52 protein-coding genes (1 of these 52 cut by a window edge) are annotated in these 55,558 nt (G+C 69.1%); 29 read left to right on the forward strand and 23 right to left on the reverse strand.

Annotated elements, in window-relative coordinates:
- On the reverse strand, window positions 1-1,829 hold a 1,829-nt coding region (locus VRZ77_RS05575; protein ID WP_414591672.1), incomplete at its 3' end, for an ATP-binding protein.
- Window positions 1,830-2,403: 574 nt separating this feature from the next.
- Between VRZ77_RS05575 and VRZ77_RS05580 the strand changes: the two genes are divergently transcribed.
- The 3 genes from VRZ77_RS05580 (at window position 2,404) to VRZ77_RS05590 (ending at window position 4,993) form a co-directional block, all read left to right on the forward strand.
- On the forward strand, window positions 2,404-2,700 hold the full coding sequence (locus VRZ77_RS05580; RefSeq protein ID WP_414591673.1) for a hypothetical protein: 297 nt from the start codon (window positions 2,404-2,406) through the stop codon (window positions 2,698-2,700).
- Window positions 2,701-2,754: 54 nt separating this feature from the next.
- Window positions 2,755-4,008 (forward strand): CaiB/BaiF CoA transferase family protein, encoded by a 1,254-nt coding sequence (locus tag VRZ77_RS05585; RefSeq protein WP_414591674.1) that lies wholly within the window; start codon window positions 2,755-2,757, stop codon window positions 4,006-4,008.
- 70 nt (window positions 4,009-4,078) lie between these two features.
- Window positions 4,079-4,993, forward strand: a complete 915-nt coding sequence (locus VRZ77_RS05590; RefSeq protein WP_414591675.1) for a LysR family transcriptional regulator — start codon at window positions 4,079-4,081, stop codon at window positions 4,991-4,993.
- Between the two features lie 3 nt (window positions 4,994-4,996).
- Here VRZ77_RS05590 and VRZ77_RS05595 read toward each other — a convergent pair whose 3' ends face one another.
- Window positions 4,997-5,869 carry an EamA family transporter gene (locus tag VRZ77_RS05595; protein ID WP_414591676.1) on the reverse strand — a complete coding sequence of 291 codons (873 nt, stop codon included), beginning with the start codon at window positions 5,867-5,869 and terminating at the stop codon, window positions 4,997-4,999.
- A gap of 370 nt (window positions 5,870-6,239) precedes the next feature.
- Between VRZ77_RS05595 and VRZ77_RS05600 the strand changes: the two genes are divergently transcribed.
- The 4 genes from VRZ77_RS05600 to VRZ77_RS05615 all read left to right on the forward strand — a co-directional run bounded on the left by VRZ77_RS05600 (window position 6,240) and on the right by VRZ77_RS05615 (window position 11,887).
- A complete protein-coding gene (locus VRZ77_RS05600; RefSeq protein ID WP_414591677.1) occupies window positions 6,240-7,178 on the forward strand; it encodes a DMT family transporter in 939 nt (312 codons plus the stop codon).
- A gap of 181 nt (window positions 7,179-7,359) precedes the next feature.
- Window positions 7,360-8,190 carry an FAD binding domain-containing protein gene (locus tag VRZ77_RS05605; RefSeq protein ID WP_414591678.1) on the forward strand — a complete coding sequence of 277 codons (831 nt, stop codon included), beginning with the start codon at window positions 7,360-7,362 and terminating at the stop codon, window positions 8,188-8,190.
- Window positions 8,187-10,895 (forward strand): molybdopterin-dependent oxidoreductase, encoded by a 2,709-nt coding sequence (locus VRZ77_RS05610; protein ID WP_414591679.1) that lies wholly within the window; start codon window positions 8,187-8,189, stop codon window positions 10,893-10,895. Before VRZ77_RS05605 ends, VRZ77_RS05610 begins: the two co-directional genes overlap by 4 nt.
- Window positions 10,892-11,887 carry an antibiotic biosynthesis monooxygenase gene (locus VRZ77_RS05615; RefSeq protein ID WP_414591680.1) on the forward strand — a complete coding sequence of 332 codons (996 nt, stop codon included), beginning with the start codon at window positions 10,892-10,894 and terminating at the stop codon, window positions 11,885-11,887. The genes VRZ77_RS05610 and VRZ77_RS05615 overlap by 4 nt, the downstream gene beginning before the upstream one ends.
- A 55-nt stretch (window positions 11,888-11,942) precedes the next feature.
- Here VRZ77_RS05615 and VRZ77_RS05620 read toward each other — a convergent pair whose 3' ends face one another.
- Together VRZ77_RS05620 and VRZ77_RS05625 are read right to left on the reverse strand one after the other, a co-directional pair.
- Window positions 11,943-13,871 (reverse strand): acyltransferase family protein, encoded by a 1,929-nt coding sequence (locus VRZ77_RS05620; RefSeq protein WP_414591681.1) that lies wholly within the window; start codon window positions 13,869-13,871, stop codon window positions 11,943-11,945.
- A gap of 225 nt (window positions 13,872-14,096) precedes the next feature.
- Entirely contained in the window at window positions 14,097-15,779 is a 1,683-nt protein-coding gene (locus tag VRZ77_RS05625; protein WP_414591682.1) for a multicopper oxidase family protein, read from the reverse strand.
- A 315-nt stretch (window positions 15,780-16,094) separates the two neighbouring features.
- Between VRZ77_RS05625 and VRZ77_RS05630 the strand changes: the two genes are divergently transcribed.
- Window positions 16,095-16,982 (forward strand): transglutaminase family protein, encoded by an 888-nt coding sequence (locus tag VRZ77_RS05630; protein WP_414591683.1) that lies wholly within the window; start codon window positions 16,095-16,097, stop codon window positions 16,980-16,982.
- A gap of 7 nt (window positions 16,983-16,989) precedes the next feature.
- On the opposite strand, the gene VRZ77_RS05635 is transcribed toward VRZ77_RS05630, so the two are convergent.
- The 5 genes from VRZ77_RS05635 to VRZ77_RS05655 form a co-directional block, all read right to left on the reverse strand.
- Window positions 16,990-19,692: a cation-transporting P-type ATPase gene (locus VRZ77_RS05635; protein WP_414591684.1), complete on the reverse strand. Its 2,703-nt coding sequence runs from the start codon at window positions 19,690-19,692 to the stop codon at window positions 16,990-16,992.
- Between the two features lie 280 nt (window positions 19,693-19,972).
- Window positions 19,973-20,698 (reverse strand): DUF2076 domain-containing protein, encoded by a 726-nt coding sequence (locus VRZ77_RS05640; RefSeq protein WP_414591685.1) that lies wholly within the window; start codon window positions 20,696-20,698, stop codon window positions 19,973-19,975.
- Window positions 20,699-20,726: 28 nt separating this feature from the next.
- A complete protein-coding gene (locus tag VRZ77_RS05645) occupies window positions 20,727-21,449 on the reverse strand; it encodes a Bax inhibitor-1/YccA family protein (RefSeq protein ID WP_414591686.1) in 723 nt (240 codons plus the stop codon).
- Window positions 21,450-21,479: 30 nt separating this feature from the next.
- Window positions 21,480-22,268 (reverse strand): anti-sigma factor family protein, encoded by a 789-nt coding sequence (locus tag VRZ77_RS05650; RefSeq protein WP_414591687.1) that lies wholly within the window; start codon window positions 22,266-22,268, stop codon window positions 21,480-21,482.
- Window positions 22,252-22,824 carry a sigma-70 family RNA polymerase sigma factor gene (locus VRZ77_RS05655; protein ID WP_414591688.1) on the reverse strand — a complete coding sequence of 191 codons (573 nt, stop codon included), beginning with the start codon at window positions 22,822-22,824 and terminating at the stop codon, window positions 22,252-22,254. The genes VRZ77_RS05650 and VRZ77_RS05655 overlap by 17 nt, the downstream gene beginning before the upstream one ends.
- 136 nt (window positions 22,825-22,960) lie before the next feature.
- On the opposite strand from VRZ77_RS05655, the gene VRZ77_RS05660 reads away from it, so the two are divergent.
- Entirely contained in the window at window positions 22,961-24,157 is a 1,197-nt protein-coding gene (locus tag VRZ77_RS05660) for an ROK family protein (protein WP_414591689.1), read from the forward strand.
- Between the two features lie 153 nt (window positions 24,158-24,310).
- Here the strand turns inward: VRZ77_RS05660 and VRZ77_RS05665 are convergent, their stop codons facing one another.
- The 3 genes from VRZ77_RS05665 to VRZ77_RS05675 all read right to left on the reverse strand — a co-directional run bounded on the left by VRZ77_RS05665 (window position 24,311) and on the right by VRZ77_RS05675 (window position 25,684).
- Complete coding sequence (locus tag VRZ77_RS05665; RefSeq protein WP_414591690.1) at window positions 24,311-24,760, reverse strand: low affinity iron permease family protein; 450 nt, start codon at window positions 24,758-24,760, stop codon at window positions 24,311-24,313.
- A 166-nt stretch (window positions 24,761-24,926) separates the two neighbouring features.
- The gene (locus VRZ77_RS05670; RefSeq protein ID WP_414591691.1) at window positions 24,927-25,115 is read right to left on the reverse strand and encodes a DUF3008 family protein; all 189 of its coding nucleotides are present in this window, start codon (window positions 25,113-25,115) and stop codon (window positions 24,927-24,929) included.
- Between the two features lie 62 nt (window positions 25,116-25,177).
- Window positions 25,178-25,684: a ferritin-like domain-containing protein gene (locus VRZ77_RS05675; protein WP_414591692.1), complete on the reverse strand. Its 507-nt coding sequence runs from the start codon at window positions 25,682-25,684 to the stop codon at window positions 25,178-25,180.
- A gap of 265 nt (window positions 25,685-25,949) precedes the next feature.
- On the opposite strand from VRZ77_RS05675, the gene VRZ77_RS05680 reads away from it, so the two are divergent.
- Both VRZ77_RS05680 and VRZ77_RS05685 read left to right on the forward strand, forming a co-directional pair.
- Window positions 25,950-27,122, forward strand: a complete 1,173-nt coding sequence (locus VRZ77_RS05680; RefSeq protein WP_414591693.1) for a M20 aminoacylase family protein — start codon at window positions 25,950-25,952, stop codon at window positions 27,120-27,122.
- Window positions 27,123-27,129: 7 nt separating this feature from the next.
- Window positions 27,130-28,386, forward strand: a complete 1,257-nt coding sequence (locus VRZ77_RS05685; RefSeq protein WP_414591694.1) for an MFS transporter — start codon at window positions 27,130-27,132, stop codon at window positions 28,384-28,386.
- On the opposite strand, the gene VRZ77_RS05690 is transcribed toward VRZ77_RS05685, so the two are convergent.
- The gene (locus VRZ77_RS05690) at window positions 28,383-29,018 is read right to left on the reverse strand and encodes a pyridoxamine 5'-phosphate oxidase family protein (RefSeq protein WP_414591695.1); all 636 of its coding nucleotides are present in this window, start codon (window positions 29,016-29,018) and stop codon (window positions 28,383-28,385) included. The two genes, VRZ77_RS05685 and VRZ77_RS05690, sit on opposite strands and share 4 nt — an antisense overlap.
- Window positions 29,019-29,140: 122 nt before the next feature.
- On the opposite strand from VRZ77_RS05690, the gene VRZ77_RS05695 reads away from it, so the two are divergent.
- A complete protein-coding gene (locus VRZ77_RS05695; protein WP_414591696.1) occupies window positions 29,141-30,064 on the forward strand; it encodes a LysR family transcriptional regulator in 924 nt (307 codons plus the stop codon).
- Window positions 30,065-30,105: 41 nt separating this feature from the next.
- Here VRZ77_RS05695 and VRZ77_RS05700 read toward each other — a convergent pair whose 3' ends face one another.
- The gene (locus VRZ77_RS05700; RefSeq protein WP_414591697.1) at window positions 30,106-30,873 is read right to left on the reverse strand and encodes a sulfite exporter TauE/SafE family protein; all 768 of its coding nucleotides are present in this window, start codon (window positions 30,871-30,873) and stop codon (window positions 30,106-30,108) included.
- A 40-nt stretch (window positions 30,874-30,913) separates the two neighbouring features.
- Window positions 30,914-31,888, reverse strand: coding sequence for a transaldolase (gene tal, locus VRZ77_RS05705; protein ID WP_414591698.1), 975 nt, complete (start codon window positions 31,886-31,888; stop codon window positions 30,914-30,916).
- A gap of 196 nt (window positions 31,889-32,084) precedes the next feature.
- Here tal and VRZ77_RS05710 point away from each other — a divergent pair, with 196 nt between their 5' ends.
- Genes VRZ77_RS05710 through VRZ77_RS05720 form a run of 3 tightly spaced genes read left to right on the forward strand, consistent with a single transcriptional unit; the run spans window position 32,085 to window position 34,083 of the window.
- On the forward strand, window positions 32,085-32,924 hold the full coding sequence (locus tag VRZ77_RS05710) for a hypothetical protein (RefSeq protein WP_414591699.1): 840 nt from the start codon (window positions 32,085-32,087) through the stop codon (window positions 32,922-32,924).
- A complete protein-coding gene (locus VRZ77_RS05715) occupies window positions 32,921-33,556 on the forward strand; it encodes a chromate transporter (RefSeq protein ID WP_414591700.1) in 636 nt (211 codons plus the stop codon). The genes VRZ77_RS05710 and VRZ77_RS05715 overlap by 4 nt, the downstream gene beginning before the upstream one ends.
- Window positions 33,553-34,083: a chromate transporter gene (locus VRZ77_RS05720; protein ID WP_414591701.1), complete on the forward strand. Its 531-nt coding sequence runs from the start codon at window positions 33,553-33,555 to the stop codon at window positions 34,081-34,083. Before VRZ77_RS05715 ends, VRZ77_RS05720 begins: the two co-directional genes overlap by 4 nt.
- Window positions 34,084-34,105: 22 nt before the next feature.
- On the opposite strand, the gene VRZ77_RS05725 is transcribed toward VRZ77_RS05720, so the two are convergent.
- Entirely contained in the window at window positions 34,106-34,807 is a 702-nt protein-coding gene (locus VRZ77_RS05725) for an AIM24 family protein (RefSeq protein ID WP_414591702.1), read from the reverse strand.
- A gap of 226 nt (window positions 34,808-35,033) precedes the next feature.
- Here VRZ77_RS05725 and VRZ77_RS05730 point away from each other — a divergent pair, with 226 nt between their 5' ends.
- A complete protein-coding gene (locus VRZ77_RS05730; protein ID WP_414591703.1) occupies window positions 35,034-35,390 on the forward strand; it encodes a hypothetical protein in 357 nt (118 codons plus the stop codon).
- 67 nt (window positions 35,391-35,457) lie between these two features.
- On the opposite strand, the gene VRZ77_RS05735 is transcribed toward VRZ77_RS05730, so the two are convergent.
- Window positions 35,458-35,826, reverse strand: coding sequence for a hypothetical protein (locus tag VRZ77_RS05735; protein WP_414591704.1), 369 nt, complete (start codon window positions 35,824-35,826; stop codon window positions 35,458-35,460).
- 159 nt (window positions 35,827-35,985) lie between these two features.
- On the reverse strand, window positions 35,986-36,582 hold the full coding sequence (locus VRZ77_RS05740) for a DUF6101 family protein (protein ID WP_414591705.1): 597 nt from the start codon (window positions 36,580-36,582) through the stop codon (window positions 35,986-35,988).
- 237 nt (window positions 36,583-36,819) lie between these two features.
- Here VRZ77_RS05740 and VRZ77_RS05745 point away from each other — a divergent pair, with 237 nt between their 5' ends.
- From VRZ77_RS05745 to lpxK, 5 genes are read left to right on the forward strand one after another with little or no spacing between them, the layout of a single operon-like run.
- Window positions 36,820-37,626, forward strand: a complete 807-nt coding sequence (locus VRZ77_RS05745; protein WP_414591706.1) for a 3'(2'),5'-bisphosphate nucleotidase CysQ — start codon at window positions 36,820-36,822, stop codon at window positions 37,624-37,626.
- A 30-nt stretch (window positions 37,627-37,656) separates the two neighbouring features.
- A complete protein-coding gene (locus tag VRZ77_RS05750; RefSeq protein ID WP_414591707.1) occupies window positions 37,657-37,899 on the forward strand; it encodes a DUF4170 domain-containing protein in 243 nt (80 codons plus the stop codon).
- A 15-nt stretch (window positions 37,900-37,914) separates the two neighbouring features.
- Entirely contained in the window at window positions 37,915-38,634 is a 720-nt protein-coding gene (locus tag VRZ77_RS05755) for a lysophospholipid acyltransferase family protein (RefSeq protein WP_414591708.1), read from the forward strand.
- Window positions 38,627-39,922, forward strand: coding sequence for a 3-deoxy-D-manno-octulosonic acid transferase (locus VRZ77_RS05760; protein WP_414591709.1), 1,296 nt, complete (start codon window positions 38,627-38,629; stop codon window positions 39,920-39,922). The genes VRZ77_RS05755 and VRZ77_RS05760 overlap by 8 nt, the downstream gene beginning before the upstream one ends.
- Window positions 39,923-39,927: 5 nt before the next feature.
- Window positions 39,928-40,941: a tetraacyldisaccharide 4'-kinase gene (lpxK, locus tag VRZ77_RS05765; RefSeq protein ID WP_414591710.1), complete on the forward strand. Its 1,014-nt coding sequence runs from the start codon at window positions 39,928-39,930 to the stop codon at window positions 40,939-40,941.
- Window positions 40,942-40,953: 12 nt separating this feature from the next.
- Here lpxK and VRZ77_RS05770 read toward each other — a convergent pair whose 3' ends face one another.
- Complete coding sequence (locus tag VRZ77_RS05770; protein ID WP_414591711.1) at window positions 40,954-41,184, reverse strand: DUF2093 domain-containing protein; 231 nt, start codon at window positions 41,182-41,184, stop codon at window positions 40,954-40,956.
- Window positions 41,185-41,346: 162 nt separating this feature from the next.
- A complete protein-coding gene (gene xseA, locus VRZ77_RS05775; protein WP_414591798.1) occupies window positions 41,347-42,912 on the reverse strand; it encodes an exodeoxyribonuclease VII large subunit in 1,566 nt (521 codons plus the stop codon).
- 126 nt (window positions 42,913-43,038) lie between these two features.
- Between xseA and VRZ77_RS05780 the strand changes: the two genes are divergently transcribed.
- The 4 genes from VRZ77_RS05780 to VRZ77_RS05795 all read left to right on the forward strand — a co-directional run bounded on the left by VRZ77_RS05780 (window position 43,039) and on the right by VRZ77_RS05795 (window position 48,099).
- Window positions 43,039-43,983 carry a glycine--tRNA ligase subunit alpha gene (locus VRZ77_RS05780; RefSeq protein WP_414591712.1) on the forward strand — a complete coding sequence of 315 codons (945 nt, stop codon included), beginning with the start codon at window positions 43,039-43,041 and terminating at the stop codon, window positions 43,981-43,983.
- Window positions 43,984-44,352: 369 nt separating this feature from the next.
- Entirely contained in the window at window positions 44,353-45,672 is a 1,320-nt protein-coding gene (locus tag VRZ77_RS05785; protein WP_414591713.1) for an MFS transporter, read from the forward strand.
- 107 nt (window positions 45,673-45,779) lie between these two features.
- Entirely contained in the window at window positions 45,780-47,843 is a 2,064-nt protein-coding gene (glyS, locus tag VRZ77_RS05790) for a glycine--tRNA ligase subunit beta (RefSeq protein ID WP_414591714.1), read from the forward strand.
- Window positions 47,844-47,934: 91 nt separating this feature from the next.
- The gene (locus VRZ77_RS05795) at window positions 47,935-48,099 is read left to right on the forward strand and encodes a DUF3096 domain-containing protein (protein ID WP_414591715.1); all 165 of its coding nucleotides are present in this window, start codon (window positions 47,935-47,937) and stop codon (window positions 48,097-48,099) included.
- A 156-nt stretch (window positions 48,100-48,255) separates the two neighbouring features.
- On the opposite strand, the gene VRZ77_RS05800 is transcribed toward VRZ77_RS05795, so the two are convergent.
- Window positions 48,256-48,645, reverse strand: a complete 390-nt coding sequence (locus tag VRZ77_RS05800) for a DoxX family protein (RefSeq protein ID WP_414591716.1) — start codon at window positions 48,643-48,645, stop codon at window positions 48,256-48,258.
- Between the two features lie 356 nt (window positions 48,646-49,001).
- On the opposite strand from VRZ77_RS05800, the gene ppdK reads away from it, so the two are divergent.
- From ppdK to VRZ77_RS05820, 4 genes are all read left to right on the forward strand, one after another.
- Window positions 49,002-51,680: a pyruvate, phosphate dikinase gene (ppdK, locus tag VRZ77_RS05805; protein ID WP_414591717.1), complete on the forward strand. Its 2,679-nt coding sequence runs from the start codon at window positions 49,002-49,004 to the stop codon at window positions 51,678-51,680.
- A gap of 218 nt (window positions 51,681-51,898) precedes the next feature.
- The gene (rpsU, locus tag VRZ77_RS05810) at window positions 51,899-52,189 is read left to right on the forward strand and encodes a 30S ribosomal protein S21 (RefSeq protein WP_414591718.1); all 291 of its coding nucleotides are present in this window, start codon (window positions 51,899-51,901) and stop codon (window positions 52,187-52,189) included.
- Between the two features lie 179 nt (window positions 52,190-52,368).
- Window positions 52,369-52,578: a cold-shock protein gene (locus VRZ77_RS05815; RefSeq protein WP_414591719.1), complete on the forward strand. Its 210-nt coding sequence runs from the start codon at window positions 52,369-52,371 to the stop codon at window positions 52,576-52,578.
- A 103-nt stretch (window positions 52,579-52,681) separates the two neighbouring features.
- Complete coding sequence (locus VRZ77_RS05820) at window positions 52,682-52,906, forward strand: hypothetical protein (RefSeq protein WP_414591720.1); 225 nt, start codon at window positions 52,682-52,684, stop codon at window positions 52,904-52,906.
- An 8-nt stretch (window positions 52,907-52,914) separates the two neighbouring features.
- Here VRZ77_RS05820 and VRZ77_RS05825 read toward each other — a convergent pair whose 3' ends face one another.
- Together VRZ77_RS05825 and mutS are read right to left on the reverse strand one after the other, a co-directional pair.
- Window positions 52,915-53,205 (reverse strand): hypothetical protein, encoded by a 291-nt coding sequence (locus VRZ77_RS05825; protein ID WP_414591721.1) that lies wholly within the window; start codon window positions 53,203-53,205, stop codon window positions 52,915-52,917.
- Between the two features lie 154 nt (window positions 53,206-53,359).
- Window positions 53,360-55,558: the 3' portion of a DNA mismatch repair protein MutS gene (gene mutS, locus VRZ77_RS05830; RefSeq protein ID WP_414591722.1), read on the reverse strand. The gene runs 582 nt beyond the window's last position; only the last 2,199 of its 2,781 coding nucleotides appear in the window; its start codon lies beyond the right edge, outside the window — the gene reads right to left on this strand; it ends in the stop codon at window positions 53,360-53,362.

A 55,558-nucleotide genomic window follows, 5' to 3' on the forward strand; every position in this document is an offset into this window, starting at 1 on the left:
GCCACGGGCCGGATGGAGCGCACCGGGCGTGCCGCTTCCCCCCGCGCGCCGGCAAACCGTCGCGGCAGCACCAGCGTGAAGGTGCTGCCCTCGCCTGGCACGCTGTCGAGCCGGATCTCGCCGCCGAGCAGGCCGGCGAGCTCCAGCGAGATCGACAGGCCGAGCCCGGTGCCGCCATAGCGCCGGTCGATGGTGCCGTCGGCCTGCCGGAACGCCTCGAAGATCGCCTCCTGCTGGTCCTCGGCGATGCCGATGCCGGTATCGGCGACGGCGAGCACGATCCGGTCCTCGCCTTCGGGCGCGACGCGCAGAACGACCTCGCCGCTCTCGGTGAACTTCACGGCGTTGGACAGGAAGTTCTTGAGCACCTGTTCCAGCCGCTGCGGATCGGTCTCGAACGCCTCGGGAGCGCCCGCCGCCAGCTCGGCGCGCACGGTGATGCCCTTCTGCGCACCCTGCGGCTCGAAGGAGCGGATCAGCTTGTCCAGCAGCGGACCAAGCGCCACCGCCTGCGGCTGGAGGTCGAGCTTGCCGGCCTCGATCTTGGAGAGGTCGAGAATGTCGTTGATCAGCGTGAGCAGATCGGTGCCGGAGCTCTCGATGACCCGGGCGAAGCTGACCTCCTCCTCGCTGAGATGGCCGCTGCGATTTTCCCCCAGCAGCCGCGCCATGATCAGCAATGCGTTCAGCGGCGTGCGCAGCTCGTGGGACATGTTGGCGAGGAATTCCGACTTGTAGCGGCTCGCCGTCTCCACTTCCTGGGTCTGGCGCTGCAGCGCGGCCTGCGCGCCGGCGAGTTCGTCACGCTGGACTTCCAGAAGCTGGGTCTGCTCCTCCAGATGCGCGTTGGTCTCCTCCAGCTCGGCCTGCTGCAGCTCCAGCCGGCGCTGCGATTCCTGGAGCTGGCGGCTCTGTTCCTCCAGCTCCTCATTGCTGGCGGCAAGCTCCTCGCCATGGGCGCGCAATTCCTCGGACTGGCGCCGGGTCTCCTCCAGCAGCTCCACCAGCCGCGCCCGATACTGAGCCGAGCGCAGCGCGACGCCGACGGGAGCGCCGATGCGCTCCATCAGCTCGATGATGTCCCCGGAGACCGCGCCGGGAAAGCCGAGCTCGATCACCCCGTTCACCGCCTCGTCCTGAAGGGTCGGAGCGATCAGCAGCGAGGACGGCTTCCCGGAGCCCAGCGCCGAGCCGAAATAGAGGTAGTTGTCAGGCACCTCCTTCAGCACGAGGCTGCGGCCGCTGGCGATCACCCGCCCGATGAGACCATCGCCGCGATCGACGCGCAGCGGCACCGGCGCGTCGGCCGGCACGCCATAGCTCGCCACGCGGGCGAACACTTCGCCCTCGCGCACGAAGAACGCCGCCGCCTGCGCGCCGAGGCGCTCGGCCAGGAAGGTGGCGATGCGTTCGCCCAGCACCTGTAGCGTCAGGTCGCCCATCATCTGGCGGGCGAGGTCGACCTGCGCGGATTGCAGCCATTCCTCGCGCTGCACCGCGAGCTTGTTGCGGATGAACTGGAAGCCGATGCCGGCTAGCATCCAGATCGTCACCACGCCCATGGCGCGATTCCGGAAGGCGACCGACGGGTCGATGCCCGGCCGGTCGACCATATAGCCGATGACGATGAGCACGGTCACCAGCAGCGCGGCGACCGGCGGCACGAGGGTGCGGCGGGCGAGATAGGCGAGGACCGAGGGGATCAGATAGACGATCCACACCGCCGTTCCCAAGGGGACCAGCAGGTCGACGACGAAGACGGCCGATATCAATGCAAGCAGCAGAAAATACAGAAGAAGTTCGCTAGTCTTGTCTTTGTACGTCGTCATCTCGCCCGAGCGCCATCTTCATGCAAGGACGGCGGGAGAAACCCGCAACGCGCCACCGCAGGTCCGATATGTCGTGACCTGCGACCGCCCGCTGCCCACCCCGCCGCAACCGCCAAAACGCGCAGTCCGGGAAAAGGTTCCGCCTGTCGATAATTTACTTTCAGACGCCCGGCTCCGGCGAAATGTCCCGCCGCTCCGCCGCCCGGGAGAAGGGGGCCTGTGCGTCGAGGTCGACAAGGCCGGCGCGATCGCCGCCAAGCCTCGCGGGCGGCGCGGATCGGTGTATCGTCCGCATGACGGGGCGTGTGCGCCCGGCCGCTGACGCGAGGATGTCGATGACCAAGAAGGACTGGCGCCGGCTGCGCAACATCTCGGCTGGCCTGCTCGCCGCTCTGCTGGCCGCCTTCACCGCCTATATGTGGCTGCGCACGCGCTGAAGCGCGGTCACGGGGCCGGCACGCGCGGCGCCCCGTCGGCTTTCAGGCTGCTTTTTCGTGGAACCGGCCGAAGCCGGAGGCTAGACTCAGCGCAACAGGGCGGAACCGGTACGGTCCCGCCGCGATGGGAGGTCACGATGAACGCACTCCAGAGATTCAGCCTTCCGGTCGCCGTGCTGCTGGTGATGGCGGCCGGCGCGCCAGCGATGGCGCAGGACCTTCCGCCCGGCGGCGGCAATGGCGGCAGCCTCGGCCCCGCGCTTCCCGACCCGAATATCCTGCCGCCGCCCGAGGGCGACCCGATTCCCCCCGCGCCCATGACCGGCGAGACCGTGCCCCCGCCCGGCCCGCCGCCGGAAGGCCCGGCGGCGAAGATCAAGCTCCCGGACTGCGCGCCGCCGGCCTGCGGCACGCCGCAGATCATGGCCGAGTAGCGCGAACCGGCCCGGCGGGGCCCGCCCCCGCCGTGATGAAGCGACAGGCAGGACATGAGCGAGCACGACACTTCCCCGGCGGCCACGCGGGCACTGGCGACGCGGGCACTTGATGGCGTGCGCGTGCTCGACCTCTCCCGCGTGCTGGCCGGCCCCTGGGCCACGCAGATGCTCGGCGATCTTGGCGCCGACATCATCAAGATCGAGAAGCCGGGCGCGGGCGACGACACCCGCGGCTGGGGCCCGCCCTGGCTGAAGGACGGCGAGGGCAGCGACACGCGCGAGAGCGCCTATTTCCTCTGCGCCAACCGCAACAAGCGCTCGGTCACCATCGACATGGCGAGCCCGCAGGGGCAGGCGCTGATCCGCCGGCTGGCGCAGACCAGCGATGTGGTGGTCGAGAATTTCAAGGTCGGCGGCCTGAAGCGCTACGGGCTCGATTATGAAAGCCTGTCCGCGCTCAACCCGCGCCTTATCTATTGCTCGATCACCGGCTTCGGACAGGACGGGCCGGAGGCGTCCCGCGCCGGCTATGATTTCATGATCCAGGGCATGGCCGGGCTGATGTCGGTCACCGGGCATCCCGACACCGAGCCGCAGAAGATCGGCGTCGCGCTGGTCGACGTGCTCACCGGGCTGCACGCCACCATCGCGATCCTCGCCGCGCTGGAGGCGCGGCACCGCAGCGGGCGCGGGCAATATATTGATCTCGCGCTGTACGACGTCGCCATGGCGAGCCTCGCCAACCAGGCGCTGAACTATCTGGTCGGCGGCACCGCGCCGCGCCGGCTCGGCAACGCCCATCCCAACATCGTGCCCTATCAGGCGTTCGAGACCGCTGACGGCCATCTGATCCTCGCGGTCGGCAATGACGCGCAGTTCGCCCGGTTCTGCCGACTTGCGGGGCTGGCCGAGACCGCCGCCGATCCGCGCTTTTCCACCAATGCCGGGCGGGTCGCCCATCGCGAGGCGCTGGTCCCGCTGGTGGCGGCCGCCTTGAAGACGCAGACCACGGCGGAATGGCTCGCCATGCTCGACACGGCGGGAATTCCCGCCGGGCCGATCAACAACGTCGCGCAGGCTTTCGCCGAGCCGCAGGCGCTGGCGCGCGGCCTCGCGCTCGCCCTGCCCCACGCCAGCGGCGGCCTCGCCCCCGGCGTGCGCAGTCCGTTGCGGCTCAGCGACAGCCCGATGGACGAGGCGAGCGCCCCGCCCCTGCTCGGCCAGCACACTGACGAGGTGCTTGGCGCGCTGCTCGGCCTGGGCGAACCGGAACGCGCGGCGCTGCGGGCGGCAGGGGTCATCTGAGCGCGGCCCTTCCATATTGGCAGGGAATGTGATCCTTTTTCCAAAATTGGCGCCCTAACGGAAGGTATCGATGGAACGCCTCGACTGCGACCGCATGTTCGTGGCGGTGCTGGACGGCGGCAGCTTCGCCAGCGCCGCGCAGCGGCTCGGCACCAGCAGCGGGCAGGCCTCCAAGCTGGTGTCGCGGCTGGAGGCCGAGCTCGGCATCCAGCTCATCAAGCGCACCACCCGCGCGCTCGCGCCCACCGAGGTCGGCCTCGCCTATTACGAACGCATCAAGCCGCTGCTCGACGAGTTCGATGCACTCGACGCCTCGGTGCGCAACGCCTCCGGCGCCCCCGCCGGCCGGCTGCGCCTGACCGCGCCGATGTCGTTCGGCACGCTCCAGCTCACCCCGGCCTTGCTCGATTTCGCCCGCGCCTTCCCGGATATCCAGCTCGATGTCAGCTTCTCCGACCGCGTGGTGAATCTGGTGGACGAAGGTTTCGACGCCGCCATCCGTATCGGCACCCCCGGCGACAGCAGCCTGATCGCCCGGCGGCTGTGCGACATGCGCCTCGTGCTGGTCGCCGCCGATGGCTATCTGGAGCGGCGCGGCGTTCCGGCGGAACCCGGCGATCTCGTCGGCCATGACTGCATCCTCGACACCAATCTGCGCGACCTGCCGAACTGGCCGTTCCGCCTGCCGGGGCAGCCCGCGCCGGTGACGGTCGCGGTGGCGGGCCGGCTGCGCTTCTCCTCGGGCGAAGCGTGCCTGGCGGCGGCCGAAGCCGGGCTCGGCATCGCCTATCTGCCGAGCTTCATCGCCGGGCCGAGCCTGCGCGCGGGCACGGTGCGGCGGCTGCTTGCGGATCTCGAAGGGCCGCCGCACGGGCTCTATGCGCTCTATCCGCCGAGCCGGCACCTGGCGCTGAAAGTGCGGGTGCTGGTCGATTTCCTCGCCACCTGCTACCGCGGCGCCCCGATCTGGGATCAGGGCTGGTAGCGCTCACGCGGTGCCGAGCAGCACCACGCCGGCGATCAGCACGGCGCAGCCGATGAGGCGCCACACACCCACGCGCTCTCTCAGGACGACCATTCCCAGAAGGGCGCCAAGCATCATCGACATTTCCCGCATCGGCGCCACCACGCTGACCGGGGCGCCCATGTCGAGCGCGAACAGCACCAGAATATAGGAGAGCGGGGAGAGCAGCCCGACCCCGACCGCCAGCCGCCAATGGCCGCGCATCGTCGCCGCGAACCGGGCGGGCCGGGCCAGCGCCACCGGCGCCAGCAGCACAAGGCGCACCAGATTGGCGAACCAGTCGAGCAGCACCGGCGCGAGGCCGAGATGGCGCACCGCATAGGCGTCGATCACGGTATAGGTCGCGATCAGCGCCCCGGTCAGCCCGCCCCAGCGCACGCCGCGCAGGCCTTCCGGTCGGCGGAAGGCGGCGAGCTCGCCCTGCGTCGAGATCAGGCCGATGCCGGCGACCACCGTGAGCAGCCCGATGATGCCGCCCGCCGTCGCCGGCTCGCCGAGAAACAGCAAGGCGAAGCTGGCCGAGAGCAACGGCCCGCTGCCGCGCGCTACCGGATAGACCACCGAGAAATCCGCGACCTGGTAGCCGCGCTGCAAGCACAGGCTGTAGCCGAGATGCACGAGGCCGCTGGCGAGGGTCGCCGCCAGCATCGCCGCGTTCCAGCCGGCGCCGCCGCCGGCCAGCAGCCAGCCGACCCACGGCGCATAGGCAAGGCACGCGATCAGCGTCGAAGCGAGGACGAAGGCCGGGCCGGCGCTGGCCGCGCGCTTGGCGAGCAGGTTCCACAGGGCATGGACGAACGCCGCCCCGACGACGAGGACAAGGGGAAGAAACGACACGAGACCTCCTTGATGCCCGCGACGGGCATCGGATTGCCTCGACATCTCCTCCTCTGGGCTTTTGTCCCTCGGGTGCAGCCGCGACGGGGTCGCCGCGGTGTCCGCAACGCTCGGTCCAGCGGCGGCACGCGCCCGGAACCCTAGTTGCCACTCAGTCGATGTGCCCGATATAGCCGGTCGGGCGCCGCTGAGAAAGAGCGCGGCCCGGCGGACACAGGTCCGGGTCAAACGTTTTATCTTCCTTCAGGTCATGTATTGCCGACCCGCCCCCGGCAGGCTACGAGCCCCTTCCGATCGGGAGAAACCCGACCGACAGCCACGCGTTCTCGATTCGACGGGCCGCAGACGGCCGACAGGAACCCTCACCGCCATGGCGACCGACACGGCCGGGCAGACCAGGCCCGGCTCCATTCCGCTCTCCGCCTATGGTCATCTGCTCACCATCTATCTGGTGTGGGGCGGCGGCTATCTGGCGGTGAAGGTCGCGCTGTCCGGCCCCGCCGTGCTCACCGTCTTCCAGCTTCAGAGCGTGCGCATGTGGTGTGCGACGGCGCTGCTCGCCGGCCTCGCCGCGTTCCGCCATGGCTGGCCGGGCCGGCCGGCGCCGCGTGACCTGCTGGTCTGCGCCGCGAGCGGCCTTCTGATGTGGGTGGCCGGCAACGGGCTGGCGACGCTCGCCTCGCGCCATGCCGCCTCCAGCTTCATCGTCATGGCCATGGGCGCGATCCCGCTATGGAGCTGCGTGCTCGACCTGCTGATCGAACGGGCGATCCCCGGCCCGCGCCTGATCTTCGGGCTGGTTCTGGGCCTGTTCGGCCTGTTCCTCGTGGTCGCGCCGGCGCTTTTCAGCAGTACGACCGCGATCATCGAGCCGGGCTTCGCCGAATTCACCGTGCTGGTACTGATCGGCGCCGGCACCAGCTGGTCGCTCGGCACCATCGTGCAGCGCCCGCTGGCCGGACGCATGCACTCGGAGTGGGCGGCGGCGTTCCAGATGCTGGCCGCCTCGGTGGCGCTGACGGTTCTGGTCACCACTGAGGCCGCGCCGCTGCCGGAAATGCCGGGCCTGCGGCAATGGCTGGCCATCGGCTTCCTGATCGTGTTCGCCTCTGTGATCGGGCTGACCTCCTATCTGCGGGTGCTGCGGGTGTTCAGCCCGGTGATCGCCACCACCTTCGCCTATGTGAACCCGATCGTCGGCGTGCTGGCGGGCTGGGCGATCCTGGGCGAGGAGCCGGCGCCGCTGTCGCTGGCCGGGCTCGTCACCGTGCTGGCGAGCATCGCCATCGTGCTGTCGCGACGGCGTTGAACGCGCGACGTTTTTTACAACTCCAATCTAGGCAGCCGCCCGGATGACGTTCTACTGTCTACGACCAAGGGCGTAGCAAGGCGGAGACGGCTGACCGAAGCAGGATGGACGGCGCCGTTTTCGGACGCTGCATCCGCCCGGCCCGCCCCTCACCGGCACGCCCGGTCGCGAGGGGGGCGGCATGGACCAGCATACCGTGCATTCAGTGCTCGCGCCGGCCTCGCCGGCAGAGATCGCCAGCTGGCCGCCCGGCCATGCCTGGCTCGCCGGCGGCACCTGGCTGATGTCGGAGCCGCAGATCGGCGTCGACACCTTCGTCGACCTCAACGCCTTCGCATGGCCGGACCTGATCGCGAGCGAGGCCGGCCTCGACATTGCCGCCACCTGCCCGATCGGCGTGCTGGGCGACTTCAAGGCCCCGCCCGGCTGGACCGCCGCGCCACTGCTGCGGGCCTGCGTCCATGCGCTGCTGATGTCGTTCAAGGTCGCCCATGTCGCCACCGTCGGCGGCAATATCTGCATGTCACTGCCGGCCGGGGCGATGGTCTCGCTCACTGTGGCGCTGGAGGCGCGCTACACGCTGTGGCCGCGCGGCGGCGAGGCACGCACCGTGCTCGCGCGGGATTTCGTGACCGGCAACCATGCCAATGTGCTGGCGCCGGGCGAATTGCTGCGCGCGATCCATATCCCCGCCGCCGCGCTGGAGCGACGCGCCGCGATGCGCCGGGCCTCGCTCACCAAGCTCGGCCGCTCGGCGGCCCTGATCATCGGCACCGCGGGCGCGGCGGGCGACCTCTTGCTGACCATCACCGCCGCGACGCCGCACCCGGTGCAACTCGCCTTCGCGGCTCCGCCCACGGCACGGGAGCTGCGCGAGGCCATCGCCGCCGCCGTGCCGGAGGATGGCTGGTTCGACGATGTGAACGGCACGCCGGCCTATAAGCGGCACCTCACCACTCATTTCGCGGAAGAGATCCGCGCCGAACTCGCGGGGGCGGGGAGCCTGTCATGAGCTTCACCATTGACGGGCGGGTCGTCACCGCCGAACCGAAACCCGGCCAGTGCCTGCGCACCTTCCTGCGCGAGACCGGGGTGTTCGGCGTGAAGAAGGGCTGCGATGCCGGCGATTGCGGCGCCTGCACCGTCTGGCTCGACGGCAAGCCGATCCATTCCTGCCTGATGCCCGCCTTCCGCGCCAAGGGCCGCGAGGTCACCACCATCCAGGGCCTCGCCGATGGCGACGGCCTGCACCCGGTTCAGCAGGCGTTCCACGAGGCGCAGGCGTTCCAGTGCGGATTCTGCGCCGCCGGCATGATCATGACCGTCGCCGCGCTGGACGAGGAACAGCGCGCCGACCTGCCGCGCTATCTCAAGGGCAATCTGTGCCGCTGCACCGGCTACCGCGCCATCGAGGACGCGGTGCACGGCCGGCGCGCGACGCAGGACGACGTGGCGGGGGAAGCCTGCGGGGCGAGCCTCGCCAACCCGTTCAGCATGGGCATCGTCACCGGCCACGCGCATTACACAATGGATGTCGCGGTCGAGAACCTGCTGCACCTGAAAGTGCTGCGCTCGCCCCACGCCCATGCCCGCATCCTGTCGATCCGCCGCGACAAGGCACTGGCGATTCCCGGCGTGATCGAGGTGTTCACCTTCGAGGACGTACCGCGCAAGCTCTACAGCACCGCGACCCACGAGGACCATCTGGTCGACCCGGACGACACCTACATACTCGACAATGTCGCCCGTTTCGTCGGCCAGCGCATCGCCGCCGTGGTCGCCGAGACCGAAGCGGCCGCCGAGGCCGGCTGCCGGGCGCTGGAGGTCGAGTACGAGATCTTGCCCGCCGTGTTCGATCCGCTCGCGGCGATGGCGGACGACGCGCCCATCCTCCACGACAAGGGCAACGAGGCCAAGGGCAACATCTACGTCACCATCAAGGGCGAGGTCGGCTCGGTGGAGCGCGGCTTCGAGCAGGCCGACATGGTGCACGAGCACACCTATTCGACCTCGCGCGTCCAGCACGCGCATCTGGAGACCCATGGCTCCATCGCCTGGCGCGGCGAGGACGGGCGGCTACATGTGCGCACCTCGACGCAGGCGCCGTTCATCACCCACAAGAAGCTCTGCTATTTGTTCGGCATCTTCCCGCACGACCTCCATGTCTTCACCGAGCGTGTCGGCGGCGGCTTCGGCGGCAAGCAGGAGATGATCTCCGAAGATCTGTGCCTGCTGGCCACGATGAAGCTGGGCCGGCCGGTGAAATGGGAATTCACCCGCGAGGAGCAGTTCATCGGCGCCACGACGCGCCACCAGATGACCACGCGGGTGAAGCTCGGCGCGAAAGCCGACGGCACGCTCACGGCGCTGGATATCCAGGTCGTGTCCAACACCGGCGCCTATGGTGGCCATGGCGGCGAGACGCTGGGCGCCGCGCTCGGTTCCCCGCCCGCCGCCTATCGCTGCCGCAACAAGAAGGCGGTCGGCCACGCGGTCTACACCAACATGGTGCCCGGCGGCGGTTTTCGCGGCTATGGCGCCTCGCAGACCAGCTTCGCCATCGAATGCGCCATCGACGACCTCGCGGCCAAGCTCGGTATCGACCCGTTCACCATGCGCCGCAAGAACATGATCGGCCCCGACGACGTGATCGAATCGGTGTGGAGCGACCCGACCGATGTCGCCTTCGGCAGCTACGGCCTCGACCAGTGCCTCGACATGGTGGAGAGCGAGCTGGCGGGCGGCGGCGGATGGGAGAAGCCCGAGGGCGACGACTGGCTGGAAGGCACCGGCATCGCGTTCTCCATGCTGGAATCCGGCCCGCCGACCGAGCACCGCTCCGGCGGTCAGATGAGCCTGAGGCCGGACGGCTCCTATCATCTGGCCATCGGCTCCACCGAGATGGGCAACGGCTCGGTGACCTCGCACCGCCAGATCGCCGCCGCCTTGCTCGGCACGCGAGCGGACAACATCGCGATCATCAACGCCGATACCGATCTCACGCCCTACGACACCGGCACCTTCGCCTCCACCGGCACCGTGGTTGCCGGGCAGGCGGTGGAGCTGACCGCGCGGGCGCTGCGGGCGAGCATCCTCGCCTATGCCGCGCGGCGCACCCACACCGCGCCGGAGGACTGGACGCTGACCGACGGCGCGGTGGAGAGCGGCAATACGCGGATCGAGCTGACCGAGCTCTACCGGCTCGGCACGCTGGCCGGCCACCGCTTCGAGGCCAAGCGCAAGGCCTATCTTTCCCCGCGCACCGTCGCCTTCAACGTGCAGGGCATCCGCCTCGCGGTACATCGCATCACCGGCGAGATCCGCATCCTGCACAGCGTGCATGCCGCCGATATCGGCCGGCTGATCAACCCGCTGCAATGCCGTGGGCAGATCGAGGGCGCGGTGGCGATGGGGCTGGGCTGGGCGCTGACCGAGCACATGGTCCACGACGCGAACGGGCGGATGCTCAATCCGGCGCTGCGCAACTACCACATCCCCGCCTTCGCCGACATTCCGCGCACCACGCTGCTGTTCGCCGACACCTACGACACGATCGGCCCGCTCGGCGCCAAGGCGCAGGGCGAATGCGCGATCAACTGTGTCGCGCCCGCCGTCTCGAACGCGCTGCGCGACGCCACCGGCATCCGCTTCGACACCCTGCCCTTCGCGCCCGACCGGGTGTTCGACAAGTTTCCCGCGCCGGAACCCGCATCGTGAGCGAGGCCGGGGAAGCTGCGGCGAGGAACCGCGGGGCGGGAGAGAGCGAGGCGGAAGGCGCCGTCACCATCGTCACCCAGACTCGCGTCCTGCCGGGGCGCGAGGCGGAGTTTTCGCTCTGGCAGAAGGAGACCGGCGCGGTGGTCGCCGGCTTTCCCGGCTTCATCGAGCAGCAGATCAACCCGCCCGCCCCGCCGGCGCAGGTCGACTGGGTGATCCTGCAGCGCTTCGCCTCGACAAAACAGGCCACCGCCTGGCTGAACTCGGCGGAGCGGCTTGCCCGCGTCGCCGGCATCCAGCCCGCGCTTTCGGGCAGCGATGACGTGCATCTGGTGCGCGACGGCGCCGCCGGCGTGCTGCCCTCCCCGGTCTCGGCGGTGATCTCCACGCGCGTGAAGCCGGGGCGCGAGGCCGCCTATCGTGCGTGGGAGCAGCGCATCGCCGCGGCGCAGAGCCGGGCGCCGGGATTCCAGGGCTATCGCTTCGAGCCGCCGATCCCCGGCGTGCAGGAGGACTGGCTCTCGATCCTGCGCTTCGACACCGAAGAGCACCTCCAGGGGTGGTTCGCCTCGCCGGAACGGCTCGCCCTGCTCAAGGAGGCCGACGCCTTCACCGAGGAATTCCACGCCCGCGTGGTGCGCACCGGCTTCGAGCAATGGTTCCCCTCGCCCGCCGGGGCAATGGGGAGCGCGCCGCCGGCATGGAAGCAGAACATGCTGGTGGTGCTGATGCTCTATCCGGTCGTGTTCCTGTTCGGCCTCGTCATTGGCGGGCCGGTGCTCTTGGGCTGGGCGCAGATGCCCTTCGCCGCGGCACTGTTCATCGGCAATGTCGCGAGCGTGCTGATCCTGTCGAAGCTGGTGCCCTGGGTCAGCCGGCGCTTTTCCTGGTGGCTGCGCCCGGGCGAGACCCGCGCCTGGGTCCACCCCGCCGGCGCCGCGCTGGTTGTCGCGCTCTATGGGGCGATGATCGCGCTGTTCCTGTGGCTGTGAGCGCCTGATCGCGCCGCCCCGTTCTCGATCCGGAGGGAGCAGGAACGGGCGACGATCATTGCGGCGGCGGCGACCCGGCCGCCGCCGAGACCGTGCCGGCGAGCGTTTGCAGCAGCGGAGCCGACAGGTGGCGCGCCGCGGTCAGGCTGATGTGGTTCTCGTTGAAGTACAGCACGCCGACCGCAGGGCTATAGACCCGGCAGAACGCACCGTCACAGAACAGCGAGGCGGGATCGAAGATGCGGGCGCCGTAGCGCGCGGCGAGGTCGGAGAGGAAGGTCCGGGTGCCGGCGACCGCGGCGTCGAACTCGGCCTGCCGGACGCCGATCGACGAGAGATCGCCGCCGCGCTCCTGCATGCTGCCGAGCACACTCGGCACGTCGAAGTCGTAGACCGGAATGGGCAGGACGATCACGACATTCTTGCCGGCCTTGCGCAGATCGCGCACCACCTCCTCGAAACCGGTATCGAAGCCCTTTTCCTTGCGCAGCACCTGATAATAGGCGACCAGAACCACCGTGCGGACATTTCGGTCGGCGACGAGGGCCGTCAATGTCCGGGCATTGTGAGCCTGGCAGCTCGGCCGCCCGGCACGCGCGGTGTTAAGCGCCGGCGGACAGGCCGAGGCGGTGATCTGCATCACCTTGTGGCCGGCGGCCGGCGCGACCTCGCCAAGCGCATAGGCGAGTTCCGCGCCGTGACTGTCGCCCCACACCACGACATCGGCGGCCGCGCCCTCGGCGCCGAACACGCAGTTGTTGTCATAAGAGATGTTGGCTTCCGTGCCGTTGTGGCACTGGGCGCGCCTGGGATTGGCGTCGTCGGTCGCCGCGAACAGCACACGCGCCTCCGGCGAGAAGCGCATCGGCAGCCCGTTCAGCGCATGGCCGGCGATCCCGACGGCGCAGAACGCCGCGATCATGCCGCCTCCCACCGTGAGATAAGGCAGCCGGGGATAGCCGGGCCGGATGAACGGCGTCTCCACCCAGCGATAGCTGGCCGCGCTGATCACGATGGCGGCGACCACGCTGAGGCTCGCGACCCACGGCTCCAGCTCCAGCCCCAGCACCGCGCGCGGAAAGGCGAGCAGCGGCCAGTGCCAGAGATAGAGCGAATAGGACAGGTTGCCGAAGAACTGGCACGGCCCGGCCGACAGCAGGCGCCCGACCAGCGTGCCGGTGCTGGAACCTCCCACGAACAGCACAAGCGCCGTCCCCAGGCACGGAACGGCGGCGGCGATGCCGGGAAAGGCGGTCTTGTTCGAGTAGAACACCATCGGCACGATCATCAGCACCAGACCGAGACCGGCGAGCGCCTCCATCGCCTTCGGCCAGGCCGCGAGGCGGAAGCGCGGCACCATCAGCGACACCGTCGCGCCGATCAGCAGTTCGAAGGCGCGCGCCGGCGTGAAAAAATAGCCCCATTCCGGGCGCAGCCGCACGATCGCCTCCGACAGGATCAGGCACAGAATGGTCAGCAGAACCATCGACCCGAGCGCGCCGCGCCGAAAATACCGGAACAGGAAGAACATGAAGATGGGGAACAGGATGTAGAACTGTTCCTCCACCGAGAGCGACCAGGTGTGAAGGAGGGGCTTGGCGTCCGAGGCGCCGTCGAAATAGCCCGTCGTCTTCATGAAATAGATGTTGGAGACGAACAGCATCGTCGCCACCACCGACTGGCTCAGGCCGCGAAGCTGCTGCGGGTCGAAGAAGATGTAGCCGGCGACGATGCACGCCGCGAGCACCAGCGCCATGGCGGGAAACAGCCGCCGGATGCGCCGCCGGTAGAACTCCTGCAGGGAAAAACGCCGGAGCTCGATGTCCTTGGTGATCGAATTGGTGATGAGATAGCCGGAGATGACGAAGAAGATGTCGACGCCGACGAATCCACCCGTCAACAGGCTGGGGAAGGCATGAAAAATGACGACAGAGAGGACGGCAAGCGCGCGCACTCCCTGGATGTCATACCTGTAGCTTGCCAAAACGAACCCCTGAAACGATACGGCGCTTAATATCCGGCCATGCAAGATAAAGGCTGAAAAACCAACAGATGCAGTAAATCCGCCAGACGGTCAAAATCGCCGGAGGCGGTTCAGGCCGTCAGGCCCCGAGCCCAAACGGCTCGCCGCGATCATGCACGGTGGTGTCGGCCATGTTCAAGTGCCCCGGCCAATCTCATCCGGGCAGCCGCCGTGCCGGTGCGCCGCTCACGACACCTCGATGAGTTGCATCATGCCCATCTCCTCATGGTTCATCATGTGGCAGTGGAGCACGTAGCGGCCGGGAAAATCGGTGAAACGCGACCGGAAAGTGAGGCTGCCATTGCGCGGCAGCACCACCGTGTCGAGCCAGACCGGGGGAACGTCCTCGCCGTTCACCTTGATAAGCTCGAACGGGTTCACATGGATGTGGAAGATGTGGTCGTGGAAATGCGCGTTGACCAGCGTCCATTCCTCGACCGCGCCGAGCTTGACGGCGTGATCCACCCGGTTGATGTCGAAGGTCCTGCCGTCGATCAGGAATGTGAACTCGCGCCAGTGCGCGGCGGCCTCATTTTCGGGCACCACGGCGGAGAACACCACGCGGCGGCGGTTGGTGATCTCCTCGTCGCGGATGGTGGGCAGCGGCGGCGGGACGAGCCGGCCGGGCAGCGCCATCTCCAGGGGGTCGCCCTCCACCTTTAGCGTGGCGATCGGCCCGAAGGGCGAGGGATAGCCCTGATCATAGGGCAGCGCCTTCAGCTCGTAGCTCCCCGGCGCGCCCGCCTTCACCAGCACGTCGATGCGCTGGCCGGGTGCGATCAGCACGGTATCGCGGCGCTCCATCTGGTCGGTGCAGACCTCGCCCTCGCCGATGATCACCAGCCCGATGCCGTCACGGGCGATAGCCTGCATCTTGTGGTCGGCGAGGTGGAGGAACAGGTCGTCCTGATAGCCGGCATGGACGAGGCGCCAGCGCTGCACCTCGCCGGGGCGCATGGTGATGGTCGGCGCGCGCTGGCCGTTGAGCGACAGGAAGCGCACCGAGGTCTCGGAGAACAGGGCATCGAAGCCCTCGACCATGCCGAAGCCGTCGAACACCACCTCGCCCAGCACCAGCGTCACGTCCTTCGCGGCCGCCACCTCCGGCACCTGCTCGGGCCCATCCTCGATGATCAGCGCCCCGGCCATGCCGCTGGAGAGCTGCACGTCGGCCGAGCCGTGGTGATGGGGGTGATACCAGTAGGTGCCGCGCGGGTGATCCTCCGGGATGCGGATCTCGATCTGATAGGCCTGCCCCGGCTCCATGGTGCGCAGCACATTGTCGGAGAGGCCGGACGGGCTGACATGGAGGCCGTGGACATGGAAATTGGTCAGGTTGAGCATGTGCGGCTGGTTCATATAGGCCGGCATCTGCTCGCGGTTCGGCGGCAGGTCGTTGATCAGCGTGATGCGCAGCACGTCGCCGGGCTGGGCCCGCAGCGTCGGGCCGGGCATCTGGTCCTCGAAGCCGCGCAGATAGAGCCGGTAGCCGCCGATGTCGCGATAGCCGTAAGCCGCGCGCAGCGTGGTGACGAGTTCGCCATTCACCGAGCGGCGCACCTGCGGCTCACGCAGGATTTCGCCGGGCCTGAAGGGACTGCGTAGCGGGGCGCCGGCCCCGAAGCGCAGATCCTCGGGAGGCCGCGCGCGGCCCGGCGCGCCTTCCCCGGCTGGCGGGGCGGGGGAATGGTTCATGGCCGGGGTGGCCGGCGCCGCCCGGGCCGGAAGCGAGATGAGAGGGGCGACCAGCGGTGCCGCCAGTCCCGGCACGGCGAGGCCGGCAAGTCCCGCGGCCAGGATTTCGCGCCGCGATGTGCCCGGCTTAGTGCCCGGCTCCGCCCGCACGACGCTGCCTTCCCTCTTGTCCATCCGCCCCTCCCCGCCGGTCTTCGCCGACCAGCAGGAAGCTTACGCCCACGGCAAGGAAAAGCGAACGTTCACCGCCACCAAATATTCGGCCTTAACTTGACACCCGCACGAATTCCCCAGCGTCATTTCAAAGAAATGCCGGATAATCGCGCCGAAAAACTTCGGGGTCCATTTTCCTGCCCGAACCGCCGTTACCGCCGGGCCGCGGCACTCACCGAGATACCGGGTGCCGGCCGAATGGCGCACGCCCCCGGCGCGTGCTACGCCGCCAGCCGGACCCGCCGGCGGCAGGTTCGCCGGGCACCCGAGGATCCGATGGCGCGCATCAGCATCACCCACACCACCGAGTACAGCTACCGCAACCCGGTGGGCCTGACGCGCCATTCCATGATGCTGCGCCCCGACGACAGCCACGACCTGCGCCTGCACCATGCCGTGCTGAAGATCGACCCGGAACCGGCAACCCTGCGCTGGACCCACGACGTGTTCAACAACGCGATCTGCGTGGTGGAATGGCCGCAGACAATGCGCACCAACCGGCTGCGCATCGTCTCGACGCTGGACCTCACCCATCACCCGGAAGGCCCGAGCCTGCCGGCCTACAGCCTCGACCCGGCGGCCGAATTCCTGCCCTTTTCCTATTCCGCGCAGGAGATCGCGGATCTCGCCCGCCTCGCCGAGCGCCAGCTCCCCGACCCCGAGCGCGCCGTGGACGCATGGGCGCGGCGCTTCATCTCCGGCCCCGGCCCGATCCGCACGCTGGACGCCATCGGCGCCATGACCCGCGCCATCCGGGCCGAATTCGCCTATGGCGCGCGCTTCGAGGAAGGCACCCAGACCGCCGCGCAGACGCTGGCGCTCGGCACCGGCACCTGCCGCGATTTCGCGGTGCTGATGATGGAAGCGGTGCGCAACCTCGGCCTCGCCGCGCGCTTCGTCACCGGCTATCTCTATGACGACACCAGCGGCACCACGCGCGGCGGCGGGTCCACCCATGCCTGGTGCTCGATCTACCTGCCTGGCGCCGGTTGGGTGGAATATGACCCGACCAACGGCCTGATGGCCGGCAACAACCTGATCCGCGTCGGCGTCACCCGTTCGGCGGAGCAGGCGATCCCGGTCGCGGGTGGCTATTTCGGCGACGCGAACGACTTCGCGAACCTGTTCGTCGACGTCACGGTGAGCGCGGTGCCGATCCGCTGAGGCCGGCTCACATCTCGTTGTCGCGAAAGATGCCGAGCCGGCGAAGGATCGTCTTCTCGCCCTCCAGCAGCACGAACAGCCCAACACCGACCGCGACGATGAGCACGCCATCGGCGAACGGCACCGGGCGGGTGTCGAAAATCTCCTGCATCACCGGCAGGTAGGTGAAGGCGAACTGCGCCACCACCACCGTCACCAGCGCCGCGATCACCGCGCGGGTGCCGAGCACGCCGCGCCAGGTGATCGAGGCCATGTGCAGGAAGCGCACATTGAACAGGTAGAAAATCTCCATCACCACCAGCGTATTGACCACGATGGTCCGGGCAAGCTCCACCGAATGGCCGCGCGCCAGCGCGAACTCGAACATACCGAGCGAGGCGACGAGGAACAGGAGCGAGACCAGCACGATCCGCCACACCATGAAGCGCGACAGCAGCCCGGCCCCGGCTGGGCGCGGCGGGCGGGTCATCACGCCCGGCTCGGTCGGCTCGAAGGCGAGCGCGAGGCCGAGCGTGATCGAGAGGATGAGGTTGATCCAGAGGATCTGCGCCGGCGACATCGGCATGGTGGTGCCGGCGACGATGGCGGCGATCACCGCCATGACCTCACCGCCATTGGTCGGCAGCGTCCAGGCAATCATCTTGCGGATGTTGTCATAGACCGTGCGCCCCTCCTTCACCGCGGCGACGATGGCGGCAAAGTTGTCGTCGAGCAGCACCACCTCGGCGGCCTCCTTCGCCGCCTCCGTGCCCTTGCGGCCCATGGCGATGCCGACATCGGCCTGCTTGAGCGAGGGCGCGTCGTTCACCCCGTCGCCGGTCATCGCCACCACCGCGCCGGTGGACTGCAAGGCGCGCACGATGCGCAGCTTGTGCTCCGGGCTGGTGCGCGCGAATACTGAGCTTTCTTGCGCGAGCCCCACCAGCGCTTCGTCGTCCAGCGCGTCGATCTCGGCCCCGGTCACCGCCACGGGATTTTCAGTGATGCCGAGCTGGCGGGCGATGGCCTGCGCGGTGGCGCCATGGTCGCCGGTGATCATCTTCACGCCAATGCCGGCCGTGCGGCATTCCGCGATCGCCGCCACCGCCTCCGGGCGCGGCGGGTCGATGAAGCCGGCAAGGCCGATCAGCTCCAGCCTGTCGTCCAGGTCGGCAAAGGTGAGGCGCTCGGGCGCGACGTCCAGATGCTTGCAGGCGAAGCCGAGCACGCGCTCGCCCCGCGCCGCCGCCTGCGCAATATGGTCGGTCCACGGCCCGGCCTCGGCGCCGCACATCTCGATCACGCGCTCCGGGGCGCCCTTCACCAGCACAACCGCGCCGCCTTCGGGGTCGCGGTTGAGGCTCGCCATGAAGCGATAGCTGGCATCGAAGGGAATCTCGTCCAGCCGGGCGAAGGCAGCGCGCTCCTCGGCCTCATCCAGCCCGGCCTTGCGGGCGAGCGCCACCAGCGCGCCTTCCATCGGGTCGCCCTCGACCCGCCAGTGCCCGTCATGCCGGGTGAGATGAGCGTCATTGCACAACACGCCCGCGCGAGCGAGCGCGCTCACCTCCCGCGCCAGCGCACCGGCCGGGGCGCCGCCGCCCGCGGTGAGAGCGCCCTCGGGCTCATAGCCGGCGCCCGCCACCTCGACCTCGCCGCCGGCGACGAACAGGCGGCGCACCGTCATCTCGTTGCGGGTCAGCGTGCCGGTCTTGTCGGAGCAGATCACCGAGGTCGCGCCCAGCGTCTCCACCGCCGGCAGGCGGCGGATCACCGCGTTGCGCCGCGCCATGCGCCGGACACCAATCGCCAGCGTGATGGTGATGACCGCCGGAAGTCCTTCCGGCACCACGCCGACCGCCAGCGCCACCACCGCGATCAGCGCATCCGCCCAGCCATAGCCCCGCGCCAGCACCGCGAAGGCGAACAACGCCGCCGCGCCGAGGATCGCCAGCCAGGTGAAACGGCGCGCGAAGGCGTCGATCTGGCGCAGCAGCGGCGTCGCCAGCGGCTCCACCCCGGCGAGCAGCCGGCCGATGCGCCCGATCTCGGTGTGTGTGCCGGTCGACACCACGATGCCGGCACCCTGGCCGGCCGCGACCGTGGTGCCGGAATAGGCCATGGAATGGCGATCGCCCAGCGGCGCGTCCTTGTGCGCCGGTCCTTCATGCTTGGAGGCGGCGAGCGATTCGCCGGTGAGAATGGATTCGTCGATCAGCATGCCGCGCGCCCGCACCAGCCGGGTATCCGCCGGCACCTTGTCGCCGGCCTCCAGCAGCACGAGGTCGCCCGGCACCAGCTCATGGGCGTCGACGCTGACGCGCGTCGCGCCGCGAATGAGGTTCGCGCGCGGGGTGATCATGTTGCGGATCGCGGCCAGCGCCTCCTCGGCCTTGCCCTCCTGCAGGAAGCCGACGATCGCATTGACCATCACGACCGCGATGATGACGCCGGCATCGACATGATGGCCGAGCGCCAGCGCGGCCACGGCGCCGGCCAGCAGGAAATAGATCAGCGCGCTGTTGAACTGCGACAGGAAGCGCAGAAGCGGGTGGCGGCGCGGCGGCTCGGGCAGCCGGTTCGGGCCATGCGCGGCGAGCCTGGCGCGCGCTTCCTCCGGTGTCAGCCCCTCGCGCGAGACGCCGAAATGGCTCGCCACGTCGTCAGGGTGCAGGGCGTGCCAGTCGAGGTCGAGGCGGAACGGCGTCTTGCGAGGCGCGGCATCGGTCATGAGGTGGGGCGGAGGCTCGTCTCAAGAGTGGATGAGGCCACCAGCCTAGGGCCGGCCCGCCGCGATGCCGTCCGGAATTTCCCTTACGTCAGATTGGCAAGGCTTTGGCCTTGAACGAAAAAGAGGGGCCGGCACGAACCGGCCCCAGTTTGGGGATCGAAGAAACACCCGACCACGCACCGGCCGGCGAGGGGAGCCGGCCGATGCTCGTGGCGGGAGCCTTGAGCCCGACTGCCTTCGTCCGCCCGGCCGTAGCTCCGGGCAGAGGGGAATGAAGGCGTCAGAACTCCTCGCCGCCCCCGAACCAATCGCCGCCGCCCCCGAACCAGCCGCCATCGTCCTCGGCGGCCGCCGGCTCGTCGGCCGGAGCCGGATCGGCAGCCGGCTCATCCGCCGCGGCGGTCTCGGTCGGCGTCGCAGCCTGGGCTTCGCCGCCGCCGGAGAACATGCCGGCGATGGCATTGCCGAGCAGCACGCCGCCGGCCACGCCCATCGCGGTCTGCGCCGCACCGGCGAGGAAGCCGCCGCCGCCGAAGCCGGGACGCTGCGCCATTGCCGGCGCCATGCCCGGCGCCATGCCCGGCGCCGCTCCCGGCGCACCCGCTGCCTGCGCATTCGGACCCCAGGTCGCGCCGGACGGCCCGGCCTCGCCCATCGGCGCGGCGCTAGCGCGCGGCATGGTGGGCACCGGGCTGCGGCGCGGCGCGGGCTGGCTGGAACCGAACAGGCTGCCGAACAGCCCGCCACCCGAGGCGGGCGCCGCCGGAGCGGAGGCGGCGGCCTGCTCGACCTGCGCCTCCAGCTCCTGGATGCGGGCCTGCGCCTGCTGCAGCGCGTAGTCCTGCATCACGATGGTCTGCGCCATGTAATAGGGCGCGCCGGGGTTCTGGCCGATCTGCTGGCCGATGAAGGCCTCGGCCCCGGCATCGCGCGGGGGAGACTGGCGCTCCACCTGCGCGAGCTTGTCGAACAGGCCGGCAATGGCCTGGCGATCGCTGTCATTCATGGCTTGGGTCTCCTCGTGGCCGTTCCGGTCACTCACGCTCGCCGGTGAAGTTCAGCAGCAGCTGGAAGATGTTGACGAAATTCAGATAGAGCGAGAACGCGCCGAACACGGCCAGCTTCTGCTGGGATTCCGCGTCGAAATTGTCGGCATACTGCTCCTTGATGTTCTGGGTGTCCCAGGCGGTCAGGCCAACGAACACCAGGATGCCGACCACCGACACGATAAACTGCAGCATCGAGGAGCCGAGGAAGATGTTCACGAGGCTCGCGATCACCACGCCGATCAGGCCCATGATCAGGAACGAGCCGAACTGCGAGAGGTCGCGCTTCGTCGTGTAGCCATACAGGCTGGTGGCGCCGAACATGGTGGCGGCGATGAAGAAGGTGCGCGCGATCGAGGTGCCGGTGAACACCAGGAAGATCGAGGCCATCGACACGCCCATGACGGCGCAGAACGCCCAGAACATGGTCTGCGCCGCGCTGCCCGACATGGTCTGCATGCGGAACGAGAAGAACAGCACGAAGGCGAGCGGGGCCAGCATCGCCACCCATTTCAGCGGGGTGGAGAAGATCGGCACATAAAGCGCCGGCGTGGTGCCGACGATGAAAGCCACGGCGCCGGTCAGCACGAGGCCGAGCGCCATGTAGTTGTAGACGCGCAGCATGTGGCGGCGCAGGCCCTCGTCGAAGACGGCCCGGTCGACGCTGCGGGCGCCGGTCTGCCACTGGAAGCCGGTGTTCGGCGGGTTCATGTCATTCTCCCTGAAGAGACAAGAGGTGGATCAGTAAAGCGAGCGGGCGAGCTTGGACGCCGCCCGGTCGAGCTCCGGCGAGTCCGCCTTGGCCACCAGCGCATAGGCGACCTCGCCGACCTGCCAGTAGGCCGCGCTCAGTTCGTCGCGATAGGCCAGCGTGGCCGGCACGACGTCGAAGGTTCCCGGCCGCACCGCGAACAGCGAGACCGTGCCGAAATCCTGAGTGCGGACAGACACTTCGATGCTCGGGCCGAAGGCGGAGGGGAACACCTGCACGTCTTCCACGCTCCAGCCGCGCGGCAGCGCCGGCATCTCGATCGCGGTGGCGGCGCGGATGTCGGCGGGGTCGTAATCCTTCGCGCCCGGCTGGGACGGCATGTTCGCGCGCAGCTGGCTGGTGCGGTGGGCCATCACGGCATCGTTGACATAGGCCGGGGCGAGATCGGAGGCCACGACCTTGCCGACGCCGAGCGGCCCGAACTGGGCATGGGCCAGCCAGCCGGCGCCGACCAGCAGTGCGACCGACGCGACGAGCCGCAGCCGGCGCAGCAGCCGATCCTGGCTGAGCGCCCGCGACAGGCGGCGCGCGGCCTCGACCGTCGAGACCCGGTTCGGGGCCGCGCCGGCGCTGCGCGGCGCCTCGGCGAGCGCGAGCCGCAATTCGTCGCGGATGCGCAGATCCGCCATCACCCGCGAGGCTTCGGCCGGGCGCGTGCTCAAATGGGCCTCGACATCGATGCGCCGCTCGGCGGAGAGCTCGTCGTCGATATAGGCCTGGAGATCGTCGTCCGAGACCGGGTCAGCGTGCGGGATCATCGGAACCTCCAACAAGTCTCAGATGCCCCACGCGGCCGGACGGCGCGCCAGCCGTGCCGTCCTCCATGGCGCGCAGCGCGGCGCGGGCCCGCGACAGGCGCGACATCAGCGTGCCTTGCGGAATGCCGAGCGCGGCGGCGGCGGCCTCGTAGCCCAGCCCCTCGATCGCCACGAGATGCAGCGCCGCGCGCTGTTCCTCGGGCAGCGCCAGGAACGCCTCGCGCACCTGGGCGAGGCGGACATGGTGCTCCTGCGCCGGCGGGGCGGCGGCCTCGGCAAGCTCCACCGCCTCCGCAGAGCGGCGCTGATCCGCCCCGGCAGAACGGCGGCGATCGACGAACACGTTGTGCAGCACCGAGAGCAGCCAGACGCGCAGGCCCTTGCCGGGCTTGGCCGCCCGCTCCGGCGCGAAGCTGCCGCGCCGCTCATAGGCGCGCACCAGCGCGTCCTGCACCAGGTCCTCGGCGTCGGCCTCGCTGCGCGTCAGCGACCGCGCATAGCGGCGCAGCGCCGGCAGCTCGGCGGGCACATCGAAGCTGGTCGTCTCGCGTGTCATGACCTGTATACGGAGCCCCGCGCGTTTTTATTCCCGGCATCGTGACAAATATTGTGCGCCGCGCGGCGAGGGAACGCCCGGCGGCGTGGATCGTTCTTTCTCGAACCCACGCCCGCCCGTATCGAGAGCGACCATCATGAGCACAGCCGAGAAGACGCGCCCCGCCGACGCCCGCCGCGACGACAGCCGCCGCGACGAGGCGGCCGCCCCCGCCACAGTGGTCGTGCACGGCGCCGAACGGCTCACCGCCGTTACGGTCGATGCCTGCAACAGCCAGCTGCGCGACGAGGACGGCTTCATCGGCGATCGCGCCCGGCGCGCCGCGTTTTTCGAGGCGCTGGAGCGCGGGCGCGCGCTGTGGCCGGCGGACGCGCTGCCGATGCTCGGCGACACCGCGCTCGACGCGATCTCCAAGAAGCAGGTCGACGAATTGCTGGAGAACGGCTCGCCCGCCGAGCAGGCGCTCGTGCTGTCCGCGGTCGAGGACTATGCCGGCGAACTCGCGACCGTGATCCGGCGGCTGCTGCGCACCAAGGACTGGCGCGACACCCGGCGCATCGCCATCGGAGGCGGGCTGCGGGAGGGGCGCTTCGCCCAGATCGCGGTCGCCCGTGCGCAGATGCTCGCCCGCGCCGCCGAGTGCGACATCGAGCTGACCCCGATCCGCAACCACCCCGACGAGGCCGGGCTCATCGGCGCCGCCCATCTGGCGCCGAGCTGGATGTTCGCCAGCTTCGACAACATCCTCGCCGTCGACATCGGCGGCACCAACATGCGCGCGGGCATCGTGAAGCTCAGTCTGGAGAAGGCCCCCGACCTGTCGCGCGCTCGCGTGAAGGAAATGGAGCTGTGGCGCCATGCCGACGAGGAGATGAAGCGCGACGAGGCGATCGACGGCCTCATTGCCATGCTCAAGGGCCTCATCGCGCATGCCGAGGAAGAGAAGATCAGCCTCGCGCCGTTCATCGGGGTCGGCTGCCCCGGGAAGATCCTCGCCGATGGCGGCATCGAGACCGGGGCGCAGAATCTGCCGGGCAACTGGGAAAGCTCCCGCTTCAACCTGCCTCACGCCTTGTGGGAAGCCATCCCCGAGATCGGCGGGCGCGAGACCGTGGTGGTGCTGCACAACGACGCCGTGGTGCAGGGTCTGAGCGAGGCGCCGTTCATGCAGGATGTCGAGCATTGGGGCGTGCTGACCATCGGCACCGGCCTCGGCAATGCCCGCTTCACCAACCGCACGCCGCCGAAGGAGGACGCAGCGGGAGACGCCAAGAGCAAGGGCAAGGAAACGGGCAAGGATGGCGAGAAGGAACGGGGCAAGGGCTCTAAGTAAGCCGGGCTCGAAGTAAGCCGGGCGCGAGATAATCCGGGCGGACCCATAATCCGCCCGGCGAGCGCCACGAGCCGGAGGCCTTTCCTGTCAAGGCGGCCCCCGGGAGGGCGCGCCCATTCGGGTTAGCCACGCGTCGCGGAAAGCACGGTCCGATCAGCCCGGGGTGCCGCGCTCGGCGTGGCGCTTATCGCCCTTTGCGGCGCGGGCCTTGCAGGCCAGTTCCTCGAACTCCTGCCGGAGCTTTTCCAGTTCGCCCTCGTCCAGCTCCTCAAGGTCGAGGAGAATCTCGCGCGGCCCCTCAAGCTTGGAGATCAACTCGTCGAGCTTGATCTGCACGGCAGCGGTGTCGCGGTTCTGGCTGTTCTGAATGATGAACACCATCAGGAAGGTGATGATGGTGGTCGAGGTGTTGATGACGAGCTGCCAGGTCTCGCTGTAACCGACGAAGGGCCCTGTCGCGGCCCACACCGCGACCAGCCCGGCCGCCGTGACGAAGGTCGCCGGCTTCCCCGCATACCGCGCGACGGCCTGCGAAAAGCGCGTGAAGAGGGAGCGCCTCGGATGCCCGCCGGCTTGACCCTGACGCATGTTGCGGACTGTCATGGCGGGCACCTCGCTGGAACGGGAAATCGGCGCCGGGCGGGAGCCCTTGCTTCACGCATTCCCTGACGCGAACCGGAATTCGTTTAGCTTGAGACTGCTCTAACCCGCAGCCGCGCTTCGCGTTCCAGGGGCCGGCTCGCCCGGCCACCCAAGGCCGCGCGCAACGTCAGTCGCGCGAGACGTGCTGGGGCTTGCCCTTGCGCTTGGTCGCAGCGAGGTCGCGCAGCTCGGCCTCGGTCATGGATTTCTCCATCTCCTTCGAGGCGCCAACGAGTTCGCGCTTGGGCATGTCCCCGCGCTTGGCGGCGAGCGCGGCACCGGCCGCTTTCTGCTGGGCTTTCGAACGGGCGGGCATGGGATCCTCCTGTTCCTGAGCGAGACCGCCCCGGCCGGAAGCCGGGACGGTAATCGGCGACCTTATTCAGCCGCCTGAAGGTTGACGCGGGATTCCGCCAGCTTGGTCAGCTTGGCGTCGGCGTTCTTCTCTTCGGCCAGGGTCTTCTCCAGCACCTTGGCGCAGTCGGGACGGCCAAGGGTCTGGGCCCAGGAGACGAGCGTGCCGTAGCGCGTCATCTCGTAATGCTCGACGGCCTGGGCGGCGGCGATCAGCGCGGCGTCCAGCACCTGATCATCGGCAACGTCGCCAGCGATTTCGTCAGCTTCCTCAAGAATGCCGTCGATCGCCGGGCAGGTGACCGCCTTCGGCTTGACGCCGTGCATCTTGAATACTTCCTCCAGCCGGCGGACATGCTCCTCGGTCTCGGTGAGGTGCTTGTCGAAGTCCGCCTTCAGCGCGGGGCTGGACGCCTTGTCGATCATCTTCGGCAGGGCCTTCAGAATCCGGCCTTCCGCGTAATAGATGTCCTGCAAGGTGTGGACGAACAGATCGTCCATCGTCTTAATATCCTTTGAGAACAAGCCCATGGTATTAGCCTCCATCTTTCTGGTATTGGCATGCTTTCGGGGGTATTCCGTTCAGAACCAACTGATGTCGTGTGACGGACCCTCGGACAAACGTCCGCCGACAGCGAACGTTCCCCGGTAATTTTCTCGACGAATACGTGCCGAGCGGTCGTGATCCGCCCGATACCAGCGCCCAGCGGTCCTGCGCGGCTGCCCTGCACGCTTCGCGCTTGCGCGCCCGCCGGCCCCGGTATAGCGCTCTCGCGTCTCCACCGAGGGCCCTTCCGTGCAGCACGGCATCCTGACCGAGATCGAGGCTCGCGCGGGCGAGCACACCGCCTGGCGCCGCCATCTCCACACCCTGCCCGAGACCGCCTTCGAGGAGCTGCGCACCAGCGCCTTCGTCGCGGAGAAGCTGGAGAGCTTCGGCCTGCCGGTGCATCGCGGCCTCGCCGGCACCGGGCTGGTGGCAACGCTGAAGGGCAGGCTCGGCGAGGGTCCCGCCATCGCGCTGCGCGCGGACATGGACGCGCTGGATATCCATGAAGAGACCAACCTGCCCTGGCGCTCCACCATTGCCGGGAAGATGCACGCCTGCGGCCATGACGGGCACATGACCATGCTGCTCGCCGCCGCCGAGCACCTCGCCGCCCACCCGGATTTCGCCGGCACGGTGCATTTCGTGTTCCAGCCGGCCGAGGAGAATGAGGGCGGCGGCAAGGTGATGGTGGAACAGGGCCTGTTCGACACCTTCCCGGTCTCCGCCGCCTATGGCCTCCACAACTGGCCGAACGCCCCGTTCGGCTCGTTTCTCGGCCGCTCCGGCGCGATGTTCGCCTGGTTCGACATCTTCGAGGTGACGATCACCGGGCGCGGCGCGCACGCCGCCATGCCGCATAAGGCCATCGACCCGGTGGTGACGGCGGCCGAGCTGGTCGGGGCGCTGCAATCCGTGGTCTCGCGCAGCGTGCCGCCGCACGAGCCGGCGGTGCTCACCGTCACCCAGATTCACGGCGGGGAGACCTGGAACGTCATTCCCGACGAGGTGGTGCTGCGCGGCACCGCGCGCGGCTTCAACCCGGAGGTGCGCGACCTGATCGAGGCGCGGTTCCGCGACATCGTGGCCGGGGTCGCCGCCGCCCATGGCGCCAGCGCGCGCATCCGCTACGAGCGGCGCTATCCCGCCCTCGTCAACATGCCCGCCGAGCTGGAGCAGGCTTTCGCGGCGGCGGGGGCGACGGTGGGCGGCGAGCATCTCATCCGCGACGCCGCCCCGTTCATGGCGGCGGAGGACTTCGCCTATATGCTGGAGCGCGTGCCGGGCGCCTATCTGTGCCTTGCCAGCGGCCCCGGTCCGAACCTCCACAACGCGCACTACGACTTCAATGACGCGCTGATCCCGGTCGGCGCCAGCTACTGGGTCAACCTCGTCCACCACGTCCTCGGACCGGCAGCCTAGGCTCATCATGTCAGCCCCTGACCTGACCGTCCCGCCGGCGGCGACCCGCCGTCATGTGCCGCCCCGCGCGGGCGGGCTGTTCATCTCCGCGCTGGGCGCCGCGCAGGTCTGCTCCTGGGGCTCGCTCTATTACGCCTTCCCTCTGGTCGCGCAGGCGATGAGCGAGGACCTCGGCTGGAGCAAGACTGAGCTCTATGGCGCGGCCACGCTCGGTCTCGCGCTGGCGGGCCTTGCCGCCTACCCGATCGGCGCGGCGATCGACGCCGGGCGCGGGCGCCTTATCATGGCCGGCGGCTCGCTGATCGCCGGCGCGCTATTGGTGCTGTGGGCCTTCGCCGGCAACATGGCGCTGTTCTATCTCGCCGTCGCCGGCATCGGCGCGATGCAGGCCGCGACGCTCTACGATCCGTGCTTCGCCGTGGTGGCGCGCCGCGCCGGGCCGTTGCACGCGCGCGCCGGCATCACCGCCATCACCATGTGGGGTGGCTTCGCCTCCACCGTGTTCATCCCGCTGGTCCATGTGCTGATCGGGCATTTCGGCTGGCGCGAGACGCTGCTGATCCTCGGCCTGATCAACATCGTGATCTGCGCGGGACTGAACTTCGCGGTGATCAACCCCGCCGCCGACGCCCCCCAACCAGCGGCGGCGCATGACGATCCGAGCGCGCGGCAGGTGATGGCGCAGGTCGTGCGCATGCCCGTCTTCTGGGCGCTCGCCATCGCCTTCACCGCCTATTCGGCGATGTTCTCCGGCTTCACCTTCCATCTCTATCCGCTGCTGATCGAGCGCGGCTTCGACGCCGCCACCGTGGTCTCGGCCATCGCCATCATCGGCCCGGCGCAGGTCGGCGGGCGGCTGGTGATCTGGCTCGCCGCGCCCCATGCGCCGGTGCGGGTGGTGGGCTCGCTGATGGTCGCGGTGTTCCCGCTCGCCTTCCTGGCGCTGGAATTCCTGCCGCCCTCCTTCGCGGGCGTGGCCGGTTTCGCCCTGTGCTTCGGCGCCGCCAACGGCATCATGACCATCGTGCGCGGGCTGGTGGTGCCGGAACTGCTGACGCGCCGGTCCTATGGCGCGGTCAATGGCGCGCTCGCCGTCCCCGCCACCGCCGCGCGCGCGATCGCCCCGGCCGGCATGGCGCTGCTGTGGTCGGCCGCCGGCTCCTACGACGCGGTGCTGGGCGCGGTGATCGTCGGCGCGCTGGTGCTCGCCGCCGGCTTCTGGAGCGCGGCCGCGCTGTCGAAGGTGCGGGTCGAGCTGGACTAGCCCGCCTCGCCACTGGCCGGCGCGAGCCGCGCCCTGAGCACCGCGTTCTCCGCCTCAAGCTCGGCGAGGCGCTGGCGCAGCGGGGCGACCGCCTCCGCCACCTCGCTCTCGGTAAAGCGCGGGGTGATGTGCTGCGGGCAGTTCCAGTCGAAGGCGGCGAGCCGCAGCCGGTACAGGCGCTCAGGCCGTCCCCGATAGCCTGGCAGGCTCAGCTGCCCGGCAAGCTCGGGATCGGCATCGAGCGCCAGCACCTGAGCATGGGCGTAGATCTTCAGCCGGGCCCGGCGCGGATAGTCCATCAGGAACAGGCAGACCCGGTCATTGGCGGCGGCGTTGCCGGTGCTGATATATTGGCGGTTGCCGCCGAAATCGGCGAAGGCGAGCGTGCTCTCGTCGATCACCTTGAGAAAACCGCGCGGTCCGCCGCGATGCTGGACATAGGGCCAGCCGCTCTCCGAGACGGTCGCCATGTAGAAGCTGTCGCGGCTGGCGATGAAGGCCGCCTCGCTCGGCGTGAACCTGTCCGAGGCGCGCTCGCCCGGAAAGCCCTCCCACAGGCCGGCAGTGCCCATCTGCTCCTGCACGGCGCGCACGGAAGGCGTCACGGCGATGTCGAGAAAACCATAGGACATGGGGCTCTCCGTGGATCGGGCGGGCCGGGCATCGGCCGGTGTGCAACACACAATGCCACTTTCCGATATTCTGGATAATCTGGTATTTTCAGGAATGATCCTCCCGATTTCCGGAAGAATATATGGACCGTTTCGAGGCGATGTCGCTGCTGGTGGCGGTGTCCGACGCCGGGAGCTTCTCGGCGGCGAGCCGGGCGCTCAAGGTTCCGCTGGCGACGCTGAGCCGCAAGGTCGGCGAGCTTGAAACCCTCCTCGGCGCCCGGGTCCTCATGCGCACCACGCGCCGGCTCGCGCTCACCGATGCCGGCCTCGCCTATGTTGCCGCCGCCCGGCGCATTCTGGAGCAGGTGGAGGAGGCCGAGCGCGAGGTTGCCGGGGAATTCACCTCGCCGAAGGGGCAGCTGGTCATCACCGCCCCGGTGATGTTCGGCCGCCGGCATGTGCTGCCGCTGGTGGCGGAATTCCTCGCGGATTTCCCTCACATCGACGTCCGGCTGCTGCTGGCCGACCGCAACCTCCACCTTGCCGAGGATCACGTCGACATGGCGGTGCGCATCGGCGCGCTGCCCGACAGCGCCCTGGTGGCGACCCGCATCGGCACGATGCGCCTCGTCACCTGCGCCAGCCCGGCACTGCTGGCGGGACATGGCGCGCCGGCGCGGCCCGAAGCGCTGGGCGCGTGGCCCTGCGTCGCCTTCGACATGCCCTCCGCGCCACCCGGCTGGCGCTTCCGCGAGCCGGAAACCGGCGCGATCCTCGACATTCCCGTGCGCCCGCGCCTCAGCGTGACCACCACCGAGGCCGCGCTCGACGCCGCCCTGCGCGGCATCGGCGTGGTTCGGCTGCTGCAGTATCAGGTCGCCGAGGCGGTGGCGCGTAGGGAACTGAAACTGCTCCTGGAGGAGTTCGAGCCGGAACCGGCGCCGGTGCATCTCATCCATGCCGCGCGCGGGCAGATGCCGCTGAAGATGCGCCGCTTCCTCGATCTTGCCGCGCCGCGGCTGCGCACCACGCTCGCCCGGCTCGCGGAAACCGGCCTGCCGTGACCTCCCGCGATGCAAGGCGAGGGGCACTGGGAAACGCTGCATCAGGCGAACAGCGCGCCGAGATAGAGCTTGAGCCCGTCATAGACCAGCTTGAGCGACAGCACGAACAGCGCGCCCATCACCAGCCGGTAGAACAGCTTCTCGGGGATGCGCCGGTTGAGCCACACACCGACGAAGGTCGCCGCCACCGCGACCGGGGCCAGCCAGGCGGTGATGGCGAGATTGGTCGGGTTGAGCTGGCCGAGCGCCCAATAGGGCAGGATCTTCATCGCATTCACCGCCGCGAATAGCAGCGTCGAGGTGCCGGCGAACACCATTTTCGGCAGGCGCTGCGGCACGACATAGATCTGGTAGGGCGGCCCGCCGGCATGGGTCATGAAGCTGGTGAAGCCGCACACCGTGCCCCAGAACACGCCGCGCGGCACGTCGGCGGGCCTCGCCTCGCCATTGCCGCGCCCGAGCCAGCGGTGCAGGCAGAAGGCGAGCCCGATCAGCCCGACCGCCAGCATCACCTCGGCGTCGGTGACCACCGAGGCGCTGGCCCAGCCAAGCCCGATGCCGAGCGCCGCCGCCGGGGTGAGGATGACGAGGTTGCGCAGTGAGAATTCGCGCCGGTACGCCCACACGCCGAACATGTCGGAGATGACATAGACCGGCAGCAGCAGCCCGGCGGCGGCGATGGGCGGCATGGCGAGCGAGAGGATCGGCACCGCCAGCAGGCCGATCATCGGCACGCCGCCCTTGCTCATGCCGACGGCGAGCGCCGCCGGAACGGCCGCCAGCGCGAACCCCAGTTGCGGATCGATCATGTCACACGGTCATGCCCGTCGCGGCCAGCACGGTGCGCGCTCAGGCCGCCGCGGCCCCCGCAATGCGCTTGGAGACCAGCGCGCGCAGGCTGCTGAGGTCCTTCACGAAGGAGCGGATGCCCTCGGAGAGCTTCTCGGTGGCCATCGCGTCCTCGTTGAGCGCGAAGCGGAACGCCTTCTCGTCGAGGCCGAGCCGGGCCGCCGGGGCCCCCTCGACATGGGACGGGTCGAGCCGGCGCACCAGCGTGCCCTCGTCCTTGGCGAGTTCGTCCAGCAGCGCCGGGCCGATGGTCAGCCGGTCGCAGCCCGCCAGCGCCTCGATTTCCCCGGTGTTACGGAACGAGGCGCCCATCACCACGGTCGGGATGCCGTGCTTCTTGTAATAGGCGTAGATCTCGCGGACCGAGACCACGCCGGGATCGGTCTCGGCGGTGAACGGCCCCTTGCCGGCCTTGACGTGCCAGTCGAGGATGCGCCCGACGAAGGGCGAGATCAGGAACGCGCCGGCATCCGCGCAGGCGCTGGCCTGGGCGAGCGAGAACAGAAGGGTGAGGTTGCAGTCGATCCCCTCCTTCTGCAGCACCTCGGCGGCCTTGATGCCTTCCCAGGTCGAGGCGATCTTGATCAGGATGCGCTCGCGCCCGACGCCGCGCGCCTCATAGGCCGCGATGAAGGCACGCGCCTTGTCGAGGGTGGCGGCGGTGTCGAAGGAGAGGTCGGCGTCGACCTCGGTGGAGACGCGGCCGGGCACGATGCCGGAGAGCTCGGTGCCGAAATTCAGCGCCAGCCGGTCGCAGGTCGCCGCCACCACGGCGTCATGCGCGCCGGACTGCTTCTGCCCCCAGGCGATCGCCTCGTCGACAAGGCTGGCATAGGCCGGCGTCTCCGCCGCCTTCAGCAGCAGCGTCGGGTTGGTGGTGCAATCCTGCGGTTTGAGCCGGCGCACCGCCTCGATGTCGCCGGTGTCGGCGACGACCACGGTCATGGCGCGCAGTTGCTCGAGCTTCGAGGGCATCGTCGTGTCTCACTCTCTCAACGGGTGGCGCGGAGCGGCACCCCTTTGAACCTTCATACCCCTTGGACCACGGAACCGCGGCCCGCTTCAAGATGGCCGGCATGCTCCGTTTGGGCGACGACCGTCTTGTGACGATCCGGGACTAGGCGTAAACCCATTCACATCGGCACGAAGCGACCCTTACCAAGGCATACCGATGGACGATATTCACTACCGTGAATACAAGATTCTGCTGCGCCCGGAACGGTTCTTCGATCCGCATCAGTTCGAGATCTACTGGCACAAGCTGTGCCTCATCGCCGCCGAATTCAAGGTGGGCGTCGTCACGAACAAGGACGCGTTCAAGCGCCAGGTCCGCGAGGTGCTGTTCTACGACACGCCGGACTACGACCTCTATCGCCAGTCCTTCATCCTGCGCAAACGCACCTTCTACACCGATGGCTGGCCCGAGCCGCAGCACGAGTTGACGTTCAAGTTCCGCCATGCCGATCTCGAAACGGCGGCGAGCATCGACGTCACCCCGCATCTGCACGGCACCGCCAACATCAAGTTCAAGGAAGAGCTGCTGCCGCTGAAGGACAGCGTCGGCGGCATGCGCTCGCTCTATTCGCACAATTGCGTGCTGCTCACCCCCGGCCTCGTGCTGGACGAGGGGCTGGAGCGCATCTCCACCGTGTTCCCGACACTCAACGAACATTGCCCGGCGCAGAAGGGCACGCCGGTCTCGCTGGTGAACAACCTGCCGGTGGAAGAAGTGCAGGTGAATGTCGGGCTGTTCGATTTCGGCCATGAGTTCGAGGCCAAGGCGACGCTCTCGGTATGGCGCGACCGCCCGACCGAGACCACGATCATCGGCGAATTCGCCTTCCAGGCGAAGTTCGACCGCTACGACGCGGTGCACGCCAAGGCGCGCGCCCGCTCGGAGGAGTTCTTCAAGGCGGTGCAGACCCGGGCCAGCGAATGGGTCCAGCTCGGCGCCACCAAGACGGCGCTGGTCTACAGCTTCGGCCAGAAGGCGGCGGTCGGCCACGAATGAGCACCGAGCTCCCCCCCGTCGAGGTGGCCCCGGCGGGGCCGGGCGCCGCCATGCCGCCGGCCCGCGTGCCGATGGCCGAATTGTTCCTCACCTTCCTCATCATCGGCGCCACCAGCTTCGGCGGCGGCGTGGTCGCCTATCTGCGCAACGCGCTGGTGCTGCAGAAGGGCTGGCTCGACGAGGAACGCTTCCTCTCCGCGCTGGAAATCTCGCAGGCCCTGCCGGGGCTGAACGCCACCAACATGGCGATCATCGTCGGCGACCGGCTGCGCGGCGTGGTCGGCTCCATCGTCGCCTTTCTCGGCATCACCCTGCCGGGCGCGACGCTGGTCATGGTGCTCGGCGTGCTCTACGCCTCCAACGCCAAGAACCCTTACGTGAACGCCGCGCTGATCGGCGTGGGCGCGGCGGCGGTCGGCATGCTCACCGCCGTCACCTTCCAGATCGGGCGCAAGCAGTTCGGCAAGTGGATCGACGTCGCGATCATTCTCGTGACCGTCGCGCTGATCAACTACTTCCATGTCTCGCTGATCTGGGTGCTGCTCACGGTCGGCCCGGTCGCGGTCTACATCTACCGCCCCTCCAGGCTTGAGCCGCCCTCGGTGCCGCCGAAACAGGAGACGGTGCCGTGAACGTTCAGGAGAACCTCACCGTCCTCGGCGTGTTCTCGCTGCTCTCGGTGCTGGCGGTGGGCGGCGGCGCGGCGGTGCTGCCGGAGACCAAGGCGCTTGTGGTGGACACCCATCACTGGCTGACCGACGACCAGTTCCGCGACATTTACGGCCTCGGGCAGGTGGTGCCGGGGCCGAACATGCTGATGGTGATGGTGATCGGCTATCACGTCTCCGGCTATTTCGGCGCGCTGCTGGCCTATCTCGGCTTCTTCGTGCCGGCCGGGCTGATCTCCTGGGGCGCCTCGCGGATCTGGGACCATTTCGAGGGCTCGCCGTGGCGCCGCTCGCTTCAGGAGGGCCTGGCCCCGCTGGTGGTCGGGCTGATGGCGGCCGGCACCATCTCGATCGCGCGCACCGCCATCGACGGCGCGACCACGGTCGCGATCGCCATCGCGGTGTTTCTCGGCGTGCGCTTCGTCAAGAAGGTCAACCCCGCCATCTTCGTGCTCGGCGGCGGGGTGGTCGGCCTGATCGCCCTGAGCTGAGGCTGACCACCCCGCGCCTTGCTCAGCGCTCGTGCGCCTGCGGCAGGTAATGGCTCAGCGTGTGGGCGAGGCCCGGCGCGGTCAGCGTCTGCAGCCACACCTTGCCCGGCCCGGAAAGCCGGGCGAGGAACAGGCCGTCGCCGCCGAACAGCGCGTTCTTCACCCCGCGCATGGTGGTGATCTCGAAGGAGACGCTCTCCTCCAGCATGCCGACATGGCCGGGATGGGCGAGGATGACCTGCCCGGGCTGGAGGTCGTACGTGACCAGCTCGCCGCCCAGCTCGATCCAGGCCTGCGCCGCGCCGGACAGCTTCTGCAAAATGAAGCCCTCCCCGCCGAACACCGCCCCGCCCAGCGTCTGCTGGAACGCGCTGGCGATCTCGATGCCGCTCGTGCCGCACACGAAGCCGTGGCGATGCACCAGATAGCCGGCGCCGGGGCGCACCTCGATCTCCACGATGTTGCCGGGCATCTTGGCGGCGAAGGCGACATTGCCCGGCCCGCGCGCGGCGTGGAACTCGGTCATGAACAGGCCGGCGCCGGACACCGCCCGGCTCACCAGCCCGAACAGGCCGCCGCCACCGCCGCCGCCCATCGTCGATGTCGTCAGCTGCATGTCGCCGGACATCCAGGACAGCTGGTCCGGCGCGCCAATGACGGTCTCGCCGGCGTCGAGGCCGATCTCCAGCACCGGCAATGTGGTTCCGATGATTTTCGCGCGCATGCCGTCTTCCTCCCGTGTTCCTTCACCTATCTCGGCCACACCGACCTTAGGCGCGCCGCACGACAGGAGAAAGCGGCGCGAGGGGGCGAAAGGTTCCACGCGACAAAATCGCGAAGCCGACGAAATTCCTCCATTCCCGGGCCGCACGACCGTTCATGGCAGAGGAAGCGCGTGCTATGCTTGGTGGGTCTGGTTTTCAGTCCGGTTCTCAGTTCGGGAGTGCTCCATGCCTGCCGCGACCTCGTTCCTTCGCCTGAACCTTTCCTGTCCCAACAGCCTCGCCCCCGGCCTGCGCCGGCTCGGCCTTGCCGCCGTGCTCGCGCTCGGCATGCTGGCCGCGCCCGCCCTTACCGGCGGCACCGCGCAGGCCGCCGTCGCCACCCCGGCACTTGGCGCCGCGCCGACGCTCGCGCCGGTCACGGAGACTGTGCGCTGGGTGTGCGGACCCTGGCGCTGCGCCTGGCGTCCGAATTTCCGCTACTGGTACGTGCCGCCCTATGCCCGCGCCTGGGGCCCGCCGGTCGCACCCGGCTGCTTCTGGCGCCGTAACGGCTGGAACAACTGGGTCCACATCTGCCCGTAACCCGCGCGGGCGCCCGGTAACGCGGGAAGGCGCGGCACTCGGCCCGCGCTTTCCCGGTCCGTCAGGTTCATTCGAGCCCGACGGCATCGCGCGCGGCGGCGACTTCCTTCTGGCAGGCTTCCGTATCGCCCGCGGCATCGGCCTTGCGGGCGCGTTCCAGCGCGGCCAGCGCCTTTTCCGGCGCCGCGCCGTCACCGATCTCGCCCTCGACCTTGGCCATGCTGTCCGGCGTCGGCTCTGCGCCATCCTGAACGGCGTCGCTCTGCGGCGCCGTAGGACCGCTATTGGCGGCATCGGCGAGGATGCGGTCCACGGCGGCCTGGGTATCGATCACCATCTGGCTGCAGACGGAGTCGGCCTCGGCCCTCCCCCCGAAGCCGGTCGTCCCCACGACCAGAGCGGCGAGGGCGGCGAAAAGCGGCAGGCACCGTTTCATGGCACGTTGTTCCTTGAGAGGCGCCGTCCCGCGCGGCACCCGACCCTGGCGATTCGGGAGGGGAAGCGTCCCCGCGCCACTCTAGCAAACACCGCCGGGGGATTTCGAGACTCCCGCGCGCGACGCCGTGTCACGAGGCGCAATGAGGCGGGCCCGGCGTCAGTCGCGGGCGAACATCTCGCGCTCGCCGCGATGCACGGAGGGGTTCAGCGGCGGGCGGCCGAGCGAGCGGCGCTGGAACACGCTGGGGCGGCGGTGCTTCAGTCCGCCACGCCGGCGCCGGCGCAGCTTGGCGGCGGAAACCACCAGCCGGCCGAGCATCGGATAGGCCGGGCGGCGCGTGCCGTCTTCCCCGGTCACCAGCATGGGCAGGCCGAGCGCCCCGCTCCATCCGCGCCACTGCGCCACCACGTCGTCGATACCCGGCGCGCTGTAGAGCGTCACCGAAAGCCCGGGATCGGCATGGACCAGAACTACCGCCACGCCGTCATCCTCGCCCTCCGGGTCGAGCAGCGCCACCGCCACGCCCTCATAGCGCGACAGCTCCATCTCGATGCGCATCGGCACGCCGGACAGCCGGCGCCGCAGCACGATGCGCGTGGGGTGAAGCTCGACCAGCCGCGCGCCGGCATCGGCATTGGGATCGAGCGACTGGAAGACGAGCGGCCAGCCCTCCGGCGCGGACGGGCGGTCCAGCGCGACATAGGGGTAGGCCGGAACCGGAGGGCATGCCTCCACTGCGAACTGACGCCTCATGGTACTCCCCGCCGGTTTCAAAAGGCTCTGTCGGCCCCGGTCGTGAGGAGAAGCTAGAGGACGTCCTCTCCCCGCCGGCTTAAGGGAAATGGTTGATCGTTTCTTTGCGGGGTTCTTCCGGGCCTATGCTTGATGAAACCTTGAAAAGCTGCGGCTTTTTCGACCAGACCGGCTAAGAAACGGCGCACACCATTGGTTGGGCTTGCCAGCCCGCCCGCGCGCGCCTAAGGCGTGACGATGACCTCACCACTCCTTGATCCCGCGTCCGATCCGCTGGCCGATCCGACGATTGCGGCGCGCCATCTCGCGGATGCGGTGGTGGCGGCCGGCGCGGTCGCCGCCGCCATGTTCCGCGCCGGGGTGAAATCCTGGTCCAAGCACAATGATTCCCCGGTGACCGAGGCCGATCTGGCGGTTGATGCCATGCTGCGCGAGCGGCTCGGCGCGCTCGCCCCGGCCTATGGCTGGCTCTCCGAGGAAACCGTGGACGAGCCCTCGCGGCTGGAGCGAGACCGGGTGTGGATCGTCGACCCGATCGACGGCACCCGCGCCTACATGGCCGGCGGCGCCGACTGGTGCGTGGAGGCGGCACTGGTCGAGCGCGGTCGCCCGATCGCCGGCGCGCTGTTCGCCCCGGTCACGGACGAACTGTTCGTCGCCGTGCTGGGCGGCGGGGCCACCCGCAACGGCCAGCCGATCCGCGTTTCGCAGGCCGCGCAGGTGGAAGGCGCCCTTGTCGACGGTCCGGGGCCGTGGCTCAGCCATATCGACCGGGCCGGCCCGGTGCGGCGCCACCCGCGCATCCGTTCGCTGGCGCTGCGCATCGCGCGCGTGGCAACCGGCGAACTGGATGCGGCATTCGCGTCGCCCAATGGCAATGACTGGGACCTTGCCGCCGCCGACCTTTTGGTGCACGAAGCATATGGCCGCCTGACCACACTCGACGGCCTCCCGCTCGCTTACAACGCGCCCGTGCCGCGACATGGCGCCCTGGTTTCCGCCGGCGCCCTGTTGCACCCGTCCATGCTGGATGCGGCGCGCTAAGGCTGGCCCGATCGTAGGAACGCAACCGGCATGACCGATACCAAATCCCAGCTTCTCCACCTCGTCTTCGGCGGCGAGCTCGAAGACATTGACGGCGTGACCTTCAAGGATCTCGACCAGCTCGACATCGTCGGCATCTACCCGAACTATGCCGCCGCCCATGCCGCCTGGAAGTCCAAGGCGCAGCAGACCGTCGACAACGCGCATATGCGCTACTTCGTCGTGCATCTTCACCGGCTCCTGGACCCGGAATCCGGCTCCAACGCCCGCTGAGAGCGACATCGACACATGTGGCGCCGCATGCGCACATCGCGGAGGCTCCGTACCGCGCTCGGTCGGAGCATGGCCGCCTATTTGCGTTTCGTCTGGCGTTCCTCGCGCGTGGTGATGGAGCCGGCCGACCTTTATGATCTCGCGGAAGTGCAGCTTCCGATGATCCTCACCTTCTGGCACGGCCAGCATTTCCTCACGCCGTTCCTGGTGAAGCCGCACCACAAGGCGAAGGTCATGATCTCGCGCAGCAAGGATGCCGATGTGAACGCCGTCGCCGCCGAGGCGCTGGGCATCGGGACCATTCGCGGCTCCGGCGCGCAGGGCCGCAGCTTCCACCAGAAGGGCGGGCTCAACGCGACGATGGAGATGATCCGCAGCCTCGAAGAGGGTTGCAACGTCGCCATGACCGCCGACGTGCCCAAGATCAGCCGCGTCGCGGGCCTCGGCGTCATCACCATCGCCAAGCATTCCGGCCGGCCGATCTATCCGGTCGCCATCGCCACCCGTCACCGCATCCTCGCCCGGAGCTGGGACCGGGCGGCGATCCACCTGCCATTTGGCAAGGCGGCGGTGGTGGCCGGTGACGGCGTGCGCGTCGCGCCCGATGCCGGGCCCGAGGAGCTGGAGGCCGCCCGCCGCGAATTGCAGCGCCAGCTTGAGGTCGCGACCGCGCGCGCCGAGGAGCTGGTCGGCCGGCGCGCGCGCGGGAAGGAGCCCGTCGCGCATCATGGCTAGCGCGCGCTTCACCCTGCCGATCCGCGCCTACCGCCTCGCGACCTGGCTCGCGACGCCGTTCGTGCGGCTGCTGCTGATGAAGCGGCTGAAGCGCGGCAAGGAGGACGGGCCACGGCTGCGCGAGCGCCACGGGCTGAGCCGCGTGCCCCGGCCCAAGGGGCCGCTGGTGTGGCTGCACGGCGCGAGCGTCGGCGAGATGATCGCGGTGCTGCCGCTGATGGACCGGCTGCGGGCCCGCGGCTTCAAGGTGCTGCTGACCTCGGGCACGGTGACCTCGGCGCGGCTGGCCGCCAGCCGCCTGCCGCCGGACATCGTGCACCAGTTCGTGCCGCTGGATTCGCCGCTGTTCATGCGCCGCTTCCTCAAGCACTGGCGGCCCGATCTGGTGCTGCTGGTCGAATCCGAGCTCTGGCCTAACCTGCTAATCGAGGTGAACGCGCGCCGCACCCCGCTGGTGATGGTGAATGCGCGCATGTCGCCGAAATCCTTCGTCAACTGGCGCCGCCTGTCGAAGAGCGTGGCGGCGCTGCTGGCGCGGGTCGATCTGTGCCTCGCCCAGGGCCCGGACGACGGCGACCGGCTCAGCCGGCTCGGCGCGCCCCGCGTCACCGTCACCGGCAATCTGAAGTTCGACGCTCCGCCGCCGCCGGTCGACATCGTGGCCTTCGACGCGCTGCGCACCGCAACCTCCGGCCGGCAGGTGCTGGTGGCCGCCTCGACCCATCCGGGCGAGGAGGAGATGGTGATCGAGGCACATCAGCGCCTGCGCAAGGAGCTGCCGAACCTTCTCACCATCATCGCCCCGCGCCATCCCGAACGCGGCCGGGCGGTGCTGACGCTCGCCAACGAGGCGCAATGCCCTGCCGTGCTGCGATCGGACGGCTATCTGCCCGATCGCGGCACCCAGATCTATGTCGCCGACACCATCGGCGAGCTCGGCCTATTCTACCGGCTGGCGCCGGTCGCCCTGCTCGGCGGCTCGCTGGTGCGCCATGGCGGGCAGAACCCGATCGAGCCGATCAAGCTTGATACCGCGATCGTGCACGGGCCCTATGTCACCAATTTCGCCGAGATCTACCGCCGCCTCGACGAGGAGCGCGGCGGGGCTCAGGTGACCGACGCTCGCTCTCTCGCCGCCGCTGCCTATATGCTGTTCGCCGACGCGGCCGCGCGACAGCGCATGGTCGTTGCCGGGCAGGCCACCATCGCCAGCTTCGGCGGCGCGCTGGAACGCACCCTCGCCGCGATCGACCCCTATCTGGTGCAGATAAGGCTGGAAAGGCGCTGACGGCAATGCAGGCCCCCGATTTCTGGTGGCGGCGGGAGGTGAGGCTGAAGGCCGCCCTGCTCCGCCCGCTCGGCGCGCTGATCGGCGCCGCCACCGTCCTGCGCATGCGCCGCGCCGGCAGGGACCCCGGCATCCCGGTGATCTGCGTCGGCAATCCCACCGCTGGCGGCTCCGGCAAGACCCCGACCGCCATCCACCTCGTGCGCCACCTCGCCCGGCAGGGCCGCCGCCCGGCGATTCTGACGCGCGGTTATGGCGGGCGCGAGAAGGGCCCGGTTCAGGTCGATCCCACCCGCCATCTCTCCGGCGATGTCGGCGACGAGCCGCTGCTGCTCGCCCGCGCCGCCCCGACCTATGTGTCGCGCGACCGTGTGGCCGGTGCCGCCGCCGCCGTCGCGGACGGGGCGGACCTGCTGCTGATGGATGACGGCTTCCAGAATCCGGCGCTGGCCAAGGCGCTGTCCATCCTGGTGGTGGACGGGGCGGTGGGCATCGGCAATGGCCTGTGCCTTCCCGCCGGCCCGCTGCGTGCGCCGCTGTCCCCGCAACTCGCCCGCGCCCAGGCCCTGCTGGTGATCGGCGAGGGCGCGGCCGGCGAACGCGTGGCGCGCGAAGGCTACGAGGCCGGGCTGAAGGTGCTGCGCGGGCGCCTCGCGCCGGATGCGCAGACCCTCGCCCAGCTCATCGGCCGGCGCGTGCTGGCCTTCGCCGGCATCGGCCGGCCCGCCAAGTTCTTCGAGACGCTGCGCTCGCTCGGCGTGCTGCCGGCAATCACGCGCGCCTTCCCCGACCATCACGTCTTCACCGGCACCGAGGCCGTCGAATTGCGGCTTCAGGCCGAGCGCGAGGGGCTGCTGCTGGTGACCACGGAGAAGGATGCCGCCCGGCTTGCCGGCAGCGATGCCGGCCGCACGCTGCTCAGCGCCTGCATGGTGCTGCCGGTGCGGCTGGCGCTGGAGCCGCAGAGCGCGGCGGCGCTGGATGCGCTGATCGCCGAGCGGGCCGCGCCCCGGCGCTGATCGATGTGCCGGTCAGTCCTTCGCGGGACGCAGCCGACCCGGATGCAGCCGGGCGAGCGCGGCCTGCGGGGTGGCATAGGCTTCCTGCAGATCGACGTTCCAGTAGCGCAGCTCGTCGAGCGGGATCGCCTCGCCGGTCACGGCGCAGCGCACATAGGTGCCCGGCCGCACCACGCGGAAATCGCCGTCGAGATAACGCACCTCGGCCTCGCCGGACGCGGAGAATCGTTCAAACCTGTTCATCGCCCGATGCGGTCCTTACGGCCGCCCTTCAATGCCCTGCGCGCCAAGCCGTCCACTGCGACGGACGACCGCTCCACCATAAAGACCGGGGCGCCGTTACCGCAACCCCGCTTGCTGCAACCCTGCTTGTCGCAACATAATTTGCCGCAAACGTTCGCGCTGTCATCCGCCGAACAAGGTGGGCTGCCCGTCCTCATCCGGCAAGGGCTTCGCCCGTCGCCTCGGCGCGGGCCGGGCCGGGGCTGGCCGCGTGGAGGGCGCGGGCGGGGTGGCCAGCTCGCCGCCCGCCACCGCCGCGACATGGCCGTCGGCGAATTCGAGATCGAGGGCGGCACCCGCAGCGACTTGCCCGGCCCGGCGCAGCGGCGCGCCAGAGGCATCGCGCACCAGCGCGAATCCGCGCTCCAGCACGCCGTGATAGGATAAAGCCTGCATCAGCTGGCCGAGCCCCGCCAGCCGGCGCGCCCGCTCCTGCCCCGCCCGCAGCATGGCCGGCCGCAAACGCGCGGAGAGCCCTTCCAGCCGCTCGCGCGAACGGGCGTTGCGCTCGGCCTGCGCCTTGGCGTTGGCCCGTAGCGCACTGTCGAGCCGGGCGGCGAACAGCTCGAAACGCTCGCGCCGGCGCTCCACCAGCACGGCGAGCCGGGAGGGCGACAACCGCCCCTCGGCCCGTGTCAGCCGCAGCCGGTGCGCGCCGGCATTGGCTTTGAGCGCACGCGGCAGCCGGCCGGACGCCATGTCGAGCCGCTGGCGCGGCTGGGCGAGCAGCGCGTCCGCGCTCGGCAGCAGCCGGGAGAGCGCGCGAAGTTCCCCGCGCCGCCGCTCCGCCATGCGCGCCATCGCCCCGCCAAGCCGCGCACCGAGCCCCTGCACCTCGGCGATCAGTTCGCCGCGCACCGGCACCGCCATCTCGGCGGCGGCGGTCGGGGTGGGCGCGCGCACATCGGCCGCGAAGTCGATCAGCGTCACGTCGGTCTCGTGGCCAACCGCAGAAATCAGCGGAATGCCGCTCTCGGCCGCGGCGCGCACCACGATCTCCTCGGAAAAGCCGAGCAGGTCTTCGAGCGAACCGCCGCCGCGCGCGACGATCAGCACGTCCGGGCGCGGCACCGGGCCGCCCACGGGGAGCGCGTTGAAGCCGCGAATGGCGGCGGCCACTTCCGCGCCCGAGGTTTCGCCCTGCACCCGCACCGGCCACACCAGCACATGGCGCGGGAAACGGTCCTCCAGCCGGTGGAGAATGTCGCGGATCACCGCCCCCGTCGGCGAGGTGACGACGCCGATCACGCGCGGCAGGAAGGGCGGGCGCCGCTTGCGCTCGGGAGCGAACAGGCCCTCGCTGGCGAGCCGGCGCTTCCTCTCCTCCAGCATCGCCATGATCGCGCCGGCACCGGCGAATTCGAGCTGCTCGATGACGATCTGATAGGAGGACTTGCCGGGAAAAGTGGTGATGCGCCCGATGGCGACCACTTCCAGCCCTTCCTCGGGCTTGAGCCGCAGCCGGCCGAAATTGCCCTTCCACACCACCGCGTCGAGCCGGGCGTTCTGGTCCTTCAGGCTGAAATAGGCATGACCGGAGGAATGCGGCCCGCGATAGCCGGAGATTTCGCCGCGCACCCGCACATGGCCGAACGCGTCCTCCACCGTGCGCTTCAGCGCGCCGGAAAGTTCGGAGACGGTCCAGTCGGGGGCGTTGGAGGTCGGGGAATCGGTCATGTCGTCGGGCATGAGGGAGTGATAGTCGCTTTTGACGGAAGCGGGAACGCCTGCCGGATGCCCGGTCATGTTCGCCTTGATCCGCGCAGGCGCCGGCCTTAGGTTGCGCGCGATTTTCCGCCAACCGCCGGCATCCCCATGATCGATCCCACGCTTCCGCCCCACATGCGCCCCGACAAGTCGTTCCAGGGGCTCATCCTCGCGCTCCATGCCTTCTGGGCGGACAAGGGCTGCGTGGTGCTGCAACCCTACGACATGGAAGTCGGCGCCGGCACCTTTCATCCCGCCACCACGCTGCGCGCGCTCGGCCCGCTGCCGTGGAAGGCCGCCTATGTGCAGCCCTCCCGCCGGCCCAAGGACGGGCGCTATGGCGAGAACCCCAACCGGCTCCAGCATTATTACCAGTACCAGGTGATCCTGAAGCCCTCGCCCGCCGACCTGCAGGACCTCTACCTCGCCTCGCTCGACGCCATCGGCATCGACCTGAAGCTCCACGATGTGCGCTTCGTCGAGGACGACTGGGAAAGTCCGACGCTCGGCGCCTGGGGGCTGGGCTGGGAATGCTGGTGCGACGGCATGGAAGTCTCGCAGTTCACCTATTTCCAGCAGGTGGCGGGCATCGAGTGCTCCCCGGTCTCGGGCGAACTGACCTACGGGCTGGAGCGCCTCGCCATGTATGTGCAGGGGGTCGAGAACGTCTACGACCTCAACTTCAACGGCCGCGAGGGCGACGAGAAGGTCACCTATGGCGACGTGTTCCTGCAGGCCGAGCAGGAATATTCCCGGCACAATTTCGAGCATGCCGACACGGCGATGCTGCTGGAGCAGTTCCGCATGGCGGAGAGCGCCGCCGCGACATATCTCGCCGCCGGCTGGAACGACGACAAGACCCGCCACCTGATGGCCCAGCCCGCCTATGACCAGTGCATCAAGGCGAGCCACGTCTTCAACCTTTTGGACGCGCGCGGCGTGATCTCGGTGACCGAGCGCCAGAGCTACATCCTGCGCGTGCGCGAACTCGCCAAGGCCTGCGGCGCCGCCTGGCTGGCGACGGCGGCGGGCGGAACGCCCAGCGCAGCGTGAGGTAACGCGAACGTCGATGTTCGCAGCCTGACCTCGTTGGCCGGCCTTCCGGCCGCGCCCTCTCCGTGCCGAACCGGCCCACGGCCATAGAGGGAGCGACATCATGTTCGGCAACAGGCTTCGCGCGCCATCCCCCGCCTCGGGCGTAAGAGCGTCGGTTCGGCGACCTCACGCCCCACCGCTCGGCCCTGAGCGCATCACGGCAGGCGGATTTCGTTGTCAGGCGGCTCCGGCGGCGATTTCCTCGGCGCGGTCCGGCGCGTACACTGTCGCCGCGCGATGCGTCGCGGCCGGGCGGGGGCGCCGGCGGCGAGCACCGCCGGGCGACCGCCATCGGCCGACCGCCGCTTCCAGCGCCCCACGGGATCAATGCCGGTGACCGTGACCAGCCTCGACGACGCCTCCGCCATCCCCTCGCCCGCCGCGCCCATTCCCGCCGCACCGCGCGCCCTCGTCGCCGGCGCGCTCGGCAATGCGCTGGAATGGTACGACTTCGCCGCCTATGGCTTCCTCGCCGCGATCTTCGCGCAGAACTTCTTTCCCGAGAGCGACGCCTTTGTCGGCCTCATCGCGGCTTTCGGCGTGTTCGCGGCCTCGTTCCTGATGCGGCCGGTCGGGGGCATCGTGTTCGGGCATATCGGCGACCGCTACGGGCGGCGGCAGGCGCTGTTCATCTCCGCCGGCATGATGACCTTCTCCACCGTCGCCATCGGCCTGTTGCCGACCTACGCGACGCTCGGCGCGCTGGCCCCCGTGCTGCTGCTGGTGCTGCGGCTGCTGCAGGGGCTGTCCATCGGCGGCGAGTACACCACCTCGGCGATCTTCCTCGCCGAGAATGCCCGCCCGCACCGGCGGGGCTTCATCGCCTCCTTCGCCGGCTGCGGCGCCTCGGGCGGCACGCTGCTGGGCTCGGCGGTCGCGGCGGTGACCGCGACCGTGATGACCAGCGACGATCTCGCCGCCTGGGGCTGGCGCGTGCCGTTCCTGCTCGGCATCCTGCTCGGCGGCTTCACGCTCTATCTGCGCGGCTCGGCGATTCCCGAGCCCCGCCGCGTGCCCGCCGCGCCAGATGCTCATGACGGCCTGCCGCTGCTCCTCGCCTTCCGCATCGACGGGGCGAACATGCTGCGCGCCGCGGCGCTGAACCTCACGCTCGGCGTCGGCTTCTACATGCTGTTCGTCTACCTCACGACCTATATGCAGCAGGTCGACGGGCTGGAGGAGCGGGTCTCGCTCCAGATCAACACGGCGAGCATGCTGGCCGTGCTGGTGCTCGCCCCGGTCTTCGCCGCGCTGTCGGACCGGGTGGGGCGCAAGCTCGTGGTCTGCGCCGGGCTGGTCGGCCTCGTCCTGTTCTCCTGGCCGCTGTTCCGCCTGCTCGATGCCGGCACGCCGGGCCTCGCGCTCGCCGGCCAGCTCGGCTTCGCCGTGCTCATCGCCGCCTATGCCGGGCCGATGCCCTGCGTGCTGGTGGAGATGTTCCGGCCGGAGACGCGCTGCACCGCGCTCTCGCTCAGCTACAATGTCGCGCTCGGCCTTGCCGGCGGCACCGCGCCGATGGTGGCTGTGTATCTGGTCACCCGCGAACAGTTCGACATGGGGCCGGCGGTCTATCTGATCGCGGTCTCGGTGGTGTCGCTGGTCGCCGCGCTGACCCTGACCGAGCGTCGCGGCGCCTCGCTCGGCTAAACTCCGCCCTCCCCATGCGCGCGCGGGCATGCTAGGGCCTCGCTCGACCTTTTCCCCGGAGCGCGGCGGCCGGCTTGCCGCGCGCTATGATGCAAGCGTACGCCACGATGCCCGATCTGCTGCTCGAACTGTTCTGCGAAGAAATCCCGGCCCGCATGCAGGCGCAGGCCGCCGACTCCTTGAGGAAGCTCGTCACCGATGCGCTGGTCGAGCGCGGCCTTCTCTATGAGGGCGCCAAGGCGTTCGTCACCCCGCGCCGGCTGGCGCTCGCGGTTCACGGCCTGCCGGCCAGCCAGCCGGATGTGCACGAGGAGAAGAAGGGCCCGCGCGTCGGCGCGCCGGACGGCGCGATCCAGGGCTTCCTGAAGGCGGCGGGGCTCACCTCCATCGATCAGGCCAAGATCGAGAACGACCCGAAAAAGGGCGAGTTCTACGTCGCCCATATCCACAAGCACGGCCGGCCGACGCCGGAGGTGATCGCCGAGATCGTGCCGGCGATCATCCGTTCCTTCCCCTGGCCGAAATCGATGCGCTGGGGCAAGAACTCGGTGAACCCGAACACGCTGCGCTGGGTGCGCCCGCTGCAATCGATCATCGCCACCTTCGGCCCGGAGACCGAGGAGCCGGAGGTGGTGCCGTTCGAGGTCGACGGCATCCGCTCGGGCGACATCACGCGCGGCCATCGCTTCCTGTCGCAGGGCACGATCCGCGTGCGCCGTCTGGACGATTATCTCACCAAGCTGGAGGCCGCCTTCGTGGTGGCCGACCGCGAGCGGCGCAAGGACATCATCCTCAACGACGCGAAGGACCTCGCCCTCGCGCAGGGGCTGGAGCTGGTCGAGGATGCCGGCCTCACCGACGAGATTTCCGGCCTGGTGGAATGGCCGGTGGTGCTGATGGGATCGTTCGACCCGGCCTTCCTCGACGTGCCGGACGAGGTGATCCGCGCCACCATCCGCGCCAACCAGAAATGCTTCGTGCTCAAGGACCCGAGCACCGGGCGCCTCGCCAACCGCTTCATCCTGGTGTCGAACCTCGCGGCCACCGATGGCGGCAAGGCGATCGTCGCCGGCAATGAGCGCGTGATCCGCGCCCGGCTGTCGGACGCCAAATTCTTCTGGGAGACCGACAAGAAGACCAACGCCAGCGTGCCGCTCGACGAGCGTCTGGCGAAGTTCAAAAACGTCACCTTCCACGAGAAGCTCGGCTCGCAATATGAGCGCATCGAGAGGATCGCTGCACTGGCCGAAGTGCTGGCGCCGCTGGTGGGCGCCGATCCGGCGCTCGCGAAAGCCGCCGCGCTCTACGCCAAGAGCGACCTGCGTACCGAAGTGGTCGGCGAGTTCCCGGAAGTGCAGGGCCTGATGGGCCGCTATTACGCCGAGCTGGAAGGGCTCGACCCCGCCATCGCGCTCGCGGCGGAAGAACACTACAAGCCGCAGGGTCCGACCGACCGTGTGCCGACCGCCCCGGTCTCGATCGCCGTGGCGCTGGCCGACAAGCTCGACACGCTCACCGGCTTCTGGGCGATCGACGAGAAGCCGACCGGCTCCAAGGACCCCTACGCACTCCGCCGCGCCGCGCTCGGCGTGGTGCGCATGGTGCTGGACAACGGGCTGCGGGTGAAGCTCGCTGGCTTCGCCGATCCCGACCTTCTCTCCTTCTTCGCCGACCGCCTGAAGGTCCACCTCCGCGAGGCCGGTGCCCGTCACGACCTCGTCGATGCCGTGTTCGCGCTTGAAGGGCAGGACGACCTCCTGCTCGTCACCAAGCGCGTCGAGGCGCTCGGGCGCTTTCTTGCCACCGAGGACGGCCGCAACCTGCTGGCCGGCACCAAGCGCGCGGCGAATATTCTGCGCATCGAGGAGAAGAAGGACGGTGTGTCTTATGACGGCGGCGTCGATGTCGTGCTGCTGCACGAGCCGGAGGAGCGCGCGCTCGCCGACGCCATCGCCGCGCTCGGCCCGAAGATCGAGGCCGCGCTGGCGGCGGAGGATTTCGAGGGCGCCATGAGCCTGATCGCCGGCCTGCGCGCACCCGTGGACGCGTTCTTCGACAAGGTCACGGTGAATGCCGCCGACCCCGCGCTGCGCGTCAACCGGCTGCGGCTGCTCGCCGACATCCGCGCCATCACCCGCCAGATCGCGGATTTCGACCGCATCGAGGGCTGAACTGCCGGTCTGTGAATCCGGGCGGGAGGTCCACCGGAACCTTTCCCCGCCCGGTGCGGTTCTTGAGGGTCACCCCACGGGAGTACCCCTCATGGAAGTCAGCATCGTCGCCCTTCAGCCGCTCGTCGCGCTCATCGCCGGCATTCTCATCCTGCTGATCCCGCGCCTGCTCAACTACATCGTCGCGATCTACCTGATCTTCATCGGCGTGATGGGCCTGCTCGGCCCCGGCGGGCTGGAACGCCTCGGACTTTGAGCGAAGGCGGGGTGCTAGAGCATTTCCCGCGAAAGTTGATCGACTTTCGCGACGAGGAAATGCTCCAGTCCGTTGAATCGAGAGCACTTTCTTTCCGATCAGGTGATTCCACCTGATCGGAAAGAGCTCTCGGCCCCGCCGCCCGTCACCGCGCCGTCACGCCCGGCCGATCACGCGGTCCACGCTCCACGGACCGGCGCCGGAGAACACGAAGTAGAAGAAGACGAAGCAGAACAGGATGGCGAGGTTGCCATTATTGTTGATCGGGTAGAAATCCTGCGGCGCGTGACGCAGGAAATAGGCGAAGGCCATCACGCCGGACAGCACGAACGCCGCCGGGCGAGTGAACAGCCCGATCAGGATCAGCCCGCCGCAGACCAGCTCGAAGATGCCGGCAATGCCGGGCAGCGAGGTCAGGCTGGGAATGTTGTCGCCCGGCGGAAAGCCCAGAACCTTGCGCAAGCCATATTGCAGGATCAGCAGCGCCGCCATCACGCGCAGAAGGCTGAGCACATGGGGCGCGAGGCGGTTGAGCGTAGCGGTCATTTTTCAATCCCAAGGTTTGTTGCAAGAGCTGTTGCAAGAGCTGTTGCAAGAGTTGTTGCGGGTGATCCGGCTGGTTTCCTGATGCCCCAATACACCCCCTGCGACAATCGGCGCAGGGCTCACATTGATGTGCAACGCACAAAAAATGCCGCATCGCGAATGATGGGCCCTCAAGCCGTGCGAATGATGGATTGAACCCTTGCGCGCGAAAGGCTAGACCTAATTTTGGGAAAGCTCATGGAGCGGCTCGGCCGTGACAGCGCAACCCACTGGCAGGTTTAAGTTTTCGGTATCGTCTGAATTTCCACCAGGGCGATGGGCGCGCGCGGGCGCTTCCTACCAACAGGACTTCCGAAATGACGAAATGGGTCTACACCTTCGGCGACGGCACTGCGGAAGGTGCGGCGGATATGCGCAACCTTCTCGGCGGCAAGGGCGCAAACCTTGCTGAAATGTCGAATCTCGGGCTGCCGGTGCCTCCCGGCTTCACCATCTCGACCGAGGTCTGCACGTATTACTACGCCAACGGCAACGTCTATCCGGCCTCGCTGAAGGCCGATGTCGAGGCCGCGCTCGCCCATGTCGGCAAACTCGCCGGCCGCGTTTTCGGCGATTCCGCCAACCCGCTGCTCGTCTCGGTGCGCTCGGGCGCCCGCGCCTCGATGCCGGGCATGATGGACACCGTGCTCAATCTCGGCCTGAACGACGTCACCGTCGAGGCCGTGGCCGCCGGCTCCGGCAACCCGCGCTTCGCCTATGACAGCTACCGCCGCTTCATCCAGATGTACTCGAACGTGGTGCTCGACTTCCCGCATCACCACTTCGAAGAGGTGCTGGACGGCTTCAAGGCCGATAATGGCTACACGCTCGACACCGACCTCTCGGCCGATGACTGGAAGGAAATCGTCAAGCGCTACAAGGCGCTGGTCGAGCACGAGCTCGGCACCCCCTTCCCGCAGGACCCCCATGCCCAGCTCTGGGGCGCCATCGGCGCGGTGTTCGGCTCCTGGATGAACCAGCGCGCCATCGTCTATCGCCGCCTGCACGCCATCCCCGAAAGCTGGGGCACGGCGGTGAACATCCAGGCCATGGTGTTCGGCAATATGGGCGACACCTCCGCCACCGGCGTCGCCTTCACCCGCAACCCCTCGACCGGCGAGAACGCGCTCTATGGCGAGTTCCTGATCAACGCGCAGGGCGAGGATGTGGTGGCGGGCATCCGCACCCCGCAGAACATCACCGAGGTCGCGCGCATCGAGGCCGGCTCCGACAAGCCCTCGATGGAAAAGGCGCTCCCCGAGGTCTACGCCGAGTTCATCCGCATCGCCGGCGTGCTGGAGCGCCACTACCGCGACATGCAGGACCTCGAATTCACCGTCGAGCGCGGCAAGCTGTGGATGCTGCAGACCCGCTCGGGCAAGCGCACCGCCAAGGCCTCGCTGCGCATCGCGGTGGAACTGGCCGATGCCGGCGTGATCACCCGCGAGGAAGCGATCGCCCGCGTCGATCCCGCCGCGCTGGACCAGCTGCTGCACCCGATGCTCGACCCCAAGGCCGACAAGAACATCATCGGCTCCGGCCTGCCGGCCTCGCCGGGCGCGGCCTCGGGTGAGATCGTGTTCTCGGCCGACGAGGCGGAGCTGCTCAAGACGCAGGGCCGCAAGGTCATCCTGGTGCGCATCGAGACCTCGCCGGAAGACATTCACGGCATGCACGCCGCCGAAGGCATCCTCACCACCCGCGGCGGCATGACCTCGCACGCCGCCGTGGTGGCGCGCGGCATGGGCAAGCCCTGCGTCTGTGGCGCCGGCACCATCCGCGTCGACTACGCCGCCGGCACGCTCTCCTCGGGCGGCGTCACCCTCAGGAAGGGCGACATCCTCACCCTCGACGGCGGCACCGGCCAGGTGATCGCCGGCGCGGTGGCGACGCTCCAGCCGGAGCTGTCCGGTGAGTTCGGCACGCTGATGGGCTGGGCCGACGGCGTGCGCCGCCTCAAGGTTCGCGCCAATGCGGAAACCCCGCTGGATGCCCGCACCGCGAAGAACTTCGGCGCCGAGGGCATCGGCCTGTCGCGCACCGAGCACATGTTCTTCGACGGCGACCGCATCCGTTCCGTGCGCGAAATGATCCTTGCGGACGACGAGAAGGGCCGTCGCGCCGCGCTCGCCAAGCTGCTCGCCGCCCAGCGCTCGGACTTCCAGGAGCTGTTCGAGATCATGGACGGCCTGCCGGTCACGATCCGCCTGCTCGACCCGCCGCTGCACGAATTCCTGCCGCACACCGACGCGGAGATCGCGGAAGTGGCGGCCGGCCTCGGCGTTTCCGCCGCCAAGCTCGCCGCGCGCAAGAAGGAGTTCGACGAGTTCAACCCGATGCTCGGCTTCCGCGGCTGTCGTCTCGCCATCGCCTTCCCGGAGATCGCCGAGATGCAGGCCCGCGCGATCTTCGAGGCCGCCGTGGCGGCGGAGAAGAGCACCGGCAAGCCGGTGGTGCCGGAAATCATGGTGCCGCTGATCACCGGCAAGAAGGAGTTCGACCTCGTCAAGGCCGACATTGACGGCGTGGCGGCTAAGGTCGAGGCCGAGACCGGCACCAAGCTGAACTATCAGGTCGGCACCATGATCGAGCTGCCGCGCGCCGCGCTGAAGGCGGGCGAGATCGCGGAGACCGCGGAGTTCTTCTCCTACGGCACCAACGACCTGACCCAGACCACCTACGGCATCTCGCGCGACGATGCTGGCACCTTCCTCGGCACCTATATCGGCAAGGGCATCTTCGAGGTCGACCCGTTCGTGTCGATCGATGTCGACGGTGTCGGCGAGCTGGTGAAGATCGCGACCGAGCGCGGGCGCGCGGTGCGTCCCAAGCTCAAGCTCGGCATTTGCGGCGAGCATGGCGGCGACCCGGCCTCGGTGGCGTTCTGCGAGGAAGTGGGACTCGACTATGTGTCGTGCTCGCCCTTCCGCGTGCCGATCGCCCGCCTCGCCGCCGCGCAGGCGGCGCTGAAGACGCAGGCCGCCAGCCAGGCGTGACGCGTCGGCAAATTGAAAACCGCAGCGGCCGGGCCTGAGCCCGGCCGTTTTGCTTTGGCCGGACGGCCGTCCCCGGAAGGGGCCGCAGAGCGCGGCTGGCCAAGGTCGGTGCGGGGATGGGGATGGCCTTTCGCGCCGCACAGCTTATATAAGGACCATCATCAACAAGGATGTGGTCGAACCGCGGTCCGATGCGGACCGCCTTGATTGGATAGGATTTGCAAGTTCTCGTCCGCGACAACAATGTCGATCAGGCGCTGCGTGTACTGAAGAAGAAGATGCAGCGCGAAGGTGTTTTCCGTGAAATGAAGGCCCGGCGGTCTTATGAAAAGCCGTCCGAGAAGCGCAACCGGGAAGCGGCGGAAGCCGTGCGCCGCGCGCGCAAGCTGGCCCGCAAGCAGGCCGTGCGCGAGGGCCTGATCGCTGCGCCGAAAAAGAAGCCGCTGCCGGCGCGCGGCCGTCCCGCTGACGCGTTCTCGGCCCCTGCGCCGGCCGCCGAGGCGAAATAATATTGAACGGCCTTGCCGAAATAGGGTGAAAGCCCTATGTTGTCTTCATCGATCTTGCACGTTGAATGTTGTTTTGCGCGATCCGCGCTTTGGCGAACTTCCTCTCAAATCGATGAGCATGTGCCGTTTCGCCTTTCGGCGGGCGGCTTGGTTTCTGTTCCGAATGAAGGAATATCGTCATGGCGACGGGTACTGTGAAGTGGTTTAACGGCCAGAAGGGCTATGGTTTCATTCAGCCGGACAACGGCGGGTCGGACGTGTTCGTCCACATCTCCGCCGTGGAGCGCGCCGGCATGACCGAGCTGCGCGATGGACAGAAGATCTCCTTCGAGATCGAGTCCGATCGCCGCACCGGCAAGCAGTCGGCCGGCAATCTGCAGGCGGCGTGATCGTGCTGCCGGCTCCTGACCACGGATGTACTGGCAGGAACCGTTGAGCACAGTGGGAAGGCCGGGAACATCCCGGCCTTTTTCATTTTCAGGGATGACGACGATGGTTGAACCGACCCGCGACAATCTCTTCAAGCCCAATCTCACCAAGGCCGAGAGCAAGGCCGACGCGGTATCGCGCATCGCCAAGACGATGATCGATCAGGAAGTCGCCCGGCGCGACGCCAAGACCGCGCGGCTGCGCGAAGCACGCCTCGCGCAGGAGGCCGCTGCGACGCCGGTGGCGGCGAAGACGGCACGCCCGGTGCGCGCGCGCGGTGGCAAATAGGCGCCGGCCTATCCGGCACGCGAGGACAGCAGCGCCTCCGCGACCTCAACGAACCCCGCGCCACCCGGCTCTGCGGTGATCCGGCGCGGCGGCGTCTCAATCCCGTGCAGACAGCGCGTGACGGTGCTGACCCCGACACTGTGCCGGAAGCAGCCGAACATCGGCGCACCGCTGGCGCAATCGCCGACATAACGCACGGCGTCGGACTCGGTGGCGACGAGCGTCCCGAACCCCAAGCGAACGCGGTACGCCAGACGAGCGTGTGAAATCCCGCCGAGCCCCCAGAGATTATTGAGCATCAGACGGCGCCCTCGCCCCACCGACAGGCAGAGTACGCGATTAGATTTAGATCTTGGACGCCCGATTTCGTACTCAGGCACGAGGACGCGATGGCCGAACGATTGTCTCGCGATGCGGAAAGGTGGCTCGCCGAACGGGATTGAGGTTACCCTCTCACCCCCGAGCCGCCGCCTTCAGCCGGTACAGCGCCTCCAGCGCCTCGCGCGGGGTCATCTCGTCGGGGTCGATGGCGTCTAGCGCCCCCTTCACCGCCGCCGCGACCGGATCGGCCTTCGCGGCCGGCGCCTGCGCCGCCGGGACACGGTTCAGCGCGGCGAACAGCGGCAGGTCGTCGAGGATGCGCTGGGCGGGCGCCGCGCGGTCGGCGCTTTCCAGTTCGGTGAGCACCGCCTTGGCCCGCGCCACCACCATGGGCGGCAGGCCGGCGAGCTTGGCGACCTGAATGCCGTAGGAGCGGTCCGCCGCACCCGGCACCACCTCGTGCAGGAAGATCACCTCGCCCTCCCACTCCTTCACCTTCACCGTCGCGTTGACGAGGCGGTCGAGGCGCTGGGAGAGCGCGGTCAGCTCATGGAAATGCGTGGCGAACAGGCCGCGACAGCGATTGACCTCGTGCAGATGCTCAAGGCTCGCCCAGGCGATGGAGAGGCCGTCAAAGGTCGCGGTGCCGCGCCCGATCTCGTCGAGAATCACCAGCGAGCGGTCGGTCGCCTGATTGAGGATCGCGGCGGTCTCCACCATCTCGACCATGAAGGTCGAGCGCCCGCGCGCCAGATCGTCCGCCGCGCCGACGCGCGAGAACAGCCGGTCCACCGCGCCCAGCCGGGCCGAGGCCGCCGGCACGAAGGCGCCGGCCTGCGCCAGCACCGCGATCAGCGCGTTCTGCCGCAGGAAGGTGGACTTGCCCGCCATGTTCGGGCCGGTGACCAGCCAGATCCGTCCAGCCGGCGCCGCCTTCTTGGCCTCGGGCGCGGAGAGGTCGCAGTCATTGGCGACGAACGGCCCGCCATCGCGCGTCAGCGCCTGCTCCACCACCGGATGCCGGCCGCCGGAAATCGCGAAATCGAGGCTGCCATCGACATGCGGCCGGACATAGCCCTGCTCCACCGCCAGCGCGGCGAGGCCGGCGGTGACGTCGACCACCGCAAGTGCCCCGGCTGCGGCGCGGATGCTCTCCGCCAGCGCGTTCACCGCCGCCACCAGCTGGTCGAAAATGCCCTGTTCCAGCCCGAGCGCGCGCTCGCCGGCGCTGGCGATCTTCGCCTCCAGCTCGCCAAGCTCGGTCGAGGTGAAGCGCATCGCCCCCGCCATAGTCTGGCGGTGCACGAACACGCTGGCGAAAGGCGGCTCGCGCAGCCGGTCGGCATTCTGCTGGCTGACCTCGACGAAATAGCCGAGCACCGCATTGTGCCTGATCTTCAAGGACTTGACGCCGGTCTCCTCGGCATAGCGCCGCTCCAGCGCCGCCACCACGCGCCGGCTCTCGTCGCGCAGCGCGCGCAAGCCGTCGAGGTCGGGATCATAGCCGGCGCGGATGAAGCCGCCGTCGCGGCGGTTCAGCGGCAGCTCATCGGCCAGCGCGGCGGACAGCAGCGCGGCCAGCGCGGGGTCGACGCCCGAGAGCGTGGCGGCGGCCTCGGCAAGCTCGCGCGGCGCCTCGCCCGCGATCATCCCGGCAAGGGCGGCGCCCTCGGCGAGGCCGCGCCCGATGGCGGAGAGGTCGCGCGGGCCCGAGCGGCCCAGCGCGACACGCGACAGCGCGCGGGCGAGGTCCGGCGCGCCGGCAAGGCGGGCGCGCAACGCCTCGCGCAAAGCGGGCGCCTCGACCAGATGCTCCACCGCATCCAGCCGCGCATTGATGCGCGCCGGGTCGGTCAGCGGCTCGGCGAGGCGCCGGGCCAGAAGCCGCGCCCCGGCCGAGGTCACGGTGCGGTCGACGCTGGCATTGAGGCTGCCGGCGCGGTCCCCGGTCGTGGTGCGCAGGATTTCGAGATTGGCGCGGGTGGCGGGGTCGATCACCATCACATCCGCGCTGGCCTCGCGCACCGGGCGCTGCAAGGGCGGACGGGCGCCGAGCTGGGTGCGCTCGATATAGGCGACCACGGCCGCGGCGGCGGTCAGCTCGGCGCGGGTGAAGGCGCCGAAGGACTCCAGCGTCGCCACCTGGAAAAAGCCGGCGATGCGCCGCTCCGCCACCGTGCCGTCGAAACTCTCCTTGGGCAGCGGCGTCACCGCCGGCAGGCTGCGCCACAGCTCGCGGAACGCCGGCTCACCGAACACGGCGTCCGGCACCAGAAGCTCCGCCGGCTCAATGCGGGCGAGATCGGCGGCGAGCCGCCCGGCATCGGTCTC

Origin of the sequence: Ancylobacter sp. G4_0304 (assembly GCF_047501495.1) — a bacterium.
In the GTDB taxonomy this organism is placed as follows: Bacteria; Pseudomonadota; Alphaproteobacteria; order Rhizobiales; family Xanthobacteraceae; genus Ancylobacter.

Excerpts from the sequence above, each read along its gene's own strand:
- VRZ77_RS05580 (WP_414591673.1), top strand. The coding sequence starts at position 2,404 with ATGAACGCACTCCAGAGATTCAGCCTTCCGGTCGCCGTGCTGCTGGTG.
- VRZ77_RS05585 (WP_414591674.1), top strand. The coding sequence starts at position 2,755 with ATGAGCGAGCACGACACTTCCCCGGCGGCCACGCGGGCACTGGCGACG.
- VRZ77_RS05590 (WP_414591675.1), top strand. The coding sequence starts at position 4,079 with ATGGAACGCCTCGACTGCGACCGCATGTTCGTGGCGGTGCTGGACGGC.
- VRZ77_RS05600 (WP_414591677.1), top strand. The coding sequence starts at position 6,240 with ATGGCGACCGACACGGCCGGGCAGACCAGGCCCGGCTCCATTCCGCTC.
- VRZ77_RS05605 (WP_414591678.1), top strand. The coding sequence starts at position 7,360 with ATGGACCAGCATACCGTGCATTCAGTGCTCGCGCCGGCCTCGCCGGCA.
- VRZ77_RS05610 (WP_414591679.1), top strand. The coding sequence starts at position 8,187 with ATGAGCTTCACCATTGACGGGCGGGTCGTCACCGCCGAACCGAAACCC.
- VRZ77_RS05625 (WP_414591682.1), bottom strand. The coding sequence starts at position 15,779 with ATGGACAAGAGGGAAGGCAGCGTCGTGCGGGCGGAGCCGGGCACTAAG.
- VRZ77_RS05630 (WP_414591683.1), top strand. The coding sequence starts at position 16,095 with ATGGCGCGCATCAGCATCACCCACACCACCGAGTACAGCTACCGCAAC.
- VRZ77_RS05635 (WP_414591684.1), bottom strand. The coding sequence starts at position 19,692 with ATGACCGATGCCGCGCCTCGCAAGACGCCGTTCCGCCTCGACCTCGAC.
- VRZ77_RS05640 (WP_414591685.1), bottom strand. The coding sequence starts at position 20,698 with ATGAATGACAGCGATCGCCAGGCCATTGCCGGCCTGTTCGACAAGCTC.
- VRZ77_RS05645 (WP_414591686.1), bottom strand. The coding sequence starts at position 21,449 with ATGAACCCGCCGAACACCGGCTTCCAGTGGCAGACCGGCGCCCGCAGC.
- VRZ77_RS05650 (WP_414591687.1), bottom strand. The coding sequence starts at position 22,268 with ATGATCCCGCACGCTGACCCGGTCTCGGACGACGATCTCCAGGCCTAT.
- VRZ77_RS05655 (WP_414591688.1), bottom strand. The coding sequence starts at position 22,824 with ATGACACGCGAGACGACCAGCTTCGATGTGCCCGCCGAGCTGCCGGCG.
- VRZ77_RS05660 (WP_414591689.1), top strand. The coding sequence starts at position 22,961 with ATGAGCACAGCCGAGAAGACGCGCCCCGCCGACGCCCGCCGCGACGAC.
- VRZ77_RS05665 (WP_414591690.1), bottom strand. The coding sequence starts at position 24,760 with ATGACAGTCCGCAACATGCGTCAGGGTCAAGCCGGCGGGCATCCGAGG.
- VRZ77_RS05670 (WP_414591691.1), bottom strand. The coding sequence starts at position 25,115 with ATGCCCGCCCGTTCGAAAGCCCAGCAGAAAGCGGCCGGTGCCGCGCTC.
- VRZ77_RS05675 (WP_414591692.1), bottom strand. The coding sequence starts at position 25,684 with ATGGGCTTGTTCTCAAAGGATATTAAGACGATGGACGATCTGTTCGTC.
- VRZ77_RS05685 (WP_414591694.1), top strand. The coding sequence starts at position 27,130 with ATGTCAGCCCCTGACCTGACCGTCCCGCCGGCGGCGACCCGCCGTCAT.
- VRZ77_RS05690 (WP_414591695.1), bottom strand. The coding sequence starts at position 29,018 with ATGTCCTATGGTTTTCTCGACATCGCCGTGACGCCTTCCGTGCGCGCC.
- VRZ77_RS05695 (WP_414591696.1), top strand. The coding sequence starts at position 29,141 with ATGGACCGTTTCGAGGCGATGTCGCTGCTGGTGGCGGTGTCCGACGCC.
- VRZ77_RS05700 (WP_414591697.1), bottom strand. The coding sequence starts at position 30,873 with ATGATCGATCCGCAACTGGGGTTCGCGCTGGCGGCCGTTCCGGCGGCG.
- tal (WP_414591698.1), bottom strand. The coding sequence starts at position 31,888 with ATGCCCTCGAAGCTCGAGCAACTGCGCGCCATGACCGTGGTCGTCGCC.
- VRZ77_RS05710 (WP_414591699.1), top strand. The coding sequence starts at position 32,085 with ATGGACGATATTCACTACCGTGAATACAAGATTCTGCTGCGCCCGGAA.
- VRZ77_RS05715 (WP_414591700.1), top strand. The coding sequence starts at position 32,921 with ATGAGCACCGAGCTCCCCCCCGTCGAGGTGGCCCCGGCGGGGCCGGGC.
- VRZ77_RS05725 (WP_414591702.1), bottom strand. The coding sequence starts at position 34,807 with ATGCGCGCGAAAATCATCGGAACCACATTGCCGGTGCTGGAGATCGGC.
- VRZ77_RS05730 (WP_414591703.1), top strand. The coding sequence starts at position 35,034 with ATGCCTGCCGCGACCTCGTTCCTTCGCCTGAACCTTTCCTGTCCCAAC.
- VRZ77_RS05735 (WP_414591704.1), bottom strand. The coding sequence starts at position 35,826 with ATGAAACGGTGCCTGCCGCTTTTCGCCGCCCTCGCCGCTCTGGTCGTG.
- VRZ77_RS05740 (WP_414591705.1), bottom strand. The coding sequence starts at position 36,582 with ATGAGGCGTCAGTTCGCAGTGGAGGCATGCCCTCCGGTTCCGGCCTAC.
- VRZ77_RS05745 (WP_414591706.1), top strand. The coding sequence starts at position 36,820 with ATGACCTCACCACTCCTTGATCCCGCGTCCGATCCGCTGGCCGATCCG.
- VRZ77_RS05750 (WP_414591707.1), top strand. The coding sequence starts at position 37,657 with ATGACCGATACCAAATCCCAGCTTCTCCACCTCGTCTTCGGCGGCGAG.
- VRZ77_RS05755 (WP_414591708.1), top strand. The coding sequence starts at position 37,915 with ATGTGGCGCCGCATGCGCACATCGCGGAGGCTCCGTACCGCGCTCGGT.
- VRZ77_RS05760 (WP_414591709.1), top strand. The coding sequence starts at position 38,627 with ATGGCTAGCGCGCGCTTCACCCTGCCGATCCGCGCCTACCGCCTCGCG.
- lpxK (WP_414591710.1), top strand. The coding sequence starts at position 39,928 with ATGCAGGCCCCCGATTTCTGGTGGCGGCGGGAGGTGAGGCTGAAGGCC.
- VRZ77_RS05770 (WP_414591711.1), bottom strand. The coding sequence starts at position 41,184 with ATGAACAGGTTTGAACGATTCTCCGCGTCCGGCGAGGCCGAGGTGCGT.
- xseA (WP_414591798.1), bottom strand. The coding sequence starts at position 42,912 with ATGCCCGACGACATGACCGATTCCCCGACCTCCAACGCCCCCGACTGG.
- VRZ77_RS05780 (WP_414591712.1), top strand. The coding sequence starts at position 43,039 with ATGATCGATCCCACGCTTCCGCCCCACATGCGCCCCGACAAGTCGTTC.
- VRZ77_RS05785 (WP_414591713.1), top strand. The coding sequence starts at position 44,353 with ATGCCGGTGACCGTGACCAGCCTCGACGACGCCTCCGCCATCCCCTCG.
- glyS (WP_414591714.1), top strand. The coding sequence starts at position 45,780 with ATGCCCGATCTGCTGCTCGAACTGTTCTGCGAAGAAATCCCGGCCCGC.
- VRZ77_RS05795 (WP_414591715.1), top strand. The coding sequence starts at position 47,935 with ATGGAAGTCAGCATCGTCGCCCTTCAGCCGCTCGTCGCGCTCATCGCC.
- VRZ77_RS05800 (WP_414591716.1), bottom strand. The coding sequence starts at position 48,645 with ATGACCGCTACGCTCAACCGCCTCGCGCCCCATGTGCTCAGCCTTCTG.
- ppdK (WP_414591717.1), top strand. The coding sequence starts at position 49,002 with ATGACGAAATGGGTCTACACCTTCGGCGACGGCACTGCGGAAGGTGCG.
- VRZ77_RS05815 (WP_414591719.1), top strand. The coding sequence starts at position 52,369 with ATGGCGACGGGTACTGTGAAGTGGTTTAACGGCCAGAAGGGCTATGGT.
- VRZ77_RS05820 (WP_414591720.1), top strand. The coding sequence starts at position 52,682 with ATGGTTGAACCGACCCGCGACAATCTCTTCAAGCCCAATCTCACCAAG.
- VRZ77_RS05825 (WP_414591721.1), bottom strand. The coding sequence starts at position 53,205 with ATGCTCAATAATCTCTGGGGGCTCGGCGGGATTTCACACGCTCGTCTG.